We start from the raw sequence: 53798 nt of genomic DNA on the forward strand, positions 1-53798 counted from the left end.
GCTGGCTCAGGTGATCGAGGCCAAGGTCGGCCAATGGCAGGCGCAGCTTGCGCAGCAGGAGCAGAAAATCCAGGATGGCCTCGCCGCGCAGTCCTGGTGGCGCGCGCGGGCGTGATGGCAATGGCGGATAACTCGTTCCGAGTTATGCGCCCTACGTCGGGGAGGCGATCTGTAGGGCGAATAACCGCTTGCGGTTATCCGCCGTCTGTTCGGCGAGCACGAGACACGGCATTTAAGTTTTCCTCCGGGGCGGTCGCCCTCTGAGGGAAAGCCCAGAAAATATTCGGATACCCACCATGGAAATCACCCGGCAACTGACCAGCCTTGCGCTGGCCACCGGCGAGTCCGCCAAGACCGCGCGCAGCGAGCGCGCCGCCCCGGTGGCGGAGACCAGCGCGAGCGCGCCGGTCAACGATTCGCTGCGTCTGGACGAAATGCAGGAAACCCTGCGCGCCATGCCCGACGTGGACCAGAACCGCGTCGCCGAAATTCGCCGCGCACTGATGAATGGAGAGCTGCAGAACGACACCAGCGTGCTGGCCACCAGCATCCTCTCCTACCATCGCGGCAGCGACGCATGACCCAGCGCGCGCGGCTGCTGCAGGTGATCGAGCAGGACATCCAGCAGGATGGCCGCGATTGCCTGGCGCTGCGCGAGCGCCTGCAGGAGCTGTATCGCCACCTGCTGGCGCGGGACAGCGCACAGATCGAAGCGCTGAACCCGGACATCCAGGCACTGCTCGAATCCGTCGCCGGCCGTGCCCAGCGCCGCAGCCGCGTGCTCCGTGCCTTCCATCTGCCCATGGACGCCGACGGCATGCGCACGCTGCTGTCCAACTACCAGCCGCCGCGTCGCGAAGAGCTGCAGCAGGAATGGCAGCAACTGGGCCAGCTCACTGCCCAGTGCAAGCGCCTCAACGAGCGCAACGGTAAGCTGCTGGCGATGCACCACGACATCCTCAGCCAGCTCATGGGCGATCCGCGCGAACAGTCGGTGTATTCGCGGCAGCCCTACTGAGCCGCGCTTCATCTTTCGGTCGCGGTTTTCCTGGGTGGGCTCTGTTCGCGAGCAAGCTCGCTCCTACAGGGGGACGCCGACGCGCTCTTCGTAGGAGCGAGCTTGCTCGCGAACCGCACGGCACCCATCCCGGCCATTGCACGCGAAAACATCCCACCAAAACGGCTTAACGAATCCCTCTCCACGGTCGCCCTTTCCCTGCATCAAGGCGCACTTCCGGCAGGCGGAAACACCGCTTCCCGCTGCGCGCCAAAGCATGCCGGGCGGAAGTGAAACTTCTCCCCGGTAATCCCGAAAAGCCCCGTCTGGTGGGCCTTCCGGCATTGGCACCGTAATTGCTCTTCCGACCCAAAGAGGTGGATTCAGATGGCGACCATAGATTCCGATTACGTCAAAAGCATGGCCCAGCAGCTGGCCACGTACGAAGTGCAGAACGGCCTGAACAAGGCTGACCGCAACAAGTCCTCGTACCAGTCCCAACTGACTGCCGTGACTTCCCTGGAGTCGGCGCTCAAGACCTTCTCCTCGGCGGTGAAGAGCCTGCAGGGCGTGACCGGCAGCAACACCAGCATGCTGGTGAACAGCGCCACCACCAGCAAGGACGGCTACCTGACCGCCAAGGTGGACAAGAACGCCGTACCCGGCAGCTACGACTTCTTCGTCGAGCAGCTCGCCACCAGCCACCAGCTGTCCTTCTCCGGGCTGCAGTCCGGCGATATCGACACCCAGGGCACCCTGACCCTGACCCAGAACGGCAAGTCCTTCGACATCGACCTGAGCAAGATCGACACCGACGGCGATGGCGCCAATTCGCTGGACGAGCTGGCCGCCGCGATCAACAAGGCCACCGACAACACGGGCGTGAAGGCCACCCTGGTGCGCAGCAATGGCCAGGTATCGCTGGTGCTGGGTGCCGAGAAATCCGGCGCGGACAACGCCATCAGCCTGTCGCTCAGCGGTACCGACAGCGCCAGCAGCGCTTTCGAGAACGCCATCGGCAACCCGCAGGAACTGTCCAAGGCGCAGGACGCCCGCGTCCGTCTCGGCGGCGAGAACGGCATGCTGCTGACCAACGCCAGTAACACCTTCGACAACATCATCGACGGCGTCAGCGCCACCTTCACCCAGGCGCAGAAGTCCGGTGAACAGGCCATCCGCCTGACCGTCGCCCAGGACCAGAGCGAGACCAAGAAGAAGGTGCAGACCTTCATCGACGCCTTCAACGCCCTGGCCAGCACCATCGACAGCCTGACTGCCGCCGGCGACCAGAACGGCAACGCCCGCGGTGCCCTGGCCGGCGACTCCAGCGTGCGTTCCATCGAGAACGCGCTGAACCAGATGGTTCGCACCAGCTTCGGCGGCGCCAACCTGATCAACCTGGGCATCAGCGCCGACCGCAGCGGCAAGCTGACCCTCGACGCCACCCGCTTCGAGAAGGCCGTCGCCAGCGACCCCGAGGCCCTGGACAAGCTGTTCATGGGCAAGGGCAACCTGCTCGACAGCCTGGACAAGGGTGTTGCCGTCTACACCAACAGCACCAACGGCGTCATGAAGAACCGCAAGGACGCCCTGAACAACAGCCTGCGCCGCGTCGACGACGACTACGACAACCTGCAGAAGCAGTACGACACCTACTACGCGCGCTACCTCAAGCAATACACCTCGATGATGCAGACCATGCAGTCGATGGACCAGACCAGCGGGATGTTCGGATGACCGCCTACGGCATGAACGAAAACTACGACAGTTACCGGATGATCGATCTGGAATCCAAGGCCGCCTCGTCCTCGCCCTATGAACTGGTGCTGGTGCTGTTCGACGGCCTGCTCGACGAACTGGCCCGCGCCCGCGGACACATCGAGCACAAGCGCTACCAGCAGAAGGGCCGCTCCCTGGAGAAGTGCCTGAACATCCTCAATGGCCTGAACGGCGCGCTCGACTACGAGAGCGGCGGCGAGACCGTGCAGGGCCTGGCGCGTCTCTACGACTACTGCATCTACCGTCTCTCCGATGTCAGCGTGTCGCTGGAGGTCGCTGGCATCGACGAAGTGGTGCGCCTGCTGGGCATTCTGCGTGAAGGCTGGGAGGGAGTGAGTGCCGCCCGTGGATGATCGCCAGCGCCTGCTGCAGCTGTACGAACGGCTGGGTAGTGCGCTGCAGCGCAAGGACTGGAAAGCCATGGGGCAGGTCGACCTGGCGATCCGCGCGCAACTGGTGGCTATGTCGTCGCAGGCCGGGCTGGCAGCCGATGTGCTGCTGGCCAAAAAGCACCTCAAGCGCCTGCACGAACAAGCGTCGCAGGCCTGTGCCGAGGAGTGCGAGCGTCTGCGCCGCCTCCTGCTCTCGCACCTGGAGTATGCCGAAGGACGCTCGGCGTACATGCAGGTGGATACGTACCAGGAGGGTCGATAGACCGTGATCCAGCTACCGACCCAATCCCTGCCGACCACCGTGCGCGATACGCCTCCGGTGGCCGACGCACGTCCGCAGGATTCGCGCCGTGATGACGCTTGCGTTGCCAGTGCCTCCGGTTTCCGCGCGCCACAGCCGGCGCAACCGAATGCTGGCGAGCGGACTATCACTGTGCAGTCGTTCCTCGCGCAGTTCGATACGGCACAGGTCGACGAATCGCTGCCGCAGCCCAGCCTTGCCTTGCCTGTCCTGCCGGAGGCGCTGCCCGCGGATAGCCGCGACAGTGATGCGCAAGGCCAGCAGGCGGAAGAGGCTTCGCCTTCCGGGGCGGAGAGCTGGCTCGCCGGCATGCTCAGCCAGGCGGGCCTGGTGGTACAGGCGCGGGACAATCCGTCCGAGCGGACCAGCGCCCGCGTGGCCGGGTTCGCCACCCAGGCGGCCGGTTCGTCTGCGCAGCCGACGCCCTCCGCCGTGAAGCCGGAGGATATGTTGCTGCCGCCTGCCGAGCTTTCCGAGGAGCCCGCCAAGGCCACCGCGCCGGCACCCCGCGAGGCGACCCAGAGCCAGGCGCAGACGCTGCTGCAACAGCACCTGGCCGCTGCCGTGCAGGCACCGGACTCCAGCGTGCCTGCACTGCCGGCCGCCGCGCTCGATCCGCGCCTGCCCGCCGCCGCCGCCGCTGACGGCAACGCCCAGCCCTCCGCCACGACGCCGGCCTCGCCGTTGTTCGACAGGCCGCTGCACCTCAAGGGCAACAACGAGGCCCACTGGGGCGAGCAGATGGTCAGTGCGCTGCGCGACAACGTCGAGTTGCAGCTTGGCCAGCGCGTGCAGAACGCCACGATCCGCCTCGATCCGCCGGAACTGGGCGCCCTGGAGATCCTGGTGCGCCATGAGGCTGGCCAGCTCAACGTGCAGATCTCCGCGTCCAATGGCGACGTGGTGCGCATGCTGCAGAACACCAGCGAGCGCCTGCGCCAGGAACTGGTCGGGCAGAACTTCCTGCAGGTCAACGTGCAGGTTTCGTCCGATTCGCAGCCGGGCCAGCAGGGCCAGCAGAACCGTCAGCGCTTCGCCGAGGAGCAGCTTGCGGTGGCCGCCAACCCGCGCGATGCGCAGGCGAGCGATCGTTCCGCGCCCCGAGGCGACAGCGACGTGCTGATTACCGTGTAGGTCGCCAGCGGCCCGCACTCCCACAGGATTTTTCGAGAAACCCCATGACCACGCCGCGTCTCGTTCTACTGATGCTCATCGTGAATATCGCCGTCGTGCTGGGTGGCGTGTTCGTCAACTACCAGATGATCAAGTCCGCCAGCCTCACCCCGGCCGCCGCTGCCTCCGACAAGGAGGGCGGCAAGGAAGACGGCAAGGAGGAGGAAGAGCAGGAGAGCGCCGAATACCTCTTCGTGCCCGTGGAGAAGATCATCGTCAGCTCTCGTGGCGAGGACCGTGAGCACTATTTCGTGATCGACCTGGTGCTGCAGGCCAAGGCCGATCAGGAGCGCAAGAAGCTGGAGAGCGTCGCGCCGATGGTGCGCAGTTCGGTGGTCGCCAACCTGACGCCGGAGAAGTTCGAAGTGCTGCGGGCGATGCCCATCGGCGATGTGCAGGCGCGCCTGGAAAAAGCGGTGATCGACGACTTCGCCGCGCGCAAGGTGGTGGTGCCCTTCGAGCACGTGATGCTCAGCAAGATGATCGTCCAGTAAGCCGTCATGCACGCCTTTCGCGATCCTGCCCTCAGCTATGCCAGTGGTGTCGGCGGCTACGCCAGCCCCGACGGCGGCCATGCGCGCCTGTCGCCGGCGGCCGAGCAGCGCTGGATGATGCAGTACCTGCCGCTGGTTCGGCGCATCGTCAGCCAGCTGTCGCTGCAGGCCAACCAGGTGCTGGATCGCGAGGACATGGAGCAGATCGGCCTGATGGGCCTGCTCGAAGGGTTGCGCCGTTATGGCGAGCCGGACGAGCAGTTCGGCCGCTTTGCCGCGCTGCGCATTCGCGGCGCGATCCTCGACGAATTGCGTCGCCAGGACTGGCGCCCGCGCCAGGTACGGCAGCAGGCGCACAAGGTGCGTGATGCGATCCGTTCCCTGGCACGCCAACTCGGCCGCGTGCCCAGCGACGAGGAAGTGTTCGCTGCTACCGGCCTTGACGAGGCGGGCTACCAGGATTACCTGCGCGCCGAATCCTCCGAGGCCATCGAGAGCTTCGACGCGCTGTTGCAGAACGGCCACGACGGCGTGCAGGGCAGCGGCGACGCGCTGGAAGAGCGTGTGCTCAAGGAGCGCCTGCTGGCCCAGGCGCTGGAGCGCCTCAATGAGCGCGAGCGGTTGATCCTCAACCTGTATTACCAGCACGAACTGAACCTCAAGGAAATCGCCCTGGTGCTGGAGCTGACCGATGCGCGCATCTGCCAGCTGATGAAGCAGGCGATCGGCAAGTGCAGCCGTTTCCTCCAAGACCCCGACACCCCCTGAAGAATCCTGACCTATGCAGAAAATCATCGGCGCCCTGATCATCATCGCCTGCGTGCTCGGCGGCTACGCCATGGCCCACGGCGAATTACGCGCGCTCTGGCAGCCGGCGGAGATGATCATCATCCTCGGCGCCGGCCTGGGCACCCTGGTCGTCGCCAACCCGCGCGAAGTACTGCTGGAGATGTGCTCGCAGATCAAGGGCGTGTTCGTCTTCAAGCGCCGTGGCGAGGAGTTCCAGCGCCAGCTGCTGATGCTGCTCTACGAACTGCTGGAGATGGTCGACGTCGGCGGACTGAAGGTCCTCGACGCGCACATCGAGGAGCCGGAGCAGAGCGACCTGTTCGCTCGCTACCCGCTGATCCTGCAGGAAAAGAACCTGATGGCATTCATCGCTGACAACTTCCGCCTGATGGCCATGGGCAAGATCAGCGCCCATGAGCTGGAAGGCTTCCTCGAACAGGAACTGGATGCCATGGAGCACGCCCTGCTGCAGCCGTCCAAGTCGCTGCACAAGGTCGGCGAGGCGATGCCCGGCTTCGGCATCCTCGCGGCGATCCTCGGCATCATCATCACCATGGGCAACATCGGTGGCTCGGTGGCCGAGATCGGCGCCCACGTGGCCGCTGCGCTGGTGGGTACCTTCTTCGGCATCTTCGTCTGCTACTGCCTGATGGACCCGCTGTCCAACGCCATGTCGCAGCGGGTGAAGACCGAACTGTCGGCGCTGGAATGCGTGCGTACCACGCTGGTTGCCCATGTCGCCGGCAAGCCTACGCTGCTGGCGGTGGACGCCGGTCGCAAGCTGATCGAACAGGACGTGAAACCGGCCTTCAAGCAGCTGGAGACCTGGGTCACCCGCTATGAGGAAGAGCGGGACGCAGCATGAAGAAACGCGCTGACAAGCACAGCGAAGTCATCATCAAGCGCCGCAGCAAGAAGGGCCACGATGACGAGCACGGCGGCGCCTGGAAGGTAGCCTTCGCCGACTTCACCCTGGCGATGATGGCGCTGTTCATGGTGCTGTGGATCGTTCACCCGCAGACCGAGCCGCAGCCGGTGGCGGTGGGCGACCAGGACGCCAACCCGGTGGTGGATGGCGGTGCCGGCGTGTTCGACGGTGCCAGCCGCACGCCCATCGAGCTGGATGGCATGCCGCAGCCGGTCAAGACCCCGGAAAAGCCCGCGCCGCAGCTCGCACTCGACTCTGGTAAGCAAGGCAAGGCTGGCGAGCAGGCGAAGGATTCGAGCGTGCAGCAGGACGGCGAGGGCCGCCAGTACGACAGCAACGAAGACCTGCGCGAGCTGGCCGAGTTGATCCGCGAGGTGTCCGGCAAGGTCGATGCGCTGGCCAACATCGAGGTGACCGTGGTCCCGCAGGGGCTGCGTATCCTGATCAAGGACGACCAGCAGCGCTTCATGTTCGCCCGTGGCCAGGCCACCCTCGACCCGCATTTCCAGACCCTGCTTGGCGCGTTGTCCGGTGTGCTGGCGAAGGTGCAGAACAAGCTGATCTTGAGTGGCCATACCGACGCCGTGCAGTACCGCCGTCCCGATGGTTACAACAACTGGAACCTCTCCGGCGACCGCGCCCTGCGCGCACGCAACGTGATGGTCGACAGTGGCCTGCCGGCCGCGCATGTGCTGCAGGTGGCGGCCCAGGCCGACGTCATGCCGCTGCGCCCGGAAGACCCGGAGAACGGCGCCAACCGGCGGATCGAGATCCTCCTGCTGACCCAGCGCGCGGAGAGTCTGTACCGGGAAATCTTCGGCGAGAGTTATGCCCAGGTGCACTATTCGGCGTCGGGCGCGAAACTCGTCGAGCCACAGCCACAGCCACAGCCACAGCCACAGCCACAGCCACAGCCACAGCAGGCACAGGCGCCCACGTCAGCGGCAGTCGAGGCACCAGCTCCCGCGGCGAAGGCGGAGCCGACGTTGAAGCTGTGAGGGGCTCAGCGGTTGCGCGGATGGCGCGGACAGAAAACCTGGCGTGTCTCCACGCCGTAGAGGCAGCCGCCCAGGGGTTCGAGGGTGATGCGGGCGCCGCGCTGGCGGCCATAGAGCAGGTTGAAGATCAGTTCGCTGTCCAGGCCGCTGTCGGCCTGCAGGTTGCTGATGCTGTTCTCCTCCACCTGCAGCTGGAAACGCCCGCCCAGGTCGCTGCCGACCAGGCCGGAAACTTCGAGGATGTTGGCGTCCTGCTGGATCATCGAGTAGAAGCGCCCCTCGTGGAACATGGTGGTCTGGGCGATTTCCAGCACCTTGCCATTGCCCAGCACCACCTGCCCGGAAGAGGCGTAGCGGCCATCGATGGCCGAGGTGCTGTGGGCGTGCCTCCACAGCATGCCCAGCGCCAGGGTCAGGCAGGCGACGCCGAACAGCGAAACCACCAGGCAGCGGCGGGCCGCGCCGACCTGGCGGCGTAGGTTCAGTTCAGGCACTTGCGCAGCTGCTCCTGGGGAGTCCGGGCGACCTGGCTCTCATGGATCAGCAGCCAGTTGGAATTGCCTTCGGGTTGCACGCAGACCAGCTCATAGAAGCCCGAGGTCATGTGCAGCATGAGGCCGATGGGGCGGCTGGCCAGGTCGGCCAGTTGATGGGCCAGGGGGCGGGTGTTGCTGATCAGCCGTTGCAGGTCCTGTTCGTTGTCTTCGACGTAGGTGATCTGCAGGGAGCCGACATTCTGTTCGGCGGTCAGGACCGGACTGCGGACCTGGGTGTAGTAGATGGCGCCGGAGAGGACCAGCAGGCCGAGGATGCAGAGGCTCGCGGCGGCGAGTTTCAGGCGCCGTAGATTCGGCGGTCGCAGTCCGGAGGCGGGAGCGACGCTCTCCAGCGGAATGACTTCCGGAGTCGCGTCGGCGACCTCCGCGTCCGGCTCGCTGGCCTGGTCGATCAGGTACTGCGGGTTGAACATGTAGCCGCGGCGCGGCAGCGTCTGGATGATCTGCCGCTGCTTCTCGTCCGCCAGCACCTGGCGCAGGGTATAGATCTGCTGGTTCAGGCTGCCCTGGCCGACCACCCGATCGGACCACGCATGGGTCAGCAGTTCATCGCGGGCCACCACGTCTCCCGGACTCTGCAGCAGGCGTTCGAGCACGCGGCTGCCGGAAAAGCCCAGGTCGATCCGCTCCACCTGGCCGTCACGGTCGAGGTCGAGTTGATAGAGCGCGGGATAGAACTGCGCGACGCAATCGGAACGCCCGGTGCGGAGGGTCAGGCAGGCGATCGGCCGACTGTCCGTTGGCGTGGAAGTGAGTGTGTTCATCTTGCCCTTGCGAGCCGCTCCCTTGACGGTCGCGGGGAAACTCCATTTGTCCATGGAGGCAGAGGCATTATTTTGACGTCAGAAAAATGTGGGTGCAAGTTCTGAATTTTGCACACTCGTGCTTGCAATTTTCACACGAGCCTCGAAACCACTGGCGTAGAGGGGCTGCGCCGCGACCGGTGGTCGCAACGCCGTCTGTCAGCGTACCCGCAGACAGCACAACGCCCCACCGGGGCGGGGCGTTGGCGGATCAGGGCGCGCGACGCGGGGGGGCGCCTCGCGCTGGCTGGGGCTTAGCCCAGCAGGCCCATGATCATGCTGGGCATCTGGCCAGCTTGCTTGAGCATGGAGATGCCCGACTGCATCAGCATGGAGTTCTTGCTCATGTTGGCGCTTTCGACGGCGAAGTCGGCGTCCATGATGCGGCCCTTGGACAGGTCGGTGTTGTCCTTCATGTTGGCCAGGTTGTTGGAGGTGTGCTGCAGGCGGTTGATGTTCGCACCGAACTGCGCGCGCAGGCTGCCGATGGCGTCCAGGGCATCGTTGGCCAGGTCGATGGAGCCGTTGGCGCCAGTGATGGTTTCCAGCTCGTTGCCGTCAGCGCTGGTGGCCTGGAACTGGCTGGTCAGGGCGGTGAAGGCGTCGGTTACGGCTTTCAGTTCAGTGGTGACGTCGACGTTCAGGGTCTCGGCCTTGTCCGAACCGATCTGGAAGGTCACGCCACCGGTGGCGCCGAACTTGCCGCTGGCGCCATCGACGCCGAACAGCGCATCGCCACCGAACTTGGTGTTGGCAATGATGTTCTTCAGTTCCTTGCCCAGTTCGTTGAACTCGGCGGACAGGGCCTTGCCGTCGTCGGTGGTGTTGGTGCCGTTGGCGGCCTGGGTGGACAGGTCCTTCATGCGCTGGGTGATGTCGGTCAGCTCGCTGAAGGCGCCGTCGGCGGTCTGCATCAGGGAGATGGCGTCGCTGGTGTTGCGCATGGCCACGTCCATGCCGCGGGATTGCGCGTTCAGGCGGGTGGCGATCTGCAGGCCGGCGGCGTCGTCGGCAGCGGAGTTGATGCGCAGGCCGGTGCCCAGGCGCTGCTGGTTGGTGGCCAGCAGGTTGTTGGTCTTGCCCAGGTTGGTCTGGGTGATCAGCGAGGAGTAGTTGGTTTGAATCGACAAGGCCATGGTGGACTTCCTGTATGAGCTGAATGAAGCCGGCGTTGTGCCTGCTGAAGGGGTAAGGCGACAGCTCGCGGGGAAGGATTAAGGGCGGAGGAGAAAAATTTGGCGCGGGGATTCCGACGATACCGGCCGGCGCCGCGCAGACATCGCCGTCTTGCCGCATGTGTCCTTTTGCTCAGGAGCGGTCATCTATGTTGTTGAGACATATCTGACAGCCCTGGCGCCGGGGTGCGGCTAAGCTCCCTGGGTCCACAAGGCTGTGGATTGTTCGTCCGAACGCCTTGTTCCGGGCTTTGTGCTCCGAACCTTGAGAAAGGAACCTCATGATCTCCGTCTACCAGCTCAAGTCCCGTTTCCAGAACCTGCTCCGCCCCCTGGTCACCCGCCTGTACGAGCGCGGCGTCACGGCCAACCAGGTGACGCTGGCCGCCTGCGGCCTTTCGCTGCTGGTGGCGCTCACCGTCGCGCTGCTGGCCGGCCACGCCTGGATATTCCTGCTGATCCCCCTGTGGATGTTCCTGCGCATGGCACTCAACGCCATGGACGGCATGCTTGCCCGTGAATTCGGCCAGCAGTCGAAGCTGGGTGCCTACCTCAACGAGCTCACCGACGTGATCGCCGACAGCGCGCTGTACCTGCCGTTCGCCCTGCTGCCGGGCGTGATGCCGGCGCTGGTGGTGCTGGTGGTCCTGCTGGCAGTCATCAGTGAGTACGCCGGCGTGCTCGGGGTGATGGTGGGTGCTTCGCGGCGCTACGACGGCCCCATGGGCAAGAGCGACCGCGCGCTGTGCTTCGGTGTCTTCGGTGCCGGTGTGGCCAGCGGACTGTTGCCGCTGAGCTGGCTCGACCCGTTGCTGGTGCTGCTGGCACTGCTGCTGGTGCTGACTATCGTCAACCGGGTGCGCCAGGGGCTGGCCGAGCAGAAGGAACAAACGGCCGGCTGAGCCAGGGCCGCCATGTCAGGACCGGGACCGGACAGTCCCGCAAGCCATCGAACAGAGGAAGTTATGCGCGAGTCTTCGAATCACCACTTCGTTACCCATGACGGCGTCGAGCTGTTCTACCGCCACTGGCCGGCTGCTGCCGGCAGCGAGGAGCCGCGCCGCGCTGTATTGCTGTTCCATCGTGGCCATGAGCATTCCGGGCGCATCGGCCACCTGGCCGACGAGCTCGAGCTGCCCGGCTTCGACGTTTTCGCCTGGGATGCTCGCGGCCACGGCCAGTCGCCCGGCGCGCGCGGCGACAGCCCGAGCTTCGGCACCAGCGTGCGCGACGTGCAGACCTTCGTCGAGCACATCGCTTCGACCTACGGCATCGCCATCAGCGAGATGGCGGTGGTGGCGCAGAGTGTCGGCGCGGTGGTTGCCTCCACCTGGGTGCACGACTACGCGCCGCCGATCCGCAGCCTGGTGCTCGCCTCGCCGGCATTCAAGGTCAAGCTCTACGTGCCCTTCGCCCGGCCGGGCCTGAAGCTGGCGCGCTGGTGGCGCGGCAACTTCTTCGTCAACAGCTATGTGAAGGCGAAATTCCTCACCCACGATCCCGAGCGCATCGCCTCGTACGACAGCGACCCGCTGATCGCCAAGGCCATTTCAGTGAACGTGCTGTTGGGCCTGTATGAGGCGGCCGACCGCGTTGTAGCCGACGCCCAGGCGATCCAGGTGCCGACACAACTGCTGATCTCCGGCTCCGATTTCGTGGTGCACCGCAAGCCGCAGCAACGCTTCTTCGACAACCTCGGTACGGCGCGCAAGGAGCTGCACATCCTGCCCGGCTTCTTCCACGACACCCTCGGCGAACTGAATCGCGAGCAGGCGACCACGCGGGCGCGGCGCTTCATCCTCGAGTGCTTCGTCCGTGAACCCGAACGCGCAGACCTGCGCGACGCCGACCGTTTCGGCTACACCTGCGCCGAGGCGGAAGCCCTGGCGACGTCATTGCCCACCTGGTCGCTTCGCGATCTCTACTGGCGCGCCACGCGCGCCAACATGCGCCTCGGCCGGTTGCTTTCCGACGGCATCAATCTTGGCTTCCAGACCGGCTTCGACTCCGGCAGCACCCTGGACTACGTCTACCGCAACCAGCCCGCCGGCGCGGGGCCGGTGGGGCGGATGATCGACCGCACCTACCTGGAGTCCGCCGGCTGGCGCGGCATCCGCCAGCGCAAGGTCAACATCGAGGAATTGCTCCGTCTGGCCATGGCCAGCCTGCGCGAGCAGGGCCGCGAAGTACGCATCCTCGACATTGCCGCCGGCCACGGGCGCTACATCCTCGAAGCGCTGCAAGGCCTCGAGGCGCTGCCCGAAAGCGTACTGCTGCGCGACTACAGCGAGCTGAACGTGCGCGAAGGCTCGGCGCTGATCGAGCGCCTGGGCCTGAAGGAGCGCGCCCGTTTCGTGCAGGGCGACGCCTTCGATGGCGCCGACCTCGCCGCCGTGGAGCCGAAACCGACGCTGGCGGTGGTCTCCGGTCTCTATGAGCTGTTCGCCGACAACGCCATGGTCAGCGGCTCGCTGGCCGGCCTGGGCGAGGCGGTGGAAGAGGGCGGCTACCTGATCTACACCGGGCAGCCCTGGCACCCGCAACTCGAACTGATCGCCCGTGCCCTCACCAGCCACCGTGCCGGTCAGGCCTGGGTAATGCGCCGCCGCACGCAACTGGAGATGGACCAACTGGTGGCTTCTGCCGGCTTCCGCAAACTGGCCCAGCGCATCGACGAGGACGGCATCTTCACCGTCTCCCTGGCTCGCCGGGAGCGCAGCTGATGACGCCGCTGCCAGCGCGTGATCCCGGTGTCCTGCGGCGCGCGGTCATCTGGCTGCTGTTCCTCGGGCCGTTCTTCTTCCTCAGCTACGGCTTCGCCAACTGGGTGGCGGCGCAACGCGAATCGGTCGGCGTGCTGGTGTTCGACTGGGAGCGCGGCACGCCGCTGTGGCCGTGGACGATCATCCCGTACTGGTCCATCGACCTGCTGTACGGGCTGTCCTTCCTGCTGCCGCGCACCAAGCGCGGGCTGGACTGCCACGCCCTGCGCCTGCTCACCGCGCAGGTCGTCGCGGTAGCCTGCTTCCTGCTGTTCCCGCTGCGATTCAGCTTCGAGCGACCGATGCAGGAGGGCTTCTTCGGCGTGCTGTTCGACCTGTTGATGGGTTTCGACAAGCCCTTCAACCAGGCGCCCTCGCTGCATATCGCCCTGCTTGTGATCCTCTGGGTCGCCTATGGTCGCTACGCCAGCGGAGCATGGCGCTGGTTGCTGCACGGCTGGTTCGCGCTGATCGGCCTGTCGGTGCTGACCACCTGGCAACACCATTTCATCGACGTGCCGACCGGTGCGCTGCTGGGCTTCCTCTGTGTCTGGCTGTGGCCGCGGGAGGTGCGCTCGCCGCTGCAGGCGTGGAGCCTCAGCGCTGATCCGCAGCGGCGTCGGCTGGCGGCAATCTATGGTGTCGGGGCGCTGCTGTGCCTGGTGCTGGCGCTGGCCGGCGGCGGCCTGTGGCTCTGGTTGTGCTGGCCGGCTGTATCCCTGGCGCTGGTTGCACTCTGCTACCTGGGGATCGGCACGGTGGGGTTCCAGAAGCGCCTGGACGGTCGCCATTCGGTGGCGGTCTCCTGGTTGCTGGCGCCCTACTGGCTGGGCGCGTGGCTCAACGCGTGCTGGTGGACGCGCCGCCATCCGCAGCCGGACGAAGTGCTGCCGGGTCTCTGGCTCGGGCGCCTGCCGGACTGGTACCAGCCCCGGCACCTGCCGAGTCTGTCGATCCTCGACCTGTGCGCCGAGCTGCCCTGCACCGCGCTGACACGCCGCTACGAATGCCTGCCGCTGCTCGACCTGGTAGCACCGAGTGTCGAGCAATGCCGGCAAGGCGCGGACCTGATCCAGCGAATGCACGCCGAAGGCCCGTTGCTGGTGTGCTGCGCACTGGGCTACTCGCGCAGCGCCACGCTGGTGGCGGCGTGGCTGCTGATATCCGGCCGTGCGGCCACGCTCGAGGATGCGCTGGCGCAGATTCGCCGCGCCCGTCCGCAGGTGGTGCTGAAGGCCGAACAACTGGCGGTGCTGGCGCAGATCGCCGGCCAGCCGAACCTGTCACAGGAGGTGAGTCATGTCGGTTGATCCGGGCCTGATCCTGGTGGCCAGCCTGTTGCGGCGCGGCAGCAGCCTCAATGGCCTGTCCTCGGCGCTGACCGTGCTGGCGCTGGCGCTCGGCTTCTACGGCGTGCTGATGGCCAGTGCCACCCTGGCGTTCAGCCTGAGCATGGCATTGCTGGTGCTGCTCGGGCTGGTGCAGAAGTTCTATGCCATGCGTGTAGCGCTGGATGCGGACCTGTTCGAGGCCATGGCCAATGCCGGCGAGGCGCTGCCGGAAAAAACCCGTCAGCTGGATGACGCACTGGCCACCTATGTGGGTGTGCCGGAAGAAATGTCCGGTCGCACCTGGAGCGAGCGCAGCCGTGGCGCGCTGAAGCTCCTGCGTCGGCAGGTAGTGCTGTGTGCGGTGCAGTGGCTCGTTGCGCTGCTGTGCCTGATCACCCTGACCTTCCAATCCTGAGGAACCTACTCGCAATGCTGGAAAGACTCTGCGCCTACGCCATCATCGCCGGCGCCCGTGCGGTGACCGGTCTGCGCAGCCTGTGGATCGGTACCACTCCGACCCCGGCGCAGCGCATCTACTACGCCAATCACAGCAGCCATGGCGATTTCGTCCTGCTCTGGGCCTCGCTGCCGCCGGAGCTGCGCTCGCGTACGCGGCCGGTGGCGGGCATGGACTACTGGGGCAAGGGCGGCCTGCGTGGCTTCATCATCAACCGCGTGTTCCATGGCGTGCTGATCGACCGCACCCGCGGCGCCGAGGGCGGCAACCCACTGGAGCCGGTGGAGCGCGCCCTGGCCGATGGCGACTCGCTGATCCTCTTCCCCGAAGGCACCCGAAACCTCGACGAGGAAGTGCGCCTGCTGCCGTTCAAGAGCGGCATCTTCCACCTGTCCAAGGCCCATCCGCAGGTGGAGCTGGTGCCGGTGTGGCTGGACAACCTCAGCCGTGTGATGCCCAAGGGCCGCGCGCTACCGTTGCCGCTGCTGTGCACCCTGAGCTTCGGCGCACCGCTGGTGGTGGAGGAGGGCGAGGCCAAGGAAGCCTTCCTCGAACGTGCCCGCGAGGCGCTGCTCAGGCTTGCCGCGCCGGAGGGTCGCTGAGATGAACCAGACCTGGCTGCTCTTCGGTGGTATCGGCGCCATCCTGGTCCTCGCCTCGTTGGTGGGCGCAGTGCTGCGCTGGCGGGCGCCGCCCGGCCCCCACGCGGTGATCGACAACCTCAACGCGCGGATCAACGCCTGGTGGGTGATGGTCGCGGTGATCGGCTGCGCCTTCGCCCTCGGCTACTGGGCAGTGATCCTGCTCTTCTACGGGGTCTCGTTCTACGCCCTGCGCGAATTCCTCACCCTGATGCCGACACGCCGCAGCGACTATCCGGCGCTGGTGGCGGCGTTCTACTTCGTGCTGCCGATGCAGTACCTGCTGATCGGCATCGGCTGGTACGGGCTGTTCTCCATCTTCATCCCGGTCTACGTGTTCCTGCTGCTGCCGATCCTCGCCTCGCTGGGTGGCGACTCCAAGCACTTCCTCGAGCGAGCTTCGAAGGTGCAGTGGGCGCTGATGCTGGCGGTGTTCTGCATCTCCTACGTGCCGGCGCTGCTGACCCTGGAGATCGCCGGCTACGAAGGACGCAACCTGCTGCTGATCGCCTTCCTGGTGATCGTCGTGCAGCTGTCCGACGTGCTGCAGTACGTCTGCGGCAAGCTCATGGGCAAGCGCAAGATCGCGCCGAACCTGTCGCCCTCCAAGACCCTCGAAGGCTTCATCGGCGGTGTGGCGCTGGCTACGCTGATCGGTGGCGCGCTGTGGTGGATCACGCCCTTCACCTTCTGGCAGGCGCTGCTGATCGCCCTGCTGATCAACATCCTCGGCTTCTTCGGCGGGCTGGTGATGTCGGCGATCAAGCGCGACCGCGGGGTGAAGGACTGGGGCCACATGATCGAAGGCCACGGCGGCATGCTCGACCGCCTGGATTCGGTGTGCTTCGCCGCTCCGGTGTTCTTCCACTTCGTCCGCTACTGGTGGACCTGAGCCCCGTCGGAAATCCCCCAAGCGCTCCGGGGTAACCACTCCGGAGCGCCGGTTCGCAGCTACGCTTGCTCTATTCCCTCGGAAGTGTCGTATGGCAACGGAGTGTTTGGGCGTAAGCAGTCGAATCTTTACGGGGCCATGAAGCAATGGACACTCTCTTTCCGCGAGTCACCGGCGGGGCCGCGTCTTGAGCGGCTCGGCGGGTAGTTTTCCGTTCACCTGCCTGGTTACCGCCATCGGCTCGTACTCTGCCGAATCGGTGATCGCATCGTTACGCGAGCACTGGGGCGCGCGGGTGGTGGGGACCAATACCCAGCCCCGCGACTGGTGCGCCACCTCGGCCTTGCTGGATACCTTCCATCGGGTTCCGGCGGCGAGAAATGTTACCGAGTATGTGGAACGCATCCTCAGGATCTGCGAGGCCGAGCAGGTGACCCATGTGCTGCCGCTGATCGACCCCGAGGTCGATGCCTTCGCGCTGCACCACGAAGCCTTTACCGAACGCGGCATCACGCTGTGCATGCAGCCGCTGGAGACCATTCGTGTTGCCCGCGACAAGTGGCGGGTGCACCAGGCCTTCGGTAATGATCCGCTGATCCGCACCATTCCCACCTGGCGCCTGGAGGATCTGCCCATGGCAGGGCTGGACCTGCCGCTGATCGCCAAGCCACGTGACGGGCGCAATTGCGAAGGCTTGATGCACGTGCGCGATGCGGATTTCCTGCACTACGTGCGCCAGCGCTTCTCGGACCGCGACTACATCGTGCAGCCGCTGCTGCCGGGCGATGTCTGCGTGGTGGACGTGGTGCGCCAGCAGAGCAGTGGAGCCTGGGCGGCCATGGCGCGCCAGGAGCTGGTGCGCACGCCGACCGGGGCGGGTCTGACCGTACGAATGCTGGCCGACGTTCGGCTGGTCGAGATGGCCGGTCAGGTCGCCCGCGTGCTGGGCGTGAACGGCTGCATCAACGTGGAATTCCTCGTGCAAGACGGCGAGGCGTTGCTGATGGACGTCAACCCACGCTTCTCCGGAGGGATTGCCTTCAGCCATCTTTCCGGCTACGACATGGTCGCCAATCACCTGCGCTGCTTCCGCGAGGCGCCGCTGGATGCGTCCGTGCTGCCCGCGCCGAGCATCCACGCGCGGCGGCTGGTGGAGGTGACCACCTTTGCCGCGCCGGCGGCTTCGCCCGATCCCGTTATTGTGCTGCCGGGCTCTCAGGGCAGCGTCGCTTCGCAACCGCTCGGCTGACTGACGCGTCTCCCGGCAGAAGCGGATCCCGCCCGTGATGGGGCGCTTGGCGCGCTCCTGTAGAGGCGTTCAGCCGTGAGCGAGGGCCGCATCAGAAGATGCTGCTCACCTCGCCTGATGCCGTCACCTTCGCCTCGATGATCTTCTGGCTACGCAGGTTCCTTACACGGATCACTTCGTCCTGCTTGCCGTTGGCCATTGCCTCGCCGACGGCGCTGGCCTGGATGCCGTCCTGGCTGGCGACGATCTTCACCTGCTGGCCGCGACGCACCATCATCGCGCCATCGAGCAGCGCAGGCGTCAGCGGCTGGTCGGCGCGGATGCGGCGGCGGGCCGTCTTGCCGGCCACCTCGGCGATGTCGGTGAAGTAACCCCGCGAGCCCTTGCCGATTTCCACCGGTGCGAGCTTGAGCTGCGCCCTGTCCAGCGTATGGCCGCGCTCGATCTCGCCGCTGGCGACCACCGTTGGCAGGTACACGGTGGGTTGGCTGATAAAGGTCACCGGCCAGCCGGATTGGCCCGCGCAGGAGGCTTCGAAGCGTCGTCGCGCGGTAACCGCAGTGGGGGCTTCGAGTATGCGCAGCTGCGGGCCGCCAGGGCAGGCGGTGAGTTTGCCCAGGCTGTTGGGCAGGTTGTTGTTCACCGTGAAAGTCATGCCTTTCCAGCCGGCCTTGCGTGCGGCTTCCTTCAGCTCGGCGGCGACCTGCTGCTGCGCGGCGGCGTCGAGTTGCACGCGTGCATCCTGGGCGTGCGCGAGAGCGGGAAGCAGCAGGAGGAAACAGGCGGAAAGGGCCTTTCCGCATCCTGGCGCGCGGTGCGTCGAAAGCGGAAAAGCCGCGTTGCACGCACTGCTCTTCTCTTTGAGTAAAGCCTTGTAAATCAACGACATGAAGCGATATTCCAGGATGGGCATGCTTTGTGCTCTGTCGCTGCGCACACCGAAAGACGGCCGAACGACGAGAGTGGGTTGCGCGAATGAGTATACGGTTTGACGACACCCTGGGTATCCACGAGAGAGCCCTCTCGCTGCACATGCAGCGCAGCGAAATCCTGGCCTCCAACCTGGCCAACGAAGACACCCCCGGCTTCAAGGCACGGGACATCGATTTCGCCACCGAGATGCAGCGCCAGGACACCTCCAGCGTCCTGCTGGCCAGCACCAGCGCCGCGCGCCCGGACCTGAAGTACCGCATCCCCAACCAGCCCTCGCAGGACGGCAACAGCGTGGAGCTGTCCACCGAGCAGGCGGAGTTCTCGCGCAACGCGATGGATTTCCAGACCAGCCTGACCTTCCTGACCCTGAAATTCCGCGGCCTCAAGCAGGCCATCGAGGGACGCTGACGCCATGGCATTCGATTCCATCTACCGCATCGCCGGCTCGTCGATGAACGCACAGACCGTGCGCCTGAACACCGTGGCCAGCAACCTGGCCAACGCCGACTCTGCCGCCAACAGCCCGGACACCGTGTACCAGGCGCGCAAGCCGATGTTCGCCGCCGTCTACGAGAACGACCAGCTCACCCGTGGCGCCGGCATGGGCGGCGCCCATGTGCAGGTGCTCGACGTGGTGACCTCCGGCCGCTCGCCGCAACGCCGCTACGAGCCCGGCAGCCCGCTGGCCGATGCCACCGGCTACGTCTACTACCCCGACGTCAACGAGATCGAGGAAATGACCGACATGATGTCCGCCACCCGCAGTTTCGAGACCGGCGTGGAAGTGCTCAACCGCGTGAAGAGCATGCAGTCCAGCCTGTTGAAACTGGGAGACGCCTGATGAGCACGGTCAACAACGACACCAGCTCCAGCGGCACCAGCAGCACTTCGTCCGACACGCCCAAGCAGGCGGTCAACCTCGGCGAGCTGACCGACATGGAGAACAGCTTCATCACCCTGCTGGTCGCCCAGGTGCAGTACCAGGACCCGACGAAGCCGGTGGACAGCACCGAGTTCATCAACCAGTACTCGGCGATGGCGCAGGTGAAGAGCATGCAGAACATGACCACCCTGCAGCAGAACAACCTGGTGCTGATGGACAACCTGCAGACCCTCACCGCTGCCGGCCTGGTCGGCCAGGAAGTGAAGGTCAGCGCCGACAGCCTGCAGCTGGACGGCGACAAGGTCAGCGGGCAGATCACCCTGGAGCACGCCTCGGCCACCACCGTGCTGCAGCTCACCGACGCCAACGGCGTGCGCACCGACATCACTCTCGGCCCGCAGGAAGCCGGCTCCGTGCCCTTCACCGTGGACCCCGAAGCGCTCGGCCTGAAGCCCGGCAAGTACAGCCTGGCGGTCAAGACCGAGAGCGGCGAGACGCCGGGCATCGAGGTCTCCGGCCTGGTGCACAACGTCCGCGTCAGCGCCGACGGCCCGGTGCTGGAAGTCGAGGGCGCAGGCTCGGTGCCCTTCTACAAGATCGTCGAATTCAGTCAGGGCCAGGCCGCCTGAGCGCCTGTTCCCCCCTCCTAGGATGAGCTAACGCCATGAGCTTCAACATCGCCCTGACCGGCCTGAACGCCGTCACCCAGCAGCTGGACACCATCAGCAACAACATCGCCAACTCCGGCACCGTCGGCTTCAAGTCCTCGCGCACCGAGTTCGGCAGCGTCTACGCCGACAGCAAGGGCATGGGCGTGGAAGTCGCCGGCACCACCCAGAGCATCAGCCAGGGCGGTTCGCTGGTGTCGACCAACCGTGCACTGGACCTGGCCATCTCCGGCGGCGGCTTCTTCGTGGTCAAGAGCGGCAACGGCGACACCCAGTACACCCGCGCCGGCGTGTTCAGCCAGGACAACGCCAACTACCTGATCAACGCCACCGGCCAGCGCCTGCAGGGCTACCCGACCGACGCTGCCGGCAACCTGCTGGTGGGCACCGTCTCCGACCTGCAGGTGAAGACCGCCAACCTGCCGGCCAAGGCCACCGACAAGCTGGAGTTCGTCGCCAACCTCGACTCCAACGAGAAGGTGCCGAGCGTCGCGCCGTTCGATCCGCAGAAGGTGGAGACCTACAACTCCACCTACACCAGCAAGATCTACGATTCCCAGGGCAAGGAACACACCCTGACCCAGTACTTCGTGCTGACCGGCACCAACACCTGGGACGCGCACTACGCGGTGGACGGCAATGCCGTCGGCGCCACCCAGTCGCTGACCTTCGCCCCGGACGGCTCGCTGTCCTCGCCGATCGCTTCCGTGCCGGTGAGCTTCACCCTGCCGGGCGTCGATCCGATGAACATCGCGCTGGACTACACCGGCACCAGCCAGTACGGCTCGGACTTCGTCGTCACCACCAACCGCACCACCGGCTACGCCGCCGGCGAGCAGACCGGTATCGCGGTGGAGAACGACGGCAAGGTCTACGTCAACTACAGCAACGGCCAGCGCATGCTGCAGGGCCAGGTCGCCCTGGCGAACTTCATCAACACCGGCGGCCTGCAGAACCAGAGCGGCACCGCCTGGACCGAGACCTCCGCGTCCGGCGCCCCGCTGATCGGCGTGCCCGGCATCGGCCAGTTCGGCTCGCTGTCGGCCGGCAACCTGGAAGGTTCCAACGTCGACATCACCCAGCAACTGGTGGGCCTCATGGAAGGCCAGCGCAACTACCAGGCGAACACCAAGGTGATGACCACCGACAAGGAACTCACCCAGGTCCTGTTCTCGGCCATCTAAGGACTCGTCATGGATCGCCTCGGCTACACCGCAATGACCGCCGCCAGCCGCAGCATGGCGGCGCTGGACGTGCGTGCGAACAACCTCGCCAACGTCAACACCCCCGGCTTTCGCGCCGACCTGGAACACGCAACGGCCGTGGACGTGGGCGGCGCCGGCTACGACAGCCGCCACCTCGCGCGCATCGAAAGCAGCGGCGTGGACATGAGCGCCGGCACCCTGATGGCCACCGGGCGCGACCTCGACGTTGCCATCCAGGGTCAGGGCCTGCTCGCCGTGCAGAGCGGCACCGGCGAGGCGTACACGCGCCAGGGCAACCTGGAGATCGATGCCGACCGCCAGCTGATGATCAACGGCCGCGCCGTGCTCGGCGAAGGCGGCCCGATCACCCTGCCCGAATACGACGCCATTGCCATCGGCAGCGACGGCACCATTTCGGTGATGCCGCGCGGCGATTTCATGATGACCGACGTCGACCGCCTCAAATTGGTGGATGCCCCGGCTGCGTCGCTGGTGAAGAACGCCCAGGGCCTGCTGGTGAGCAAGGACGGCCAGAACGTCGCAGCCAGCGACGATGTGCGTCTGGTCTCCGGGCACCTGGAGCAGAGCAACGTCTCGGCCATCGACCAGCTGGTGGGCACCATGAGCCTGAACCGGCGGTTCGAGGCCCAGGTGAAGATGATGAAGGCCGCCTCGGATCTCGCCGAGGCCGGCGACCGCATGATCCGTGGCGGCTAACGCGCGGCGCGCAGACAGGAGCACAACATGAGTTCGGCACTTTGGGTCAGCAAGACCGGCCTGGCAGCCCAGGACACTGCGATGTCCACCGTGGCCAACAACCTGGCCAACGTCAACACCGTCGGTTTCAAGAGCGACCGTGCGGTGTTCGAGGACCTGTTCTATCAGGTGCAGCTGCAGCCCGGCGCCCAGGCGGACCAGGTCAACACCGTGCCTTCGGGCATCCAGCTGGGCAGCGGCGTGCGCGTCGTCGGCACGCAGAAGGTGTTCACCGAAGGCAGCATGCAGACCACCGGCCAGCCGATGGACCTGGCCATCGTCGGCAGCGGCTTCTTCCAGGTCGAGGCGCCCAACGGCGACACCTACTACACCGAGAACGGCCAGCTGCAACTGAACAACGAAGGCATCGTGGTCAACGCCCAGGGCCTGCCGCTGACGCCGAACATCGAAGTGCCGGCCGGCGCCAGCCGCTTCACCGTGGGCAGTGACGGCATCGTCACCGCCGTGCTGCCGGGCGAGACCCTGCCCACCGAGCTGGGCCAGATCACCCTGGTCAGCTTCACCAACCCGGCGGGCCTGGAAGCCATCGGCGGCAACCTCTACAAGGAAACCGCCGCCAGCGGTGAGCCGCAGGAAGGCACGCCGGGCGAGGAAGGCCTGGGCACCCTCAAGCAGGGCGTACTGGAAGGCTCCAACGTGCAGGTGGTCGAGGCGATGGTGAACATGATCGCCATCCAGCGCGCCTACGAAGCCAACGCCAAGGTGCTCGACGCTGCGTCGGGCATGCAGCAGTTCCTCAACCAGACGGTCTGACGATGACGCGCCTTGCCCTGCTGCTCGCCCTGGCGCTGCTCGCCGGCTGCCAGAGCTTCGAGGAGATGCTGCCGGACGAGGACTCCTCGACCTACCAGCCCCCGGAGCTGGACTACAGCCAGCCGCCGCCCACCAGTGGCGGCCTGTTCCGTTCCGGCTACGGCGGTTCGCTGCTGCGCGACAAGCGCGCCATCGGCGTCGGCGACATCGTCACCGTGGTGCTCAGCGAGTCCACCCAGTCGAGCAAGAGCGCGGGTACCAGCTTCGGCAAGAAATCCAGCCTGGACGTGCCGGTGCCGACCATCCTGACCAAGGAATACGGCGGCCTGGAAAGCTCCGCCACGGCAAACCGCGACTTCGACGGCTCGGCGAAAAGCTCGCAGCAGAACACTCTCACCGGCTCCATCGCCGTGACCGTGCACAAGGTGCTGCCCGGCGGCGTGCTGCTGGTCAAGGGCGAGAAATCCCTGCGCCTGAACCAGGGTGATGAGTTCATCCGCCTCACGGGCCTTGTGCGCATCGACGACATCAACCGCTCCAACCAGGTGTCCTCGCAGAATGTCGCCAACGCGAAGATCTCCTACGCCGGGCGCGGCGTGCTCAACGACAGCAATTCGGCCGGCTGGCTGACGCGCTTCTTCACCCATCCGCTGTTCCCGATGTAAGCAGGCGAGCCCTCCATGCGTAGAACACTCATGTGTAGAACCCTTGGCCGCCTGCTGGCGACCCTCTGCCTGTTCTGGCAGGCCGAGGTGCTGGCCATCCCCTTGCTGGACCTCGTGGACATCGAAGGCGTGCGCGAGAACCAGCTGATCGGCTACGGCCTGGTGGTCGGCCTGGATGGCACCGGCGACAAGAACCAGGTGAAGTTCACCAACCAGTCGGTGGCCAACATGCTCAAGCAGTTCGGCGTGAACCTGCCGCCGAACGTCGACCCGAAACTGAAGAACGTCGCCGCCGTGAGCGTCACCGCCAGCGTGCCGCCGTCCTACAGCGCCGGGCAGACCATCGACGTCACCGTGTCCTCGCTGGGCGACGCCAAGAGCCTGCGCGGCGGCCTGCTGCTGATGACGCCGTTGCAGGGCGTGGATGGCGAGGTGTATGCGCTGGCCCAGGGCAATCTCGTGGTGGGTGGCCTGCACGCCCAGGGCCAGAGCGGCTCCAGCGTGTCGATCAACAGCGCCAACAGCGGCCTGATTCCCAACGGCGCGACCATCGAACGGATGATTCCCAGCGATTTCACCCAGCGCCCGGACGTGATGCTCAATGTGCGCAAGCCGAGCTTCCAGACCGCCACCCAGGTGATGAACGCGGTCAACCAGCGCTTCGGTTCCGGCACCGCCACCGCACTGGACGGCACCAAGGTGTCGGTGCGTGCTCCGGTCAGCCTGGCCCAGCGCACCAGCTTCATGGCCATGCTCGAAGGCATGGAAGTGCAGGAAGGCCGCACCCGACCCAAGGTAGTGTTCAACAGCCGCACCGGCACCGTGGTGGTTGGCCAGGGCGTGCGCGTGAAGGCCGCGGCGGTGGCCCACGGCACGCTCACCGTGACCATCAGTGAGAACCCCCAGGTCAGCCAGCCGGGGGCCTTCTCCAACGGCACCACGGCAGTCACCCCGCAGTCGGACGTGTCGGTCAGCCAGGACAAGAAACCGATGTTCAAGTGGCCCGAGGGCACCAGCCTGGAGAGCATCATCAACACGGTGAACAGCCTGGGCGCTACGCCGGACGATGTGATGAGCATCCTCCAGGCGCTGGAGCAGGCCGGCGCACTGAATGCCGAGCTGGTGGTGATCTGATGAGCATCACCTCGCTCAATCGCCCCATCGTTCCCACCGGCCAGCCGGGCGAGTCACCCGAACAGGTGCGCCGCGAGCAGTTGCAGGCGGCCTCCGAGCAGTTCGAGGCGATGTTCCTGCAACAGATCCTCAAGCAGATGCGCAAGGCCGGCGACGTGCTCTCTGCCGGCAGTCCGCTGCGCAGCCGCGACCTCGATACGATGCGCGACTTCTACGACGAAGCGCTGGCCGAGCACCTGGCCTCGCGCAAGCAGACCGGAATCGCCGACCTGCTGGTGCGCCAGCTTTCCGCCGAACCCACCGATACCTCGCAACCGGTTGCCCTCGCCGATGTGGGTGAAGCCTTGCGCCGCCCCTCGGTGTCCAGCCGCAACCCGCTGGTGGACACCTGGCAGCGCGGCGTCGACCGCCTCGCCCACGCCTGGCAGCAGGGCAGCGCCGGTTTCCGCACCCTGGTGGACAGCGTGATCGGCCAGGAGTCCGGCGGCGACGCTGCCGCCGTCTCGCCCAAGGGCGCGCGCGGTCTGATGCAGCTGATGCCCGATACCGCTCGTGAAGTGGCCGGCGAGCTCGGCCTGCCCTACGACGAGCAGCGCCTGACCAGCGATCCGGCCTACAACAAGGCGCTGGGCAGCGCCTACCTGGGCAAGATGCTCGACCGCTACGACGGCCAGCACGTGCTCGCCCTGGCCGCCTACAACGCCGGGCCCGGCAAGGTGGACGAGTGGCTGAAGAACAACGGCGACCCACGCAGCGGACAGATCGGCATGGCCGACTGGGTGCGCAGCATCCCCTACGACGAAACCCGCGACTACACCCTCGGTGTGCTGCGTCGGGTGCGCGAGGCCCAGGCGCCGGCACGGGTGCCTGGCAGCGGACTGTCGCCGGAGAGCGGCCTGAAGCATGCGCCGCAGGAAGGATTTAAGCGCCACGCAGATTCCGTCGCCTATCAGGGACAACAGCCCGAATTTGTTTCCCGACCGGCCTCGGCGGCGTTTGCCCAGCCGATCCGCCTCGAGTCGAAGGAGAATGCCTCTTGAGTATGTTGAGCCAGATCGGCTACAGCGGCCTGCGTGCGGCGCAGATCGCCCTGGCCACCTCCGGCCAGAACGTCGCCAACGCCAACACCCCCGGTTTCAGCCGGCTGAGCCCGGTGCTCGCCTCGCTGGCCGGTGAAGGTGGCCTGAACGTCGGCGGCGGCGTGACGGTGACCAGCATCCGGCGCATGGCCAACGACTTCCAGAACCAACAGCTGTGGCGCGCTACCACCGAGCAGAGCTACTACGACAGCGGCCAGCAGTACCTGTCCGCGCTGGAAGGCCTGATGGGCGGCGAAGGTTCGAGCATCAGCGTCGGCCTGGACAACTTCTTCGCCGCGCTCAGCGAGGCCACCGCCACCCCCGGCTCCGTCGCCCTGCGCCAGCAGATCGTCAACGAGACCAAGAACCTCGCCCAGCGCTTCAACGGCCTGTCCGGCAACATCGACAGCCAGCTGCGTGCCCTGCAGGAGCAGCGCGGCTCCATGGTCGGCGAGATCAACGGCCTGACCTCCAACCTCGCTGCGCTGAACAAGCAGATCGTCGAGGTCGGTTCGTCCGGCGGCGATACCACGGCACTGCGCGACCACCGCGAAAGCCTGGTGCAGGACCTGTCCAAGTACGCTTCCATTCGCGTCAACGAAGTAGCCGATGGCTCGCTGACCGTTTCCCTTGCCAACGGCCAGCCGCTGGTGGCCGGCAATTCTGCCGGGCAGCTGGCGATCAGCCGTACCGCCAGCGGCGAGCAGGCAATCGCCCTGACCTTTGCCGGCACCAGCTTCCCGCTGGCCCAGGACGGCTTGGGTGGCTCCCTCGGTGCGCTGTACGACACCGAGTACGACACCCTGCGGCCGAACCAGAGCGCCCTGCACGAGATGGCGGGGCAGTTCGCGCAGATGGTCAACGACACCCTCGCCAGTGGTTTCGATCTCAACGGCAACCCCGGCCAGGCGCTGCTCACCTACAACGCCGGCAGCACCACGGCGATGCTCAGCATGAACGACCTCAAGCCGGAGGAACTGGCGCTGTCGGACACCGCGGGGGAGTCCGGCAACAACGTGAACCTGCTGGCGCTGCTCGATCTCAAGGGCCAGTCGATCACCCTCGACGGCAGCCAGGTGACCCTCAACGACGCGTTCGCCGGCCTGCTCGGCAAAGTGGCCAGCGCCAGCCGGCAGAACCAGGCCGACCAGAAGACCGCCACCACCGTGGCCAGCCAGGCACAGGCCAGCCGCGACAGCGTCAGCGCGGTGAGCCTGGATGAAGAGGCGGTCAACCTGATCACCTACCAGCAGGCCTACCAGGCCAACATGAAAGTCATCAGCACCGCCAAGGAGCTGTTCGACTCGATGCTCGCGGCCTTCTAAGGGCCATTGCGAAGGAAAGCAGCATGCGCATTACCAATGCACAGATCACCGCGCTGATGGGCGGCTCGATGAACAGCAACTCGGCGGCCCTGGGCAAGCTGATGCAGCAGATGTCCAGCGGGCAGCGCATCCTCCAGCCTTCCGACGACCCTATCGCCAGCGTGCGCATGCTGCGCATCCAGCGCGAGGAAGCGAGCCTGGCGCAGTACCGCACCAACATCGGCAACGTCTCGGGCAACCTGTCGACCCAGGAAACCAACCTGCAGGCGACCTCGGATGCGATGCTCAATGTGCGCGACCTGCTGCTCTGGGCGGCCAACGGCTCCAACACCAGCGGCGATCTCAACGCCATGGCCGGGGAGCTGGAGAACATCGAGAAGACCCTCGTCAGTTTCGTCAACGTGCGTGACGAGGAGGGCCGCTACCTGTTCTCCGGCACCCTGAGCGACACCGCCGCGGTGACCTACGAACCGCTGACCGATACTTACGTCGCCACCGGCAACGACAAGTCGCGCCAGGCGGCCGTGGCCAACGGCGTTCAGGTGGAAGAGAACGTCACCGCGCTGGGCGTGTTCGGCAACAACATGGACTTCCTCAACCAGTTGCATGCCACGGTGAAGATGCTCAAGGACCCGGCGCTGGATGTCGCCGACCCTGCGGTACACGCGCAGATCGCGGCGACCATCGACAGCCTCGACAGCGCCCACGACGGCGTGCTCGGTGCCATCACCGAGCTGGGCGGCCGGCAGAACACCCTGACCATGCTCAACTCGAGCAACGAGGAAGTCTCGCTGGTGAACCAGAAGATCAACGGCGAACTGTCGCAGCTGGACTATGCCGGCGCGAGCATCGACCTGAACACCTACCAGCTGGCGCTGCAGGCCACGCAGAAGACCTACCTGAAGCTCAACGACCTGTCGCTGTTCAGCCGCCTGTAAGTTTCTTCGTAGGGGAGCCGGGCCGCGCCGCAAGGAGGTCTGGACGCCAATCGGCGGAGCAGTGCCCGGTTTCCCTACTTTTTATCCCGCCTCCGCCCGGCCCAGATGCCGGGCGGAAGCACATCCGGTGCAGAGGTCACCATGAAGGTCATCAAGCAACTGCCGGCCGCTGCCGTCTTCGATCCCAGCGCCCGCCGCGACGTCATCCTGCCCTCCACGGGGGAGCGGCAGAACGCCCTGCGCAAAGGTGAGGAAAAAGGCGAGAACGCCGCACAGATGGCGCGCGGCGCGCAGAAGAGCGGCAGCTTCAACCTGCAACTCAACCAGCAGTTGTCCTCCATACAGTCGGCCGACAGCTACCTGGGCGACCTGCAGGACCGTCTCGGCGGCCTCAAGCTCAATCTCAGCCGCGAACTCAGCGCGCCACAATCCCAGGACCGCGAAGGCGTGCGCCAGGCCACCCGGCAGGTCAACGAGCTGCTGGAGCAGCGCGCCCAGCGCTCGGACGGCAGCCTCGACGCCAACTTCCGCCTGCGCCTCAACGAACCGGTGCGCAGTCGCTTCAGCCTTGAAGGCCTGGAATCGGTGCAGGACATCCAGCGTTCGGGCACGGAAACCCTGCTGTTCAGCGCCGGGCGACAGCTCGCCGAGCCGGCCGCGGTGGTGCTGGACGATGGCATGAGCACCGAGCAGGTACTGCGCCGCTTCAATGCCACGCTGGGCCAGGCCGGCATCCGTGCCGAACTCGATAGCGACGGTGCGTTGAAGTTCTCCGCGCCCGAGGCCGACTGGCAGCAGCTCAAAGGCCAACTGGCGGTGCAGGGCGAGGGCAAGCTGTTCGCCAAGGGCAAGAACACCCGGCTGAAAAGCCAGGAGGAGGGGCTGCTGGCGTTCCCCACCGAGATCAGCACCGATGCTTTCCGCGAGCAGCGTCAGTTGCTCGATTCGGTCGTCTCGGCGCTGGATCGCATCGGCGGCCTGCGCGATCAACTGCGCCATCGCCAGGACGACATCCGCGACTTCCTCGACCGCCATGCCAGCGAGGACGAGCGCGAATGGGCGCACACCTTCGCCGCTTCCATGCTCGACCGCATGGGGCGTAGCGCTACGCATTACAGCGCGGCGGCTCAGACGGTGGTGGCGCAGGCCAATCTCAGCCGCTTCGCGGTGGTGAGCCTGTTGGCCTGAGTTCTCCACGATAGGAAGCGCGCGGTTCTGGTAGGGCGCATAACGCGCCAGCGTTATCCGCCCTACGTTCAGGATGCGGCAGTGCAAGGGCTGTTCGCGAGCAAGCTCGCTCCTACAGGTCGGGCGCGGCGTGCTCTTCGTAGGATCGAGGGGGACGCCCAGTTCTTGCTCGCGAACCGCACGGCAGCCAACTTCGACACAACAAAAAAGGCGGAGCGCAGCTCCGCCTTTCTCGTTTCATTCGCCGATCACGCCAGCTTCAGCAGGCCCATGCCCAATACCAGCATCGCCAGGCCGGCCCAGCCGCGCCACACCAGGCGTTGGCCAAACAGGGCCCAGCCCATGGCGACGGTGGCGAGGATGCCGAAGCCGCCCCAGATGGCGTAGGCCACAGACAGTTCGATACCGCGCACCGCCTGCGCCAGCGCGGTGAACGCGCCCAGTACGCAGAGGATCGAGGCGACGCCGATCAGGCGCTTGCGGAAGCCGTCGGAATACTTCAGCAGCAGGTTGGCGATCACTTCCAGGACGATGGCCAGGCCCAGCCAGGCCATCGGAATCAGGTCATGGTTCAGCATGTGGCGGCCTCCCCATTCAGTTCACGGCTCTCTTCGGGCTTGGCGGTCCGGGTGCCGGACTTCACCAGCAGGATGCCGGCGATCATCACGGCCAGGCCCAGGGCCTTTTCCATGCCCAGGTGCTCGCCTAGCCAGATGGCGCTGACCAGGGTGATCAACACGATGCCGATGCCCTCCCAGAGGGCGTAGGCCACGCCGACCGGAACGCGTTTCACGGCCAGCGACAGGAAGTAGTACGACAGGCCGATCATCACGTACATCACCAGCAGACCGGCGATCGGGAACAGCGTGTGGGTGAATTTCATCGAGGTGGTGCCAATGACTTCGAAGCCGATGGCGGTAAACAGATAGATCCAGGAACGCATGGTAAAGCCCTCCCACGGGCAGCCGCGCGCAGTCTCGCTAAGAGCATCCTTGCGGCGGTTTCGGTTCGGGGTCGGTGGCGCCGACTCGGGCGGCAATCACTGTTGAGTGTTGGCCGCGCTTGGCGCCACGCTCAGGTAGCAGCCGAAGGGAGGAGCTAGAGGTCGCCGGTCCAGTGACGCTCGCGCGAAACCAGGCGGGAAGTGGAGAGAGGCAGAGCCTTGATGTTCAACATAATGAACACATTGTGCCAATTTTCCGTTTCGCTGGCAAATCGATCGCCTTGATTCAAGTCATGGATGCCCATGAACAGGCACCTGAGAACCCTGCTGGATCCTGCGTGTCATCAAGCTTGTGCAATATTCTGTTCACTCTGTTCTGCCTGCGACAGCACGCCACACTCATGACCTGCGCCCGTTCGTTCCGCTGCCGGTCCTGCTAGCATCCAGCATCGTTATCCCGTCGGAGACTGTGATGATCGCCCTGCGAGAAGCCTGGAAGGCCGGACTCTTCGGCCGTGAGCATTGGACGCGCAACCTGGTGGCAGGCGTCATCGTTGGGGTGGTTGCGCTACCGCTGGCCATGGCCTTCGCGATTGCCAGCGGGGTGAAGCCCGAGCAGGGCATCTACACGGCGATCTTCGCCGGTGCCCTGGTCTCGCTGCTGGGCGGCAGCCGCGTGCAGATCGCCGGGCCCACCGGTGCCTTCATCGTCATCCTCGCCGGTGTCACCGCGAAGTACGGCGTGGACGGCCTGCAGATCGCCACGCTGATGGCCGGGGCGATTCTCGTGCTGCTGGGCGTCAGCCGCCTGGGCAGCATCATCCGCTTCATCCCCGCGCCGGTGATCGTCGGCTTCACCGCCGGGATCGGGGTGATCATCTGGGTCGGCCAGTGGAAGGACTTCTTCGGCCTGCCAGCGGTGACCGGCGAGCACTTCCACCAGAAGCTCTGGCACCTGATCCAGGCGCTGCCACACCTGCACCTCGCGACGACGCTGCTGGCATTGCTGAGCCTGGCGCTGGTGCTGTTCACTCCGCGCATCGCTGCGCTGCGCCGGGTACCCGGCCCGCTGGTGGCGATGGTGGTGGTGACGGCCATCCAGTCGCTGTTCCATTTCGACGGTGTGGCCACTATTGGCAGCGCCTTCGGCGGCATCCCACAGGGGCTGCCCAGCTTCAGCCTGCCGGAAGTGACGTTGCCGCGCGTGCTGGAGCTGATCGGCCCGGCCTTCGCCATCGCCATGCTCGGCGCCATCGAGTCGTTGCTCTCGGCGGTGGTCGCCGACGGCATGGCCGGTACCCGCCACGATTCCAACCAGGAGCTGATCGGCCAGGGCATCGCCAACCTGGTCACGCCGCTGTTCGGCGGCATCGCCGCTACCGGCGCCATCGCCCGCACCGCGACCAATATCCGCAACGGTGGCAACAGCCCGCTGGCCGGCGTCACCCATGCCGCGACCCTGGTGCTGATCCTGCTGTTCCTCGCGCCGCTGGCCTCGAACATTCCGCTCTGCGCGCTGGCGGCAATCCTTTTCGTGGTGGCGTGGAACATGAGCGAGGCGCGGCACTTCCTGTTCATGCTCAAGCGTGCACCACGCGCCGACGTGGCCATCCTGCTGGTGACCTTCCTGCTCACCGTGTTCAGCGACCTGGTGATCGCGGTGAACATCGGCGTGATCCTCGCCATGCTGCACTTCCTGCGGCGCATGGCGTCGTCGGTGGACGTGCATGCCGACGAAGGCCCGGAGCTGGAAGTCGAGCTGCGCGGCCGCGGCCTCGGCGAGCTGCCGCCCGGCTTGCTGGTCTACAGCATCGAAGGGCCGTTGTTCTTCGGCGCGGCGGAAACCTTCGAGCGCGCGCTGGCCAAGACCCACACCGACCCGAAGGTGCTGATCATCCGCCTGCGCCATGTGCCGTTCATGGACATCACCGGCCTGCAGACGCTGCAGGAAGTAATCGAACAGTTGCAGCGGCGGGGCATCGAGGTGCGCTTGTGCGAGGCCAATGCGCGGGTGCTGGGCAAGTTGCGCAAGGCCGGCGTGCTGGAGGAGATCGGCGCGGGGTATCACCCGGATTTCCCGGCGGCGCTGTCCGCCGCCAGCGCCGAGGTTGCCGACGAAACACGGACGTAGGATGGGTGGAGCTTGCGATACCCATCGTCAACGGTGGGACAAACCGATGGGTATCGCTGCGCTCCACGCCATCCTACGTTGACGCTCTCCCGATGGCCGATGGCGCATAACCCGTTCCGGGTTATGCGCCCTACGCGATCATCAGCCGTGCATCAGTTCCGCCAGCAGTTCTTCCTTCAACTTCGTCAGTAGCGGTGCGCCACGCTCGCGCGGATGCGGCAGGTCGACCCGCACCTCGTGGCGAATCCGTCCCGGCCGCGCGTCCATCACCACCACCCGGTCGCCCAGGTACAGCGCCTCTTCCACGTCATGGGTGACCATGATCATGGTGCTGCGCTGCTGTACCCAGATGCGCTGCAACTCATGCTGCAGGCGCACGCGGGTGAGGGCGTCGAGGGCGCCGAAGGGTTCATCCAGCAACAGCACCTTGGGCCGGGTGATCAGCGCGCGGGCGATGGCGGCGCGCTGCGCCATGCCGCCGGAAAGCTGGTGCGGGTAGGCCTGCTCGAAACCGGTGAGGCCCACCAGCTCCAGGTGATCGGCCACGAGCTCGCGCTTCTCGGCGCGGCTGAGTTTCTGTTGCTTCAGCGCCAGGGCGACGTTCTCTTCCACGGTCTTCCAGGGGAACAGACGGTGGTCCTGGAACACGATGCCGCGCTCCAGCCCGGTGCCGGTGACGGTCTGGCCGTCGAGCAGGATGCGCCCGTGGTAGTCATTCTCCAGGCCGACGATCAGCCGCAGTAGCGAGGATTTGCCGCATCCGCTGGCGCCGACGATGCTGACGAATTCGCCGGGGCGCACGTCCAGGTTGATGTTCTCCAGCACCGGCAGGCTGCGACCGTCGATGGAATAGGCCTTGCTCAGGCCCTGGATGGCCAGCGCGCCCGATTGCGCCTGCTGGGTGGGAAGGATGGCGGGGTCGAGGATCGCGTTCATGATCGAAGCACTCATGGCAGGTAGGCCGAATGGGAGAAAGCCCTAGCGCAGGTTGCGCCAGCGCAGCAGGTGGCGCGCGAGGCGGGCGAACAGCTGGTTCATGGCGTAGCCGAGCAGGCCGATGCTGAGCACGCCGATCACCACGACCTCCATGCGCGAGCCGGTCTCGGCGTTCATCATCAGGTTGCCCAGGCCCATGCCGGTGGAGAGGAACAACTCGCAGCCCACCGAACTGACCCAGGCAAAGGCCAGCGCATGCAGCACGCCGTTGCTCAGGCTGGGCAGCGCACCGGGCAGCAGCACTTCGCGGAACTGCTGCCAGGGGCCGAAGGCATACAGCCGGCCGACCTCGCGGTAGCGCTTCTCCACGTCGCGGAAGCCCTCGAAGGCGTTCAGCGTCATCGGGTAGAAGGCGGCAAGACTGACGATCAGCACCTTGGATGGCTCGCCACTGCCGAACCACAGGGCGATCAGTGGGATCAGGCCGAGGATCGGCACCTGGCGGATCGTGTGGTACAGCGGCGCGAACAGCCGCTCCAGGGGCTTCGACAAGGCCATGCCGGCGCCCAGCACGAAGCCGCTGAGTACGCCCAGCAGCAGGCCCAGGCAGGTGCGCTGCAGGCTGGCGGACACGCTCAGCCACAGCTCGCCGGTCCGGATCAGCTCGGCAAAGCCAACGCCGATGCGCTCCAGCGGTACAAAGGCGTAGGCGGCGCTGGCGCCCTGCTGCGACTGCCAGTGCCAGGCGGCGATCAGCAGGGCCGGCAGCAGCAGTCCACGCAGCGATTTGAGCGTACGGATCATGGCGTCGGTCTCCAGCGCAGCAGGCGCCTCTCCAGCAGGCGGAAGGCGAAATCGAGAATGAAGCCGATGGCGCCGGTGACCACCACGCCGACCATCACGATGTCGATGCGCAGCATCTGCCGGCTCAGTTCGATCATCTGCCCCAGGCCGCTGTCGGCGGCGAGCAGCTCGGCGGCCACCAGTACCATCCAGGCGCGGCTCAGGCTGATACGCAGGCCAGTGACGATGGGCGGTGCGGCGGCCGGGAAGGCGACGTCGCGCAGCAGGCTCCACAGCGGCAGGCGGTACACGCTGGCGACTTCGAAGTAGCCGCGCGGGATGCCCTTCACGCCTTCGCTGGCGGCCAGCGCCACGGGGAAGAAGGCGGCCTTGGTGACGATCAGCACCTTGAAGGTTTCCTCCACACCGAAGAACAGGATGAACATCGGGATCAGCGCGATCGACGGCACCTGGCGCAGGGTGTGGAACAGCGGCGCGCAGTAGGCTTCCACGGTCTTCGACAGCGCAATGGCGGTGCCGAACAGCAGCCCGCCGACGGCACCGATGGAGAAACCGATGGCCAGGCGCGACAGGCTGTTCACCACGTGCTCGCGCAGCTCGCCGCTGGCCAGCAGGTCACGGAAACTGGCCCAGACTTCCGCTGGCGGCACCAGCAGTTGCGGCGGGAACCAGCCGGCGCGGGCGGCGACGAACCAGGCCAGCAGCAGGAGCAGGGGCGAGACGAACCAGCTCAGGCGATCCAGTAGGTGGGTCATCGATCAGCCCTCCTGGCCGAGCAGCGGCTCGGTGGTTTGCCGGCGCAGCTTGCGTTGCCAGCAGAACAGCGCGGCCAGCAGCACCAGGGGAATCCAGCAGAGGAACAGGTTGCCCAGCCCGACGAAATGGCTGATCGCCCCGCCGAGCAGCGCGCCGGAAAAACTGCCAGACATGGACGCCAGGTTGAACAGCCCGGAAATCTTGCTCTTGTCCATGGCGTGCTCGCCCAGTTGGGCCATGTTCACCAGGTGGATCAGCGCCGCCGCCGCGCTGAGCAGTACGCCGCCCAGGGCCAGTAGCCAGTAATCGCGGGCAATGCCGAGCAGCAGCAGGGCGGCGAGCGCCGCGCCGAGACTGCCGACATAGGCCAGCTTGCGGCCGCTGCGTTCGATCAGGTAGCCGAAGCCGAACAGGCCGAGCACCGAGGCCAGGCCCTGGATCATCACCAGGCTCACCGCCTGGCCTTGCGAGAGGCCGGCGACTTCCATCGCCAGCAGCAGGATGAAGGTGCCGAACAGCGCGCTGGTGGCAGCGCTGAGCAGTTCGACCAGGCAACTCTCGGCGATCTCGACGTTGGCCAGCATGACGCCGACCTGTTGCAGCAATCCGCCGGTGGCGGCGGCCACGGGGATGTCTTCACTGGGCGCTTCGCCTTCCCAGAAACCGAGGCTGTAGAAAGCCATCAGGCCAAAGCACAGGCCGATGGCAGCAAAGCCCCAGGTGAAGCTCGCCGTGCCGCTCAGCCAGTTGCCCAGCAGCGGTCCGAGCAGGCCCATGCCGAGGGTCAGCGAGCCGCGATACCAGCCGGCCTTGTCGTTGCCGATGCGCTTGAGCTGACGCAGGAAGGCGCTGTTCATGGCGACAATGCGGAACGGGATGCACAGGCCGATCAGCAGGCGCGCAGCGGCCAGCCACAACCAGCCGCCGAACATCGGGATGGCCAGGTTCAGCAGCATCGGCCCGAGGCTGGCGAGGAAGTACACCCGGCGCGCGCCGAAGCGCGCAATGACGAAGCCGGCCGGGAGGGTCAGGATCACCATGCCGAGGGCCTCCATGGCCGAGATGATGCCGATCTGCATGGCGTTGGCACCGATGCTGATGGCGTAGAGCGTGGTGACGATCTTCGCCATGCCGATGGTGGCGCCACTGAAGGCCGCCAGCAGCATGAAGTTGAGCAGGAAGGCGCCAGGCCGCGCCGTGCTAGATGGCGACATCGATCTTCCCCAGCAGGGCTTCCAGCGGGCGCGGGTCGATCCAGTTGTCGACGCTGAAGTTGTCGCCGATGAATTCCCAGCGCTGGAGGAACGCGGTGAGATCGCGTAGCGCGTTGATCGAGCGCTCGGCGAGGTTGGTCTGCAGGCGCAGGTGCGCGTCTTCGCCGTAGGCGCTGGCGACCCAGAACTCGCTGGTGTTCAGCTCGCGGGCGAGGAAACGACGGGTTTCTTCCGGGTGTGCCCAGGCCCATTGCTCGGCGCGCAGCACGGTATCGAGCACCAGCACGGCGGCGTCGAAGTGCTCGTCCAGCAGTTGCTGGTCGACGGTCAGGGTGCGTGGCGTGCCGATGTTGGAGCGCACCAATGGCTCGGGGTGCGAGCCGACGTCCATCACCACGTGCAGGCCGAATTCGTGGGCCAGCTGCAGGCCGTGGGCGCCCTTGAGGAAGATCGCGTCGATGTCGCCGCGCAGCAGGCCGATCAGCTCGTTGTTGCGCTGCACCACGCGGTTGCCCTTGAGCGCCACCTGGGCGCCGAACACGTGGCGCACCGGATCGTCGCTGAAGGTGCCGCCGTAGGGGTAGTCCACCAGCTCGACGTCGCGCACCTCCAGGCCTTCCAGGCGCAGGGCGTTTTCCAGGCCGCGCAGGCTCTGGGCGCGGGTGAAGTCGATCTGCACGTTGGCCCACTTCGGCAGGCCGAAGCGCCGGTGGCGCAGGTCGCGGATGCTGCGCACGCCGCTGTCCGGCGCGCTGACGATCAACTGCACCTCGTCGCTCCACGACAGCCCGACCACCCGCGTGCGTGCGCCGCTGGCGCGGGCCCAGAGGGCCGGGATGTTGCCGCCGTGGCGGACGGAGTAGGGCAGGTGATGGTCGAAATGCGCTTCGCGCACCTCGCGCTCGGACGACTCGCGCAGCGACTGGATGCGCGTGCCGAACGGGCGGAAGGCCTGGGCCAGGCGCCCGGATTCGACGGCAATGCCGAGGCCCGTGGGAACGGGGCTGTGGGTGTACCAGAGGGTTTCCAGCGGTGTGCTCATGGGGACTCGGAGTTCAATGGCTCCCCTCTCCCCCCAGCTTGTCGAGAGGGCGGAGAGGGGCTGGGGGAGAGGGCTCGCCCTCGTGACGTTGATCAGCCGGTTTTCTGTGCCAGGCGGCTGCGCAGGGCTTCCAGCGGGCGCGGGTCGATCCATTCGCGCACGTCGAAGCGCGCCGGGATGAAGTTCCAGCGCTGCAGGAAGTCGGTGAAGTCCTGCAGGGCGAGGATCGAGCCTTCGTCCAGGTTGGTGCGCAGGCGCAGGTGGGCATCCTCGCCATAGGCGCTGGCGACCCAGAATTCGCTGCTGTTGGTCTCCCGCGCCAGGTAGCGGCGGGTGTCGTCCGGGTGCTGGTGCGCCCAGTCCTCGGCGCGCAGTACCGAGGCGAGGATCGCGGTGGCGGCGTCGGGGTGTTGCTCCAGCAGGTTGAGGTCGACGCTCAGGGTGCGCGGCGTGCCGTTGTTGGAGCGGATCAGCGGCTCCGGATGCGCGCCGGTGTCGATCACCGTGTGCAAGCCGAACTGCTGCGCCAGCTGCACGGCGTGGGCACCCTTGAGGAAGATCGCGTCCACTTCGCCACGCAGCAGGCCGACCAGCTCTGGGTTCTGCCCATTGCGCCGGCGGCTGCCGCCGTGGCCGGTGATGCCGACGATGTTGCCCGGTGCCTCGTCGCTGAAGGTGCCCTTCAGGCCGAAGTCCACCAGTTCCAGGTCGCGCACTTCCAGGCCTTCCAGGCGCAGGGCGTTTTCCAGGCCGCGGATGGCCTGGGCGCGGGTGAAGTCGATCTGCGCGCCGCTCCAGTCCGGCAGGCCGAAGCGCCGGCCTTTCAGGTCGCGCACGCTACGGATGCCGCTCTCTGCGGTGGTCAGGATCAGTTGTGCTTCATCGGCCCAGGACAGGCCGATCACGCGGGTTTCGCGGCCGCTGGCACGGGCCCAGATGGCCGGGATATTGCCGCCATGGCGGACCGAGTTCTGCAGCGTGTGGTCGAAGTGCGATTCGCGCACCGCCTGGTCGGAAGACTCGCGCAGCGATTTGATCTGCGTGCCCTGCTCGGCCAGGGACTCTTCCAGCCAGCCTTTCTGCACGGCGATGCCAAGGCCCGTGGGAACCGGGCAACGGGTGTACCAGAGGGTATCGAGGGGACGGGACATGTGCAGCTCCTTGTGGGTCAGGCGCGGGCCTTGAGTTCGTGGACGTCGGCGCGTTTGCCCTGCACCAGCGGCAACACTTCCTGGCCGATGCGCAGGGCTTCTTCCAGGTGCGGATTGCCGGCGAGGATGAAGGTGGAAAAGCCGGCGTTGCGGTATTCGGCGAGGCGTTCGGCGACGTTCTCGTGGCTGCCGACGAGACCTATGGTCGGTCCCGGCTTGGCCTTGCCGAAGCCGGCCCAGAGGTTGGGGCCGAGGATCAGGTCGTCGAAGCGCTCGACGTTCTGGTGGTAGGCGGTCTGCCGTGCGGCACCGACAGAATCCGAGCCGGTGGCGAAGTTCTTGATGAAGGCGCTGGTGCGCGCGTCGATGCGCTCGTACTGGCGGCGCAGTTCGCTCCAGGCGGCCTCTTCGGTCTCGCGGGCGAACAGGTCGATGCGGATGCCGAAGCGGATTTCGCGGCCCTGCTTGTCGGCCAGCTCGCGCACGCGCTCCAGGTGCGGCTTGAGCTTGTCGATGGGCTCGGCCCAGTTCAGGTAGACGTCGGCGTGTTTCGCCGCGACGTCCAGCGCCGGGTCGGAGAAGCCGGAGAAGTACACGCCCGGCTTGCGCACGTTGCGCAGCGCGATGGGCAGCGAACCGTTCTCCAGCTGGTAGATATCGCCCTGGTAGGAGAACTGCTCGTTCTTCCACAGGCCGTCGATGATGTCGAGGAACTCGCCGGTACGCTGGTAGCGCTTGTCGTGCTCGAGGAAGTCGCCGTTGGCACGCTGGCTGGCGGGGTTGCCGCCGGTGATGATGTTCCACTCCAGGCGGTCGCGGGACAGGTGCTGGAGGATCGCTGCCTGCTGCGCGGCGTAGGCCGGCAGGGTCCAGGCGGCCTGGAAGGCGATCAGGAACTTGATCCGGCGGGTCTCGCGGGCCAGGGCGGCGGCGGCGATCCACGGCTCCGGGCCGGTGGGCAGCAGCGCGCCCTCGAAACCGGCGATCTCGGCGGCCTTGGCCACCTGGGCGATGTAGTCGATATAGGTGAAGCCGTCCGGCTCGCCATTGGGCAGGCGGCCCGGGGCGATGTTGCCGGGGCGCTCGATGTGGCTGCCGCGGTTGTTCTTGTCCGAGGCGAGATAGGGACCGTCGCTGCCCAGCGGCAGTCGCCAGAAGAATTCGGTGCTCATGGGCTTGCTCCTTTGCTTGGCGGGGGCAGCGTCGTGCTGCTCGTGCAAGGTCTTGAGCAAGGGCTGTGCCCAAAGGCTGAAGGCCGCGCGGGGCGAGGCTTTCAGGCTGGCGTGCTGCTCTGGCAGCAGGGCGTTTGTCTGTACAGCAGCAGTGCGGCAGCAGGGGATGCTGGGCGGGCAGCAATTTCGCCGGTGTTCGGGCCGTTTCAGCCTTCCTGATTGTCCTGGCGATCCGTAATTGGCTGATTTGGTTAAGTATTTTGGGGTGGCACAAGTCCTGCTCAGTCACCGGAACACCGCCGCGCGGTTCACCCACCCCCGACTGCCAGGAGGCATTCCATGTCCACCCTCGACCCGAAACTCGCCAACCAGCTCGAACAGGTCCGTCGCGACTTCGCCAAGGCCTTCCGCGTGCTCAAGGAAAGCCGCACCCTCACCGCCACCAATACCTACCAGGCCTACGTGCGGGTGCCCGACAGCGACCAGGTGATCGCCGTCCATGCGCCCAATCCCTGGGCCGACGATCAGGAAATCCGCGCAGTGGTCGCGACCTATGACGGCGACGTGATCCTCGACGAAAGCATCCCCGGCGCGACCCCGCTCAGCGGCCGTGGCGCAGGGGGCAACGGCAAGCGCTACGCAGCGATCTTCCAGGCGCGCCCGGAAGTGAACGTGGTGATCCACGTGCACACGGCCTACCTTGGCGGCTGGGCCAGTGCCCACCGCGTGCTGCCCATCCGCTATGCCGCTTCCCAGCGCGTGACACTGGCCCGCGAGCTGCCGATCTACATCGACCGTCGCCAGCCCGAGCCGCTGTTCATCCTCGACAAGCTCGCCGAGAACCCGCACACCCCGGCCATCCTCGAAGCCAACGGCGGCGCGACCTTCTGGGGCGAAGACCTGATCAAGGCCTCCAAGCTGATCCTGCTGATCGAGGAAGGCGCCTACTTCCAGGGCCTGGCCGAAGGCCTCGGCGGCTCTCAGGAATTCGGCCCCGGCGTGCTGGAACAGCAGTGGAAGATGACCGGCCTCTGGGAGCAGGGCCAGAAGCTGCTGGGTGCAGCGGCCTGAGTTTCTGCCCGGCATGAAAAAGCCCTCTTGCGAGGGCTTTTTCATGGAAACTCAGCCGCCAGCGCGCCTCCGTGCGGCACGCTCGAAAACGCTCTCCGCCCACTGGTTCAGGCTCTTGCCGGAGGCCTTCGCCGCAATCGCGGCGGCGGCGTGAACTTCCGGCCGGATGCGCAGCATGATCTTGCCGGACGCCGGCTTCTCGGGTTCAACGCCGCGCGCTGCACAATCGGCGAGGTAGTCTTCTACTGCCTCCTGCAAGGCATGGTGCAGTCCGCCCACGCTATCGGCATGGAAGCTGACGATGTCGTGCACCCCCAGCAGACGGCCGACGAAGAGATCGTCGCGCTCGTCGAACTCGATTCGGGCGGTGTAACCCTTGTAGGTCATTTGGCTCATGCTTCCACTCCGGCCCGGCGCAGGAATTCCCGGGCTTCCTCGACCTGGTAGCGCTTGGCTTCCTTGCCCGGATGCGGGCGATGGCAGCGCCAGGTCTGTCCTTGCAGAACCAGCTTGATCCGTGAACCCTCCCGCTCTTCGACAATGCCGCCCAAGTGGCGGATCAGGGCTTCGATATCCGCAAAGACTATTGCCGCACTGGTTGGCGTGCGAAAGATCATGGTGAAGGTTTTTCGATGGCGGTTCTGCATTCGAAAATGCTATCGCTGAATGATAGCATTTTCTGTCCGTGACCCGCCCACGATCCGAGTGAACCCTCGAGATTTCCTGTAGGAGCGAACTCCGTCCGCAATCGGCATCCAGCGCGATGCGGACTCATCGCGGACGGAGTCCGCTCCTACGCACAGGTCATGGTTTGGCGGCGACGGAGGGCCCCGCGCTGCGCTGCCAGAAACTCTCCAACTGCAGGTTCTTCAATCCCTGCTCGACGAACTTCGGTTCCAGCAGATCATCCACCTTCACCGCGTTACGGATGAGTTTCGCCTTCAGGCTGTAGGCGATGCCGTCGGTGTAGTGCTGGCGCAGGGCGTCGTCGTAGAGGGGGGAGAAGTGCGCGGGCCACGGCTCGCCGGAGACCTCGCGCTGCAGCACGCTCAACGGCACGCCGGAGCGCGACTGGGCTTCCTGGTACGCCGCCTGGTTGGCGTCCTGGGAGACCCACCAGGCGGCCTTCAGGTAGGCGTCCACCACCAGTTGGGTGAGGTCGGGGTGGTCCTTGACGAAATCCCGCGCACCCCAGACTTCGGCGCGCATCTTCCAGTCGGCCGGCGCTTGCTTGCTCGACCAGATCACGCGGCCGACCTGCTTGTCTTCCAGCAGGAAGGCATCGCTCAGGGTGAAGAAGGCATCCACCCGCCCGGCGCTCAGCGCGGCGGCGCCGGCCTGCGGGTTGAGGTTGAAGATGCGGAAGTCATCGAAGCCCAGGTGGTTGGCTTCCAGCAGCTTGGCGAACGACAGCTCCCAAGGCCGACCCCGGTGCAGGGCGATGCGCTGGCCCTTGAGGTCGGCGATGGATTTCGCCGTGGAGCCCGGTGGCACCACCAGGTAGACGTTGTTGCCGATGCCTCCGGGGACGATCAACTGGGTGTTCACGCCCGAGGCGTTGGCGATGATCGACGGCAGGTCGCCGTAGAAGGCGAAGTCGATGCGTTTGTTGGCGAACTCCTCGTTGACGAAGGTGCCCACCGAGCCGGTGGTGGCGGGCACCCATTCCAGCTTGATGTTGCGTTGGGCCAGTTGCTGCTCCAGCCATTTGTCGCGGTCGATCACCGAGGCGGGGCCGTTGAAGGTGATCTGGCCCGCGTTGGCGTAGGCCACCGTGGCGATGCGCAGGGTGGTCGGTTGCTCGGCGGCCAGGGCGTGGCCCGCGAGCAGCGCGGCGGCGGCTGGTAGCAACCGGCGCAACGCGCGATGCAGAAGGTTCATGGAGATTACCTCGCTCAGAAGTCGGTGGTGACCGAGACGCCGAAGGTGCGCGGGTCGCCGTACATGACGGCCGCCGTCTGGTAGCCAGTGGGCAGGGTGTGGTTGCGGTATTCCTTGTCGGTGAGGTTGTTCACGTAGGCAGTGATGCGCGTGGTCTCGCCGGGCAGTTCGTAGGTCACCCGCGCGTTGCCCAGGGTGTAGCCGCCGGTGCGCATGTTGGCGCTCTGGTCGTTGGTGAAGAAGTACTGGCGACTACGGGTGTTCCAGTCGGTGCCGAGGATCACCGCGCCGCCGACGTTCAGCGGGATGCGGTAGTCGGCGCCGATCACCGCCGAGACGCTGGGCGCGCGGACGAAGTGGTTGCCGGAGTAGTCGTCATTGCCCGAGGTGTAGTCGGTGAACTCGGTGTGCAGCAGGCCCAGGCCGAAGTTGACGTGGAGGTTCTGCACCGGGATGGCTTCCAGTTCGAACTCGGCGCCGTAGGCTTCGCCCTGGGCGCCGTTGGCCAGGCGCGAAACGGTCTGGTTGTTCACTGCGGTGACGATGTTGAGCTGGATGTCCTTGTAGTCGTAGTAGAAGACGCTGGCGTTGGCATTCAGGCGACCGTCGAACCACTCCGACTTCAGGCCCAGCTCGTAGGAGGTTAGGTATTCCGGATCGACCTTGGCCACTGTGGCCTGGCTGGTGACGCCGGCGTTGTAGCCGCCGGAGCGGAAGCCACGGGCATAGCGGAAGTAGGCGCGGGCGTTGTCGGAAATCCGGTACTCCGGCGTCAGGTCCCAGCTGTAGTCGCTCCAGGTGTTGCTCTCGTCCTGGGTGGCATTGACGATCAGCGGCGAGTCGATGTTGCCCGGCTGCCACCAGTGGCCGTCGCCGAAGCTGGCGGCGCCGCGGTTGACCAGGCGCTCCAGGTCGATGTCCTTGGTCTCGCGGGTCCAGCGCAGGCCGGCAGTGACGTTGAAGTCGTCGGTGAAGTTGTAGGTGGTGCTGCCGAAGATGGCGTAGCTCTCGGTCTTCTGGTCGTAGCTGACGTTGTTGTAGTAGCTGGGGACGTAGACGTTGGGCAGCGCCGCGTTGGCGTTCTTCGACTGCAGGTCTTCGTTGAAGTAGTGGAAGCCCAGCACCCAGTTCAGCCGGTCGCTGCGCGGCGAGGCCAGGCGCAGTTCCTGCGACCACTGCTGGCTGTCGGCGTAGCTGTAGCTGCGCTGCAGTTCCAGCGGGGTGTTGTCGCTGTCGGTCCAGCCGTCGCGGGTGAAGTGCTCGAAGGCGGTGATGGAGGTCAGTTCCAGGTCGCCCAGTTGCCAGACCAGGTTGAGGTTGCTGCCGGCCTGGTCGATCTCGGCCTGGTACTTGGCGTTGAAGTTGGCCTTGCCCAGCTTCGGGTCGATGGAATAGCCGAACTGGTTGGTGCCATCCGGGCGGGTGCCGTAGCTCACGGTGTTGTAGCTGGCGGTGTCGTGGTAGTGGCGGGCATGGACGTTGAGGTTGGCGTCGAGGTTGTCGTTGACCCGCGCGGCGAGTTGCAGGCGCACGGCGTCGTCTTCCAGCGCACCCTTGTCGTCGCCGTCATTGATGTTCTCGGTGTAGCCGTCGCGGCCCTGGTGATGGAAGGACAGGCGCCCGGCGAGCTTGTCGTCCACCAGCGCGTCGCTCACCGCGCCCTCGACGATGCGGTTGGCGTAATTGCCCATGTCGACCTTGAAGTAGCCCTCGGGGCTGAAGGTCGGCTTGCGCGAAATAAAGTTGATCGCGCCACCGGTGGTGTTCTTGCCCCACAGCGTGCCCTGCGGGCCGCGCAGTACTTCCACGCGCTCCTGGTCGAACAGCGGGAAGCCGGTGGCGCTGATGTTGGCGATGTACACATCGTCGACGTAGATGCCGATCGGGCTGACCGTGTTGGCGCCCTGGTCACCGGTGCCCAGGCCGCGAATCCACCAGCGCGGGCGACCGTGCCCGTCGGTGGTGCCGGCGGAGGCGTTGGGGGTGTAGCGGGTGACTTCGCTGGCCGATTGCAGGGAGGCGTCGCGGATCTTCTCGCCGCTGAGTACGGTGATCGGCGCCGGTACTTCCTGCACCGACTCCTCGCGCTTCTGTGCGGTGACCAACACCTTGCCGAGGGTCGGCGCGGCGCTGGTTTCTTCGGTTTTTGGCGTATCGCCGTCGGTCGCGTGGACGACGACGCTGGCCAGGCTCGCCAGGATGGCAAGGGAAAGGGTACTGCGTTTGAACATGGTGTCCCCAGGGGCGGCGAAAGGACGACTGGCTCTGTGGTGCTCGGTCGTCGCCGCAAGGCATCAAGCTGTTATTGCGTTGCTCTTGTGCTGGCTCACGCGTGATGAAGGCCGAAAGGCTGCCGGGGACATCGCAACTTCCGTACCGCTTTCTCGCTGATGGATAAGCTACTGATAGAAAAGAGATTTTATTGGGTGGTGTGATCGCTGTGCTGCTGGGGCAACACTCCATGCTGGGCCGTCGCTGCCTGGGCAGCAGTGGGGCAGCAGAGTTGCACGGCTTTCGTCGCAGTGCCGCTGGAACGCAATGTGCAGCTGATAAGCTGGTCTCTTGAAAACCCTGGAGTTGGCAATGAACACGCTCTTGCCGGAGCAACCCCTGCAACGCTTCCCGCGCAACCTGCGCGGCCGCGATTTCGTGGTGGGGGATGTGCACGGCCATTTCGAATTGCTGCAGCGTCTGCTCGACCGGGTCGGATTCGATCCGGCCGCTGACCGCCTGTTCGCTGCTGGCGACCTGGTGGATCGCGGGCCCTATTCGCCGCAGGTGCTCGACTGGCTGGCCAAGCCCTGGTTCGCCTCGGTGCGCGGCAACCACGAGCAGCTGGTGATCGACGTGGTGCTGGCCGGCGATGACCGCGACCTGCACTTCCGAAATGGCGGCACCTGGTTGTACAAGCTCACGCCGGTAACCCGCGAGCGCATCGCCCGGCGGTTGCAGCAGTTGCCGCTGGTGATCGAAGTCGAACTGGGAGAGGGGCGGCGCGCCGGCATCGTGCATGCCGAGGCGCCGGTCTCACCGGCCTTTCCCGACTGGGACAGCGGCGTTGCCGCACTGGCCGGCGAGTTGGGCGATATCGCCCGGCGCAATGCCGTTGGCCTGGCCATGTGGGCGCGCACGCGGATCGAGAAGGAAGATGCTACCGTCATTGCCGGGCTGGAGCGTCTGTACGTCGGTCATACCGCGCAGAGCGTCGTGCGGCCGCTGGGCAACACCCACTACATCGACACGGGCAGCGGCTATGCCGACGGCTGCCTGAGCATTGTCGACATGCACAGCGGTGAAGTGGAAACGGCGGCCGCGCGCTGAGCGACCGCCGGGGCGATCACTCGCCGCGGATGTACTGTTCCAGTTGCTGGATCAGTTCGGCCTGTTCGGCGATGGCGGCCTTCACCAGGTCGCCGATGGACAGCAGCCCGAGCAGCTCGCCGTTCTCCACCACCGGCAGGTGGCGCAGGTGGCGCTCGGTCATGATGCCCATGCACTTGTCGACGTTCAGGTGGGTGTCCACGGTGATCACCGGCGCGGTCATCACCGCGCTGATCGGCGTGTCTTCCGAGTTGCGCCCCTTGAGCGCCAGGCGTCGGGCGTAGTCGCGCTCACTGAAGAAGCCGACCAGCTGGTTGGCTTCCACCACCGGCAGGCCGCCGAGGTTCTTCTCCGCCATCAGGCGCAGTGCATCGATCACCAGCGCATCCGGGGCGATGGTGTAAACCTGCTGGTCCGCCTTGGCGTTCAACAGCTGAGCCACAGTCTTCATTCCTACCCCCTGTTCGTTATTCACGGCGCGATGCCCGTGGTTCATAGAGAATCGTGGACGAAACGCGATCCGGCAAGGCCGGAAAGCGCCGTCCGCCGTCACGGCAGCGTCATCCTTCCGCGGCGCGACTTATACTGTGATTCCCTTCCCTGTTTCCCCCCACGAAAGACCGGCCATGACTGACGAAGACCTCGACCTCCACGAGCCCGAACACGACCACCTGCTGGACCTCGACGACGACCTCGACGGCCTGCTGGAGGAGGATGCGGCGTTCTTCGAGGACCAGCCCGGCGATCACGAGGAGGAGGACGAGGACCTGGAGGAATACCAGCCCGGGCTGGACGACGATTTGGACTGACCTTCGGACGATATCCGGGCGTCATGATTGGCTGGCAGAATGCTGGCCAGACAATAAAGAGAAAGCACCATGCGCAATGTCACGCTCGCCCTGGCTGTTTCCCTGCTCTGTGGATGCTCTTCGGACGTCCGCCGGGATGACCGCACCGCGCCCATTTCCCTCTACCGCGACACTCGCCACGCGATGGTGGTGAATTTCCAGCCCGACGCCACGGTGGCGGCCAATCCGCGCTGGGGCGCGCTGAAGGCCAGCTGGCGCGAGGCGCTGCGCGACGAGGCAGGATCGGCGGACTACCAGCTCACCGAGCAGGACGGCGAACCGCGCGCCACCGACACGCTGTCAACCCTGGTGGTGATCGAAGTCGGTGCCGACCACAGCGCCAACAATCGCGCGAGCAGCGACGGTGAGGAGTGGATTACCTCCACCGTGCGTTACCACGATGGCCTCACTGGCCAACTGCTTGCCTCCCGCCGCTACGAAAGCGAAGCCGATGGTGACCTGTTCAACTCCATGAGCGCTTCCGAAGTCAGCGCGGTATCCGAGCAGATCGTCGAGGAAATCACCGGCGCCCTGCTGGTGGCCCGTCCCTCGCGCAGCCTGCCGGCGCCACGTCCTGCCACCACGCCAGCGCAGCCACCCGAGGCGGTCCCGCAACCGCTGGCGCCCACCGCAGCAGAAACCGTCGCCCATGTCTCACGGCCGCTGACCAAGGAACAGCGCCTGATGGAGTTGCAGCAGCGCAACTTGCCATACGAGGAATACCGCGACGAGTACCAGCGGATCATGGGGCGCTGAACGGCCGTCCGCTATCAAGCGATCATCGGCGGCTGCTAGAACCAGCCGCCGCTCGACAGCTCCTGCTCGCAGCTCTTGTACTGGGCGCCGTACTGCGAGGCGCGCGCCTGGACCTTCTGTGAAGTCGTCTTCAGCCACGGCTTGGCGTCATAGCTGCGGTTGCGATAGCCGCCCCAGCCCTCGTGGTAGTTCAAGTACTGGCCGTAGGCATCCCACTTCGAGACGCGATTCACGCTGTAGGTCTTGTTCATGTACCAGCCCATGAAGTCCAGCGCGTCGGCGAAGTCGTCACGGTCGGCGCCCCAGCCTCCCGCCTCCTTCTTGTAGTCCGCCCACGTCTCGTCCTTGGCCTGGGCGTAGCCGTAGGCGGAGCTGACCCGGCCCCAGGGGATGAAGCCAAGGAAGTAATAGCGCGGCGGCAGGGCGTCGTGCTTGAAGGAAGACTCCTGGTACATCATCGCCATCGGCACCTGCACGGTCCCGCCCCAGCGTTTCTGCACTTTCAGCGCCGCTTCGTGCCATTGCGGCTTTTCGCGAAAGATCTCGCAAAGGTTCTCGGGGTGCGCCGGGGGCTTGGTGGCGCACCCGGCAAGGGCCAGGAGCAGAGCTGGCAACAGGAGCCGGAGCATGGGCGGTTTGTCCTTTTCTCGCGCGATGGCGCAAGGCTTATACAGCCTCTGGTGGCGAAGAGGAATCGCACGGCGTCGAGGGTAGCCTCGCCCCTGAAGCCAGTCGGCACGTTCGGTCTGTGGGGAGATAGCGACAGAGGCGCCCTGGAGGTCTGCGGCATCAGCGAAGCTGTTCTGCCAGGTGACTGGATGGCGCCCGGTCAGTCCTGATGGCAAAATGAGGCTATCGATGACAAGGAGGTTGCCGTGCGCCGTATTTCTCTCGCCCTGCTATTGATTGCGCTCACTGCCAGCAGTGGCTGCGCCGTGAAGAAGAACTTCTATGCCTCCGGCGGCAGCCGTGCAGACGGCATTGTCGACCTTGCCTACGACGTTCAGCAGTTCGAACAGCCCGTTGTCGACGTATCGCAAGCCCAGGCCATCGCCAAGTCCAAGTGCCAGGTTTGGGGTTATCAGGATGCCGAGGCCTTTGGCGGTCAGACCCAGCATTGCAACCAGTTCAATGGCTATGGCACCTGCATCGCGGCGCAGATCGTCGTCAAGTACCAGTGCTTGGGCAATCTAGGCAACCAGGTCGGCCAGAATGCTCCCGCGCCTTTGCTGGCGCAGCCACAAGCCCAAAGTAGCGCCTCTGGTTCGTTGAACAAAGCCCAATGGCAACAGCAACAACTGCAGATGCTGCAGTCGACGCCGATGTCCTACGAGGAATACCAGCGCCGCTACCAGCAGATCATGGCCCAGTGAGTCCGGTGTACTGGTGAAAACAGAAAGGCCCGCATCTGCGGGCCTTTTTTGCGGCCTCTCTTGAACGGAGAGGCGAAGAGAATGGCGCACCAGGCGGGATTCGAACCCACGACCCCTGCCTTCGGAGGGCAGTACTCTATCCAGCTGAGCTACTGGTGCGTATGCCGCGGCTGGCGCGGCAGGCGGCAATCATACGCATCTCCCGTGCAGGCGTCCAATGCAGGTACGCTCGTTCATGATATCGAACGAAAACAGCCGCCTGTCGGTAGAAATCCTCCGAAAAGCCCCTGCAACCTGATACCTTCGTTGGTTTTGTCGAACGAGCTATTGCCCTTTGCAGTCGAGGGCCCTAGGATTCGTTTGAGATTTCAAACGCCTCCCCATCACAACAACAGGAGACCGGAGAATTGGCATCACACCAGCCGGCCATCAGCCTGCGGGATGACAGTCTTCCGTTGCACCCACCGCATGTCCCTTGTGACAGGTCTCCGTGCGGCTTCCGTCGATCAGCGTACCGGAAGGTTGTAGGGCAGTCGTACTCCTGGGCCGAGCCTGGGAACCTGTGCGTGAACGAGTTCAACCAGACCGGGCAATGACCCCGGCCTGCGTTTTTCCGTGTCCGCATGCCGAGCGAACTAAGAGCCGTTCGCCTGGCGTCGCCTCCCAGCCGAGGCGGCATTCGTCTCCGGCGTCGATACTGATCGGCCGGAGCGAATGAACGGCAGAGACTGCGGTCTCTCCCATCCAGACAACAAGGCAGGCGGGGACTCGAGGCAGACCCGCCGTCCACAGGCTTTCCTCGAAAGGAGACAGGTCATGCAACTCAATGATGCCAAGCTGTTCCGCCAACAGGCTTACATTGACGGTTCCTGGGTCGACGCCGACAACGGCAAGACCATCAACGTGAACAACCCGGCCACCAACGAGATCATCGGCACCGTGCCGAAGATGGGCGCCGACGAGACCCGTCGTGCCATCGAAGCTGCCGACAAGGCCCTGCCGGCCTGGCGTGCGCTGACCGCCAAGGAACGCGCCAACAAGCTGCGCAAGTGGTTCGACCTGATGATCGCCAACCAGGACGACCTGGCTCGCCTGATGACCATCGAACAGGGCAAGCCGCTGGCCGAAGCCAAGGGCGAGATCGCCTACGCCGCCTCCTTCCTCGAGTGGTTCGGCGAAGAAGCCAAGCGCATCTACGGTGACACCATTCCGGGCCACCAGCCCGACAAGCGCATCATCGTGATCAAGCAGCCGATCGGCGTGACCGCGGCTATCACTCCGTGGAACTTCCCGTCCGCGATGATCACCCGTAAAGCCGGTCCGGCCCTGGCCGCTGGCTGCACCATGGTGCTCAAGCCTGCCTCACAGACCCCGTACTCCGCCCTGGCCCTGGCCGAGCTGGCCGAGCGCGCCGGTATTCCGAAGGGCGTGTTCAGCGTCGTCACCGGTAGCGCCGGCGAAGTCGGCGGTGAGCTGACCAGCAACCCGATCGTGCGCAAGCTGACCTTCACCGGCTCCACCGAGATCGGTCGCCAACTGATGGCCGAATGCGCCAAGGACATCAAGAAAGTGTCCCTGGAACTGGGCGGCAACGCTCCGTTCATCGTGTTCGACGATGCCGACCTGGACGCCGCCGTCGAAGGCGCGCTGATCTCCAAGTACCGCAACAACGGCCAGACTTGCGTCTGCGCCAACCGCCTGTACGTTCAGGACGGCGTGTACGACGCCTTCGTCGAGAAGCTGAAGGCTGCCGTGGCCAAGCTGAACATCGGCAACGGCCTGGAGCAGGGCGTCACCACCGGCCCGCTGATCGATTCCAAGGCGGTTGCCAAGGTCGAAGAGCACATCGCCGACGCCGTCTCCAAGGGCGCCAAAGTCCTCACCGGCGGCAAGCCGCACAGCCTGGGCGGCACCTTCTTCGAGCCGACCATCCTGGTCGACGTACCGAAGAGCGCCCTGGTGTCCAAGGACGAAACCTTCGGCCCGCTGGCGCCGGTGTTCCGCTTCAAGGACGAGGCCGAAGTCATCGCCATGTCCAACGACACCGAGTTCGGCCTGGCTTCCTACTTCTACGCCCGCGACCTGGCCCGCGTGTTCCGCGTCGCCGAGCAGCTGGAATACGGCATGGTGGGCATCAACACCGGCCTGATCTCCAACGAAGTCGCGCCGTTCGGCGGCATCAAGGCCTCGGGCCTGGGCCGTGAAGGTTCGAAGTACGGCATCGAGGACTACCTCGAAGTCAAATACCTCTGCCTCGGCGGTATCTGATCCGTTTTTTCCGTGGGCGCGGGGTGGCAGGCAAGAGCTGACAGCCACCTTCGCGTCGGCGTTTTCCGGTGGTAGCACCGGACAACCCGTCTGGCGGGCCGCAAGTTCCACGACAGTCGATCATCGTATGCTGTCGTGTGTGGCTTCTCCCCGCTTTCATCCTTTGATCCGGTCGCCCGATGAGCGGCCACTGAGGAAGCTATGAGCAAAACCAACGAATCCCTGCTGCAACGTCGTCAGGCCGCCGTACCGCGCGGTGTAGGCCAGATCCACCCGGTCGTCGCCGAGCGCGCCGAGAACTCCACCGTGTGGGACGTCGAAGGTCGTGAGTACATCGACTTCGCCGGCGGCATTGCCGTACTGAACACCGGCCACCTGCACCCGAAAGTGGTTGCCGCCGTTCAGGAGCAACTGACCAAGCTGACCCACACCTGCTTCCAGGTGCTGGCGTACGAGCCCTACATCGAGCTGGCCGAAGAGATCGCCAAGCGCGTTCCGGGCAACTTCCCGAAGAAGACCCTGCTGGTCACCTCCGGCTCCGAAGCCGTTGAGAACGCCGTCAAGATCGCCCGTGCCGCCACCGGCCGCGCTGGCGTGATCGCCTTCACCGGCGCCTACCACGGCCGTACCATGATGACCCTGGGCCTGACCGGCAAGGTCGTTCCGTACTCCGCTGGCATGGGCCTGATGCCGGGCGGCATCTTCCGCGCCCTGGCTCCGTGCGAACTGCACGGCGTGAGCGAAGACGAGTCGATCGCCAGCATCGAGCGCATCTTCAAGAACGACGCCCAGCCGCGTGACATCGCTGCCATCATCATCGAGCCGGTTCAGGGCGAAGGTGGCTTCTACGTCAACTCCAAGGCCTTCATGCAGCGCCTGCGCGCCCTGTGCGACGAGCACGGCATCCTGCTGATCGCTGACGAAGTACAGACCGGCGCTGGCCGTACCGGCACCTTCTTCGCCACCGAGCAACTGGGCATCGTTCCGGATCTGACCACCTTCGCCAAGTCCGTTGGCGGTGGTTTCCCGATCTCCGGTGTTTCCGGTAAAGCCGAAATCATGGACGCCATCGCTCCGGGCGGTCTGGGCGGCACCTACGCCGGTAGCCCGATCGCTTGCGCCGCGGCCCTGGCCGTGCTGAAAGTGTTCGACGAAGAGAAACTGCTGGAGCGTTCGCAAGCCGTTGGCGAGAGCCTGAAGGCTGGTCTGCGCGACATCCAGGCCAAGCACAAGGTCATCGGCGACGTTCGTGGCCTGGGTTCGATGATTGCCATCGAGCTGTTCGAAGGCGGCGATCACAACAAGCCGGCCGCTGAACTGGTCAGCAAGATCGTGGTTCGTGCCCGTGAGAAAGGTCTGATCCTGCTCTCGTGCGGTACCTACTACAACGTGATCCGCTTCCTGATGCCCGTCACCATTCCGGACGCGCAACTGGAAAAAGGCCTGGCCATCCTGGCTGAGTGCTTCGACGAACTGGCCTGAGCCTCATCGCTCTAACGGTTCAAGAGAAAGGCCCGCGCAAGCGGGCCTTTTTCTTTTGTGTGTTTTCCTTGTGAGAATTGTTCGCCGAAGTTGATGGCGCGCATGGGAAAGCTCGTAGGCTTTGGACTACGCTGCGCTGTACCCGAAGGCCGTTGGCCGGCGGCATCCGAAGGACCGGGCACTCGGCAAGGAAGGCTCTGGATCGGTTGTTTCCGCCCGCGACGGCACATGTCCCGAGCGAGGTGTGATCCATGAGCGTTTCTCCCGGCGTGCTGGTCGCTGCCAGCGACCCCTGGAGCCGCGAGCTGCTCGGCCAACTGGTGCTGAGCGTGCGTTGCGACGCAAGCGTCGAATACTGCGAAGACGGTGACACGGCCATCGAGGCCTGCCGCCGGTACCCGTTCGCCCTGATCCTGGCCGAACGCGAACTGCCTGGCAGCGACGGTCTGGAATTGTTGCGCCACGTGCGCATGCGCCGCCGCGGGCCGGTCGCCCAGCCGTTCATCCTGATCAGCTCCAAGGCCGATGCCGCAAGCGTGCGCGCCGCCTTGCCGTTGGCGCCCACGGCCTACCTGGTCAAGCCCTTCAACGCCGAGAACCTGCGCGAACGACTGCGCTCCCTGCTGCTGGCGCCGGGCGAGAGTGTCGTCTGCGAGCTGCCGACCCTGGAGCAGAGCCTGTCGCTGGAGCGTTTCCTGCAGACCGAACGCGACGCCACCGAGGGTGCGCCGCTGATGGGGGAGGTGGGTGCGGCGGTGAATCGCTGCATGGAGGCCAGCGACATCAACCTGGAGATGCTCGATCAGGAGTTCGGCCATGACCCTCAGATCACCGCCTGCCTGATCTCCGCCGCTAACAGTGCTGCACGGCATGTCGGCATGCCGTGCCAGACGCTGATGCAGGCGCTGTCGCGCCTGGGTGTGGCGCAGGCGTTGAACCTGATGCTGGCAGTGGCGCTGCAGCGCGCCGCGACTCTTTCTGATCCGCTGCTGCAAGAGCGCGCGGAGCGCTTCTGGGAATTGTCCCGGCACACCGCCGACGGTGCGTTTGCCTTGGCCGAGTCGCTGGGAGCCGATGCGGACCGTTGCTTCACCGCCGGCCTGCTGCACTGCTTGGGCGATCTCGCGCTGTTGCGCAGCCTGCAGGACTGGCACAGCGCCGGTGGTGAGCTGGGTGAGGCGGATGTGGACAAGGCCCTGAACGAGCACGGTGCGAGCTTCGGCTCCGCCTTGCGCACCCGCTGGCGCCTGCCGCTGGAGCTGCGCAACTTGATCGCCGCTGCCTACGCCATCGACAACGGTGTGTTCAGCCGCGAGGCGTTGATCGTCAATCTGGCCGCCAGCGCGGCGCGTCTGCCGGAAGAGGAGCTGCCCAGGCTCAAGG

The 53798-nt window shown here is 65.7% G+C and carries 59 protein-coding genes and 1 tRNA gene (2 of these 60 cut by a window edge); 39 read left to right on the top strand and 21 right to left on the bottom strand.

The genetic code is table 11. The features are described from left to right. From ACKI1H_RS05995 to ACKI1H_RS06045, 11 genes are all read left to right on the top strand, one after another. Positions 1-115, top strand: partial view of a flagellar FliJ family protein gene (locus ACKI1H_RS05995; protein ID WP_017521288.1) — the final stretch only. It extends 308 nt beyond the left edge of the window; only the last 115 of its 423 coding nucleotides appear in the window; its start codon lies beyond the left edge, outside the window; its stop codon occupies positions 113-115. Positions 116-296: 181 nt separating this feature from the next. Beyond that, positions 297-581 (top strand): flagellar biosynthesis anti-sigma factor FlgM, encoded by a 285-nt coding sequence (gene flgM, locus ACKI1H_RS06000; protein ID WP_138519850.1) that lies wholly within the window; start codon positions 297-299, stop codon positions 579-581. After that, positions 578-1018: a flagellar protein FlgN gene (gene flgN, locus ACKI1H_RS06005; RefSeq protein WP_138519849.1), complete on the top strand. Its 441-nt coding sequence runs from the start codon at positions 578-580 to the stop codon at positions 1016-1018. The genes flgM and flgN overlap by 4 nt, the downstream gene beginning before the upstream one ends. Before the next feature lie 366 nt (positions 1019-1384). Beyond that, positions 1385-2734, top strand: coding sequence for a flagellar filament capping protein FliD (gene fliD / locus ACKI1H_RS06010; RefSeq protein WP_440467900.1), 1350 nt, complete (start codon positions 1385-1387; stop codon positions 2732-2734). Beyond that, complete coding sequence (gene fliS, locus ACKI1H_RS06015; RefSeq protein ID WP_138519847.1) at positions 2731-3129, top strand: flagellar export chaperone FliS; 399 nt, start codon at positions 2731-2733, stop codon at positions 3127-3129. Before fliD ends, fliS begins: the two co-directional genes overlap by 4 nt. Further along, positions 3113-3430 carry a hypothetical protein gene (locus tag ACKI1H_RS06020; RefSeq protein WP_138519846.1) on the top strand — a complete coding sequence of 106 codons (318 nt, stop codon included), beginning with the start codon at positions 3113-3115 and terminating at the stop codon, positions 3428-3430. The genes fliS and ACKI1H_RS06020 overlap by 17 nt, the downstream gene beginning before the upstream one ends. Positions 3431-3433: 3 nt before the next feature. Then, a complete protein-coding gene (locus ACKI1H_RS06025) occupies positions 3434-4603 on the top strand; it encodes a flagellar hook-length control protein FliK (protein ID WP_440467901.1) in 1170 nt (389 codons plus the stop codon). A gap of 44 nt (positions 4604-4647) precedes the next feature. After that, positions 4648-5136 (top strand): flagellar basal body-associated FliL family protein, encoded by a 489-nt coding sequence (locus ACKI1H_RS06030; protein ID WP_440467902.1) that lies wholly within the window; start codon positions 4648-4650, stop codon positions 5134-5136. 6 nt (positions 5137-5142) lie between these two features. Then, positions 5143-5904, top strand: coding sequence for a FliA/WhiG family RNA polymerase sigma factor (locus ACKI1H_RS06035; RefSeq protein ID WP_138519843.1), 762 nt, complete (start codon positions 5143-5145; stop codon positions 5902-5904). Between the two features lie 13 nt (positions 5905-5917). Next, entirely contained in the window at positions 5918-6790 is an 873-nt protein-coding gene (gene motA / locus ACKI1H_RS06040; RefSeq protein ID WP_138519842.1) for a flagellar motor stator protein MotA, read from the top strand. Then, positions 6787-7851 carry an OmpA family protein gene (locus tag ACKI1H_RS06045; protein WP_280055527.1) on the top strand — a complete coding sequence of 355 codons (1065 nt, stop codon included), beginning with the start codon at positions 6787-6789 and terminating at the stop codon, positions 7849-7851. Before motA ends, ACKI1H_RS06045 begins: the two co-directional genes overlap by 4 nt. Before the next feature lie 5 nt (positions 7852-7856). Here ACKI1H_RS06045 and ACKI1H_RS06050 read toward each other — a convergent pair whose 3' ends face one another. From ACKI1H_RS06050 to lafA, 3 genes are all read right to left on the bottom strand, one after another. Continuing rightward, positions 7857-8345: a hypothetical protein gene (locus tag ACKI1H_RS06050; protein WP_138519840.1), complete on the bottom strand. Its 489-nt coding sequence runs from the start codon at positions 8343-8345 to the stop codon at positions 7857-7859. Beyond that, positions 8333-9172: a winged helix-turn-helix domain-containing protein gene (locus tag ACKI1H_RS06055; protein WP_440467903.1), complete on the bottom strand. Its 840-nt coding sequence runs from the start codon at positions 9170-9172 to the stop codon at positions 8333-8335. The genes ACKI1H_RS06050 and ACKI1H_RS06055 overlap by 13 nt, the downstream gene beginning before the upstream one ends. A 293-nt stretch (positions 9173-9465) precedes the next feature. After that, positions 9466-10347: a lateral flagellin LafA gene (gene lafA, locus ACKI1H_RS06060; RefSeq protein ID WP_138519838.1), complete on the bottom strand. Its 882-nt coding sequence runs from the start codon at positions 10345-10347 to the stop codon at positions 9466-9468. Positions 10348-10667: 320 nt separating this feature from the next. Between lafA and ACKI1H_RS06065 the strand changes: the two genes are divergently transcribed. The 7 genes from ACKI1H_RS06065 to ACKI1H_RS06095 all read left to right on the top strand — a co-directional run bounded on the left by ACKI1H_RS06065 (position 10668) and on the right by ACKI1H_RS06095 (position 17718). After that, positions 10668-11288: a CDP-alcohol phosphatidyltransferase family protein gene (locus tag ACKI1H_RS06065; protein ID WP_138519837.1), complete on the top strand. Its 621-nt coding sequence runs from the start codon at positions 10668-10670 to the stop codon at positions 11286-11288. A 63-nt stretch (positions 11289-11351) separates the two neighbouring features. Next, positions 11352-13109 (top strand): bifunctional alpha/beta hydrolase/class I SAM-dependent methyltransferase, encoded by a 1758-nt coding sequence (locus tag ACKI1H_RS06070; protein WP_440467904.1) that lies wholly within the window; start codon positions 11352-11354, stop codon positions 13107-13109. Then, positions 13109-14458 (top strand): phosphatase PAP2/dual specificity phosphatase family protein, encoded by a 1350-nt coding sequence (locus tag ACKI1H_RS06075; RefSeq protein WP_440467905.1) that lies wholly within the window; start codon positions 13109-13111, stop codon positions 14456-14458. The genes ACKI1H_RS06070 and ACKI1H_RS06075 overlap by 1 nt, the downstream gene beginning before the upstream one ends. After that, positions 14448-14894 (top strand): hypothetical protein, encoded by a 447-nt coding sequence (locus ACKI1H_RS06080; protein WP_138519834.1) that lies wholly within the window; start codon positions 14448-14450, stop codon positions 14892-14894. Before ACKI1H_RS06075 ends, ACKI1H_RS06080 begins: the two co-directional genes overlap by 11 nt. A gap of 14 nt (positions 14895-14908) precedes the next feature. Beyond that, positions 14909-15538 carry a lysophospholipid acyltransferase family protein gene (locus tag ACKI1H_RS06085; RefSeq protein ID WP_138519833.1) on the top strand — a complete coding sequence of 210 codons (630 nt, stop codon included), beginning with the start codon at positions 14909-14911 and terminating at the stop codon, positions 15536-15538. A gap of 1 nt (position 15539) precedes the next feature. After that, positions 15540-16469, top strand: a complete 930-nt coding sequence (locus ACKI1H_RS06090) for a phosphatidate cytidylyltransferase (RefSeq protein WP_440467906.1) — start codon at positions 15540-15542, stop codon at positions 16467-16469. Positions 16470-16656: 187 nt separating this feature from the next. Further along, positions 16657-17718: an ATP-grasp domain-containing protein gene (locus ACKI1H_RS06095; protein WP_440467907.1), complete on the top strand. Its 1062-nt coding sequence runs from the start codon at positions 16657-16659 to the stop codon at positions 17716-17718. A 91-nt stretch (positions 17719-17809) separates the two neighbouring features. On the opposite strand, the gene flgA is transcribed toward ACKI1H_RS06095, so the two are convergent. Further along, a complete protein-coding gene (gene flgA / locus ACKI1H_RS06100; RefSeq protein WP_440467908.1) occupies positions 17810-18451 on the bottom strand; it encodes a flagellar basal body P-ring formation chaperone FlgA in 642 nt (213 codons plus the stop codon). A 242-nt stretch (positions 18452-18693) separates the two neighbouring features. Between flgA and flgB the strand changes: the two genes are divergently transcribed. From flgB to ACKI1H_RS06160, 12 genes are all read left to right on the top strand, one after another. Next, entirely contained in the window at positions 18694-19059 is a 366-nt protein-coding gene (gene flgB, locus ACKI1H_RS06105; RefSeq protein ID WP_440467909.1) for a flagellar basal body rod protein FlgB, read from the top strand. 4 nt (positions 19060-19063) lie between these two features. Further along, positions 19064-19492, top strand: a complete 429-nt coding sequence (gene flgC / locus ACKI1H_RS06110) for a flagellar basal body rod protein FlgC (RefSeq protein WP_045213291.1) — start codon at positions 19064-19066, stop codon at positions 19490-19492. Next, positions 19492-20163: a flagellar hook capping FlgD N-terminal domain-containing protein gene (locus ACKI1H_RS06115; RefSeq protein ID WP_138519828.1), complete on the top strand. Its 672-nt coding sequence runs from the start codon at positions 19492-19494 to the stop codon at positions 20161-20163. The genes flgC and ACKI1H_RS06115 overlap by 1 nt, the downstream gene beginning before the upstream one ends. A 35-nt stretch (positions 20164-20198) precedes the next feature. Then, positions 20199-21386 (top strand): flagellar hook protein FlgE, encoded by a 1188-nt coding sequence (flgE, locus tag ACKI1H_RS06120; protein WP_138519827.1) that lies wholly within the window; start codon positions 20199-20201, stop codon positions 21384-21386. A 9-nt stretch (positions 21387-21395) separates the two neighbouring features. Beyond that, the gene (locus ACKI1H_RS06125; RefSeq protein ID WP_440467910.1) at positions 21396-22124 is read left to right on the top strand and encodes a flagellar basal body rod protein FlgF; all 729 of its coding nucleotides are present in this window, start codon (positions 21396-21398) and stop codon (positions 22122-22124) included. Positions 22125-22151: 27 nt separating this feature from the next. Continuing rightward, positions 22152-22937 carry a flagellar basal-body rod protein FlgG gene (flgG, locus tag ACKI1H_RS06130; protein WP_138519825.1) on the top strand — a complete coding sequence of 262 codons (786 nt, stop codon included), beginning with the start codon at positions 22152-22154 and terminating at the stop codon, positions 22935-22937. A gap of 2 nt (positions 22938-22939) precedes the next feature. Further along, positions 22940-23602: a flagellar basal body L-ring protein FlgH gene (gene flgH / locus ACKI1H_RS06135; RefSeq protein WP_138519824.1), complete on the top strand. Its 663-nt coding sequence runs from the start codon at positions 22940-22942 to the stop codon at positions 23600-23602. Between the two features lie 30 nt (positions 23603-23632). After that, complete coding sequence (locus ACKI1H_RS06140; RefSeq protein ID WP_280055525.1) at positions 23633-24736, top strand: flagellar basal body P-ring protein FlgI; 1104 nt, start codon at positions 23633-23635, stop codon at positions 24734-24736. Beyond that, positions 24736-25776 (top strand): lytic transglycosylase domain-containing protein, encoded by a 1041-nt coding sequence (locus ACKI1H_RS06145; RefSeq protein ID WP_440467911.1) that lies wholly within the window; start codon positions 24736-24738, stop codon positions 25774-25776. Before ACKI1H_RS06140 ends, ACKI1H_RS06145 begins: the two co-directional genes overlap by 1 nt. Next, positions 25773-27140 carry a flagellar hook-associated protein FlgK gene (gene flgK / locus ACKI1H_RS06150; RefSeq protein ID WP_440467912.1) on the top strand — a complete coding sequence of 456 codons (1368 nt, stop codon included), beginning with the start codon at positions 25773-25775 and terminating at the stop codon, positions 27138-27140. The genes ACKI1H_RS06145 and flgK overlap by 4 nt, the downstream gene beginning before the upstream one ends. A gap of 23 nt (positions 27141-27163) precedes the next feature. After that, complete coding sequence (flgL, locus tag ACKI1H_RS06155; protein WP_138519821.1) at positions 27164-28078, top strand: flagellar hook-associated protein FlgL; 915 nt, start codon at positions 27164-27166, stop codon at positions 28076-28078. 141 nt (positions 28079-28219) lie between these two features. Further along, on the top strand, positions 28220-29266 hold the full coding sequence (locus tag ACKI1H_RS06160) for a hypothetical protein (protein ID WP_138519820.1): 1047 nt from the start codon (positions 28220-28222) through the stop codon (positions 29264-29266). 248 nt (positions 29267-29514) lie between these two features. Here ACKI1H_RS06160 and mdtI read toward each other — a convergent pair whose 3' ends face one another. The 3 genes from mdtI to ACKI1H_RS06175 all read right to left on the bottom strand — a co-directional run bounded on the left by mdtI (position 29515) and on the right by ACKI1H_RS06175 (position 30514). Beyond that, positions 29515-29844 (bottom strand): multidrug/spermidine efflux SMR transporter subunit MdtI, encoded by a 330-nt coding sequence (mdtI, locus tag ACKI1H_RS06165; RefSeq protein ID WP_138519819.1) that lies wholly within the window; start codon positions 29842-29844, stop codon positions 29515-29517. Continuing rightward, complete coding sequence (locus ACKI1H_RS06170) at positions 29838-30209, bottom strand: SMR family transporter (protein WP_440467913.1); 372 nt, start codon at positions 30207-30209, stop codon at positions 29838-29840. The genes mdtI and ACKI1H_RS06170 overlap by 7 nt, the downstream gene beginning before the upstream one ends. Before the next feature lie 155 nt (positions 30210-30364). Then, positions 30365-30514 (bottom strand): hypothetical protein, encoded by a 150-nt coding sequence (locus tag ACKI1H_RS06175; RefSeq protein ID WP_440467914.1) that lies wholly within the window; start codon positions 30512-30514, stop codon positions 30365-30367. 167 nt (positions 30515-30681) lie between these two features. On the opposite strand from ACKI1H_RS06175, the gene ACKI1H_RS06180 reads away from it, so the two are divergent. Further along, the gene (locus ACKI1H_RS06180) at positions 30682-32340 is read left to right on the top strand and encodes a SulP family inorganic anion transporter (RefSeq protein ID WP_440467915.1); all 1659 of its coding nucleotides are present in this window, start codon (positions 30682-30684) and stop codon (positions 32338-32340) included. Positions 32341-32481: 141 nt separating this feature from the next. Here the strand turns inward: ACKI1H_RS06180 and ACKI1H_RS06185 are convergent, their stop codons facing one another. The 7 genes from ACKI1H_RS06185 to ACKI1H_RS06215 all read right to left on the bottom strand — a co-directional run bounded on the left by ACKI1H_RS06185 (position 32482) and on the right by ACKI1H_RS06215 (position 39415). Beyond that, positions 32482-33276, bottom strand: a complete 795-nt coding sequence (locus ACKI1H_RS06185; protein ID WP_440467916.1) for an ABC transporter ATP-binding protein — start codon at positions 33274-33276, stop codon at positions 32482-32484. 42 nt (positions 33277-33318) lie between these two features. Further along, positions 33319-34080, bottom strand: a complete 762-nt coding sequence (locus ACKI1H_RS06190; RefSeq protein WP_440467917.1) for an ABC transporter permease — start codon at positions 34078-34080, stop codon at positions 33319-33321. Next, positions 34077-34835 carry an ABC transporter permease gene (locus tag ACKI1H_RS06195; protein WP_440467918.1) on the bottom strand — a complete coding sequence of 253 codons (759 nt, stop codon included), beginning with the start codon at positions 34833-34835 and terminating at the stop codon, positions 34077-34079. The genes ACKI1H_RS06190 and ACKI1H_RS06195 overlap by 4 nt, the downstream gene beginning before the upstream one ends. Positions 34836-34838: 3 nt before the next feature. Continuing rightward, on the bottom strand, positions 34839-36050 hold the full coding sequence (locus ACKI1H_RS06200; RefSeq protein WP_440467919.1) for an MFS transporter: 1212 nt from the start codon (positions 36048-36050) through the stop codon (positions 34839-34841). Next, complete coding sequence (locus tag ACKI1H_RS06205; RefSeq protein ID WP_440467920.1) at positions 36037-37092, bottom strand: ABC transporter substrate-binding protein; 1056 nt, start codon at positions 37090-37092, stop codon at positions 36037-36039. Before ACKI1H_RS06205 ends, ACKI1H_RS06200 begins: the two co-directional genes overlap by 14 nt. A 92-nt stretch (positions 37093-37184) precedes the next feature. Continuing rightward, positions 37185-38243 carry an ABC transporter substrate-binding protein gene (locus ACKI1H_RS06210; protein WP_440467921.1) on the bottom strand — a complete coding sequence of 353 codons (1059 nt, stop codon included), beginning with the start codon at positions 38241-38243 and terminating at the stop codon, positions 37185-37187. A gap of 17 nt (positions 38244-38260) precedes the next feature. After that, positions 38261-39415 carry an LLM class flavin-dependent oxidoreductase gene (locus ACKI1H_RS06215; RefSeq protein ID WP_440467922.1) on the bottom strand — a complete coding sequence of 385 codons (1155 nt, stop codon included), beginning with the start codon at positions 39413-39415 and terminating at the stop codon, positions 38261-38263. A 339-nt stretch (positions 39416-39754) separates the two neighbouring features. Between ACKI1H_RS06215 and ACKI1H_RS06220 the strand changes: the two genes are divergently transcribed. Further along, positions 39755-40486 (top strand): class II aldolase/adducin family protein, encoded by a 732-nt coding sequence (locus ACKI1H_RS06220; protein WP_440467923.1) that lies wholly within the window; start codon positions 39755-39757, stop codon positions 40484-40486. A gap of 51 nt (positions 40487-40537) precedes the next feature. On the opposite strand, the gene ACKI1H_RS06225 is transcribed toward ACKI1H_RS06220, so the two are convergent. The 4 genes from ACKI1H_RS06225 to ACKI1H_RS06240 all read right to left on the bottom strand — a co-directional run bounded on the left by ACKI1H_RS06225 (position 40538) and on the right by ACKI1H_RS06240 (position 44598). Continuing rightward, entirely contained in the window at positions 40538-40882 is a 345-nt protein-coding gene (locus tag ACKI1H_RS06225) for a type II toxin-antitoxin system HicB family antitoxin (protein ID WP_440467924.1), read from the bottom strand. Further along, positions 40879-41133 carry a type II toxin-antitoxin system HicA family toxin gene (locus ACKI1H_RS06230; RefSeq protein ID WP_440467925.1) on the bottom strand — a complete coding sequence of 85 codons (255 nt, stop codon included), beginning with the start codon at positions 41131-41133 and terminating at the stop codon, positions 40879-40881. Before ACKI1H_RS06230 ends, ACKI1H_RS06225 begins: the two co-directional genes overlap by 4 nt. A gap of 157 nt (positions 41134-41290) precedes the next feature. Further along, on the bottom strand, positions 41291-42367 hold the full coding sequence (locus ACKI1H_RS06235) for an ABC transporter substrate-binding protein (RefSeq protein WP_440467926.1): 1077 nt from the start codon (positions 42365-42367) through the stop codon (positions 41291-41293). A gap of 14 nt (positions 42368-42381) precedes the next feature. Then, positions 42382-44598, bottom strand: a complete 2217-nt coding sequence (locus ACKI1H_RS06240; protein WP_440467927.1) for a TonB-dependent receptor — start codon at positions 44596-44598, stop codon at positions 42382-42384. A gap of 352 nt (positions 44599-44950) precedes the next feature. On the opposite strand from ACKI1H_RS06240, the gene ACKI1H_RS06245 reads away from it, so the two are divergent. Further along, positions 44951-45688, top strand: a complete 738-nt coding sequence (locus tag ACKI1H_RS06245; RefSeq protein ID WP_138519805.1) for a metallophosphoesterase — start codon at positions 44951-44953, stop codon at positions 45686-45688. A 16-nt stretch (positions 45689-45704) separates the two neighbouring features. On the opposite strand, the gene ACKI1H_RS06250 is transcribed toward ACKI1H_RS06245, so the two are convergent. Further along, positions 45705-46139, bottom strand: a complete 435-nt coding sequence (locus ACKI1H_RS06250; RefSeq protein WP_081518744.1) for a CBS domain-containing protein — start codon at positions 46137-46139, stop codon at positions 45705-45707. Between the two features lie 175 nt (positions 46140-46314). Between ACKI1H_RS06250 and ACKI1H_RS06255 the strand changes: the two genes are divergently transcribed. Together ACKI1H_RS06255 and ACKI1H_RS06260 are read left to right on the top strand one after the other, a co-directional pair. Further along, positions 46315-46497, top strand: coding sequence for a hypothetical protein (locus ACKI1H_RS06255; RefSeq protein ID WP_138519804.1), 183 nt, complete (start codon positions 46315-46317; stop codon positions 46495-46497). 69 nt (positions 46498-46566) lie between these two features. Next, positions 46567-47292, top strand: a complete 726-nt coding sequence (locus ACKI1H_RS06260; protein WP_138519803.1) for a hypothetical protein — start codon at positions 46567-46569, stop codon at positions 47290-47292. 35 nt (positions 47293-47327) lie between these two features. On the opposite strand, the gene ACKI1H_RS06265 is transcribed toward ACKI1H_RS06260, so the two are convergent. After that, a complete protein-coding gene (locus tag ACKI1H_RS06265) occupies positions 47328-47921 on the bottom strand; it encodes a transglycosylase SLT domain-containing protein (protein ID WP_138519802.1) in 594 nt (197 codons plus the stop codon). Between the two features lie 246 nt (positions 47922-48167). On the opposite strand from ACKI1H_RS06265, the gene yecR reads away from it, so the two are divergent. Next, on the top strand, positions 48168-48665 hold the full coding sequence (gene yecR / locus ACKI1H_RS06270) for a YecR family lipoprotein (RefSeq protein WP_440467928.1): 498 nt from the start codon (positions 48168-48170) through the stop codon (positions 48663-48665). An 82-nt stretch (positions 48666-48747) separates the two neighbouring features. Here the strand turns inward: yecR and ACKI1H_RS06275 are convergent. Next, positions 48748-48824, bottom strand: a tRNA-Arg gene (locus ACKI1H_RS06275). A gap of 657 nt (positions 48825-49481) precedes the next feature. Between ACKI1H_RS06275 and gabD the strand changes: the two genes are divergently transcribed. The 3 genes from gabD to ACKI1H_RS06290 all read left to right on the top strand — a co-directional run. After that, positions 49482-50933: an NADP-dependent succinate-semialdehyde dehydrogenase gene (gene gabD / locus ACKI1H_RS06280; protein ID WP_054910195.1), complete on the top strand. Its 1452-nt coding sequence runs from the start codon at positions 49482-49484 to the stop codon at positions 50931-50933. 201 nt (positions 50934-51134) lie between these two features. Then, on the top strand, positions 51135-52415 hold the full coding sequence (gene gabT, locus ACKI1H_RS06285; protein WP_045213232.1) for a 4-aminobutyrate--2-oxoglutarate transaminase: 1281 nt from the start codon (positions 51135-51137) through the stop codon (positions 52413-52415). 251 nt (positions 52416-52666) lie between these two features. Beyond that, on the top strand, positions 52667-53798 hold the 5' portion of the coding sequence (locus ACKI1H_RS06290; RefSeq protein WP_440467929.1) for an HDOD domain-containing protein. 65 nt of this gene lie beyond the right edge of the window; 1132 of the gene's 1197 nt are visible here — the first part of the coding sequence; its start codon is at positions 52667-52669; its stop codon lies off the right edge, out of view.

Origin of the sequence: Pseudomonas sp. YH-1 (assembly GCF_051990045.1) — a bacterium.
In the GTDB taxonomy this organism is placed as follows: Bacteria; Pseudomonadota; Gammaproteobacteria; order Pseudomonadales; family Pseudomonadaceae; genus Pseudomonas; species Pseudomonas nicosulfuronedens.

What these genes read in the sequence shown, in the direction of transcription:
- flgB (WP_440467909.1), top strand. Translation starts at nt 18,694, where the DNA reads ATGAGTATACGGTTTGACGACACCCTGGGTATCCACGAGAGAGCCCTC.
- flgG (WP_138519825.1), top strand. Translation starts at nt 22,152, where the DNA reads ATGAGTTCGGCACTTTGGGTCAGCAAGACCGGCCTGGCAGCCCAGGAC.
- ACKI1H_RS06180 (WP_440467915.1), top strand. Translation starts at nt 30,682, where the DNA reads ATGATCGCCCTGCGAGAAGCCTGGAAGGCCGGACTCTTCGGCCGTGAG.
- flgN (WP_138519849.1), top strand. Translation starts at nt 578, where the DNA reads ATGACCCAGCGCGCGCGGCTGCTGCAGGTGATCGAGCAGGACATCCAG.
- ACKI1H_RS06205 (WP_440467920.1), bottom strand. Translation starts at nt 37,092, where the DNA reads ATGAGCACACCGCTGGAAACCCTCTGGTACACCCACAGCCCCGTTCCC.
- gabT (WP_045213232.1), top strand. Translation starts at nt 51,135, where the DNA reads ATGAGCAAAACCAACGAATCCCTGCTGCAACGTCGTCAGGCCGCCGTA.
- ACKI1H_RS06185 (WP_440467916.1), bottom strand. Translation starts at nt 33,276, where the DNA reads ATGAACGCGATCCTCGACCCCGCCATCCTTCCCACCCAGCAGGCGCAA.
- ACKI1H_RS06035 (WP_138519843.1), top strand. Translation starts at nt 5,143, where the DNA reads ATGCACGCCTTTCGCGATCCTGCCCTCAGCTATGCCAGTGGTGTCGGC.
- fliD (WP_440467900.1), top strand. Translation starts at nt 1,385, where the DNA reads ATGGCGACCATAGATTCCGATTACGTCAAAAGCATGGCCCAGCAGCTG.
- ACKI1H_RS06160 (WP_138519820.1), top strand. Translation starts at nt 28,220, where the DNA reads ATGAAGGTCATCAAGCAACTGCCGGCCGCTGCCGTCTTCGATCCCAGC.
- motA (WP_138519842.1), top strand. Translation starts at nt 5,918, where the DNA reads ATGCAGAAAATCATCGGCGCCCTGATCATCATCGCCTGCGTGCTCGGC.
- ACKI1H_RS06260 (WP_138519803.1), top strand. Translation starts at nt 46,567, where the DNA reads ATGCGCAATGTCACGCTCGCCCTGGCTGTTTCCCTGCTCTGTGGATGC.
- flgM (WP_138519850.1), top strand. Translation starts at nt 297, where the DNA reads ATGGAAATCACCCGGCAACTGACCAGCCTTGCGCTGGCCACCGGCGAG.
- ACKI1H_RS06055 (WP_440467903.1), bottom strand. Translation starts at nt 9,172, where the DNA reads ATGAACACACTCACTTCCACGCCAACGGACAGTCGGCCGATCGCCTGC.
- ACKI1H_RS06250 (WP_081518744.1), bottom strand. Translation starts at nt 46,139, where the DNA reads ATGAAGACTGTGGCTCAGCTGTTGAACGCCAAGGCGGACCAGCAGGTT.
- ACKI1H_RS06085 (WP_138519833.1), top strand. Translation starts at nt 14,909, where the DNA reads ATGCTGGAAAGACTCTGCGCCTACGCCATCATCGCCGGCGCCCGTGCG.
- flgL (WP_138519821.1), top strand. Translation starts at nt 27,164, where the DNA reads ATGCGCATTACCAATGCACAGATCACCGCGCTGATGGGCGGCTCGATG.
- flgC (WP_045213291.1), top strand. Translation starts at nt 19,064, where the DNA reads ATGGCATTCGATTCCATCTACCGCATCGCCGGCTCGTCGATGAACGCA.
- ACKI1H_RS06255 (WP_138519804.1), top strand. Translation starts at nt 46,315, where the DNA reads ATGACTGACGAAGACCTCGACCTCCACGAGCCCGAACACGACCACCTG.
- gabD (WP_054910195.1), top strand. Translation starts at nt 49,482, where the DNA reads ATGCAACTCAATGATGCCAAGCTGTTCCGCCAACAGGCTTACATTGAC.
- ACKI1H_RS06240 (WP_440467927.1), bottom strand. Translation starts at nt 44,598, where the DNA reads ATGTTCAAACGCAGTACCCTTTCCCTTGCCATCCTGGCGAGCCTGGCC.
- ACKI1H_RS06145 (WP_440467911.1), top strand. Translation starts at nt 24,736, where the DNA reads ATGAGCATCACCTCGCTCAATCGCCCCATCGTTCCCACCGGCCAGCCG.
- ACKI1H_RS06115 (WP_138519828.1), top strand. Translation starts at nt 19,492, where the DNA reads ATGAGCACGGTCAACAACGACACCAGCTCCAGCGGCACCAGCAGCACT.
- ACKI1H_RS06070 (WP_440467904.1), top strand. Translation starts at nt 11,352, where the DNA reads ATGCGCGAGTCTTCGAATCACCACTTCGTTACCCATGACGGCGTCGAG.
- ACKI1H_RS06080 (WP_138519834.1), top strand. Translation starts at nt 14,448, where the DNA reads ATGTCGGTTGATCCGGGCCTGATCCTGGTGGCCAGCCTGTTGCGGCGC.
- ACKI1H_RS06230 (WP_440467925.1), bottom strand. Translation starts at nt 41,133, where the DNA reads ATGCAGAACCGCCATCGAAAAACCTTCACCATGATCTTTCGCACGCCA.
- ACKI1H_RS06195 (WP_440467918.1), bottom strand. Translation starts at nt 34,835, where the DNA reads ATGACCCACCTACTGGATCGCCTGAGCTGGTTCGTCTCGCCCCTGCTC.
- fliS (WP_138519847.1), top strand. Translation starts at nt 2,731, where the DNA reads ATGACCGCCTACGGCATGAACGAAAACTACGACAGTTACCGGATGATC.
- ACKI1H_RS06190 (WP_440467917.1), bottom strand. Translation starts at nt 34,080, where the DNA reads ATGATCCGTACGCTCAAATCGCTGCGTGGACTGCTGCTGCCGGCCCTG.
- ACKI1H_RS06265 (WP_138519802.1), bottom strand. Translation starts at nt 47,921, where the DNA reads ATGCTCCGGCTCCTGTTGCCAGCTCTGCTCCTGGCCCTTGCCGGGTGC.
- ACKI1H_RS06065 (WP_138519837.1), top strand. Translation starts at nt 10,668, where the DNA reads ATGATCTCCGTCTACCAGCTCAAGTCCCGTTTCCAGAACCTGCTCCGC.
- ACKI1H_RS06090 (WP_440467906.1), top strand. Translation starts at nt 15,540, where the DNA reads ATGAACCAGACCTGGCTGCTCTTCGGTGGTATCGGCGCCATCCTGGTC.
- ACKI1H_RS06125 (WP_440467910.1), top strand. Translation starts at nt 21,396, where the DNA reads ATGGATCGCCTCGGCTACACCGCAATGACCGCCGCCAGCCGCAGCATG.
- ACKI1H_RS06210 (WP_440467921.1), bottom strand. Translation starts at nt 38,243, where the DNA reads ATGTCCCGTCCCCTCGATACCCTCTGGTACACCCGTTGCCCGGTTCCC.
- ACKI1H_RS06220 (WP_440467923.1), top strand. Translation starts at nt 39,755, where the DNA reads ATGTCCACCCTCGACCCGAAACTCGCCAACCAGCTCGAACAGGTCCGT.
- ACKI1H_RS06075 (WP_440467905.1), top strand. Translation starts at nt 13,109, where the DNA reads ATGACGCCGCTGCCAGCGCGTGATCCCGGTGTCCTGCGGCGCGCGGTC.
- flgE (WP_138519827.1), top strand. Translation starts at nt 20,199, where the DNA reads ATGAGCTTCAACATCGCCCTGACCGGCCTGAACGCCGTCACCCAGCAG.
- ACKI1H_RS06235 (WP_440467926.1), bottom strand. Translation starts at nt 42,367, where the DNA reads ATGAACCTTCTGCATCGCGCGTTGCGCCGGTTGCTACCAGCCGCCGCC.
- mdtI (WP_138519819.1), bottom strand. Translation starts at nt 29,844, where the DNA reads ATGCTGAACCATGACCTGATTCCGATGGCCTGGCTGGGCCTGGCCATC.
- ACKI1H_RS06175 (WP_440467914.1), bottom strand. Translation starts at nt 30,514, where the DNA reads ATGGGCATCCATGACTTGAATCAAGGCGATCGATTTGCCAGCGAAACG.
- ACKI1H_RS06200 (WP_440467919.1), bottom strand. Translation starts at nt 36,050, where the DNA reads ATGTCGCCATCTAGCACGGCGCGGCCTGGCGCCTTCCTGCTCAACTTC.
- ACKI1H_RS06140 (WP_280055525.1), top strand. Translation starts at nt 23,633, where the DNA reads ATGTGTAGAACCCTTGGCCGCCTGCTGGCGACCCTCTGCCTGTTCTGG.
- ACKI1H_RS06045 (WP_280055527.1), top strand. Translation starts at nt 6,787, where the DNA reads ATGAAGAAACGCGCTGACAAGCACAGCGAAGTCATCATCAAGCGCCGC.
- ACKI1H_RS06215 (WP_440467922.1), bottom strand. Translation starts at nt 39,415, where the DNA reads ATGAGCACCGAATTCTTCTGGCGACTGCCGCTGGGCAGCGACGGTCCC.
- ACKI1H_RS06225 (WP_440467924.1), bottom strand. Translation starts at nt 40,882, where the DNA reads ATGAGCCAAATGACCTACAAGGGTTACACCGCCCGAATCGAGTTCGAC.
- lafA (WP_138519838.1), bottom strand. Translation starts at nt 10,347, where the DNA reads ATGGCCTTGTCGATTCAAACCAACTACTCCTCGCTGATCACCCAGACC.
- ACKI1H_RS06245 (WP_138519805.1), top strand. Translation starts at nt 44,951, where the DNA reads ATGAACACGCTCTTGCCGGAGCAACCCCTGCAACGCTTCCCGCGCAAC.
- flgH (WP_138519824.1), top strand. Translation starts at nt 22,940, where the DNA reads ATGACGCGCCTTGCCCTGCTGCTCGCCCTGGCGCTGCTCGCCGGCTGC.
- ACKI1H_RS06170 (WP_440467913.1), bottom strand. Translation starts at nt 30,209, where the DNA reads ATGCGTTCCTGGATCTATCTGTTTACCGCCATCGGCTTCGAAGTCATT.
- ACKI1H_RS06030 (WP_440467902.1), top strand. Translation starts at nt 4,648, where the DNA reads ATGACCACGCCGCGTCTCGTTCTACTGATGCTCATCGTGAATATCGCC.